Below are 57,671 nucleotides of genomic sequence, written 5' to 3' on the forward strand. Positions count from 1 at the left end.
GCCTGATGGGCCGCTTAAGACAGGATTGAGTGATGCTGACCGAAAGTCCGCTCACCGGACGCTAACGAGCAAACATCAGCAGAACTCAGGAGAGTTGCCCAATACGGTTTCGATTCGATCTCACGTTGGCTGACCGAACCGGGTTCCAGACATGGAACTACCTCGGCCACAGGCAAAGCAACAAAGACAAGCTGCCGCGCAAAAAGCCTTTTGAATAAAAGCACGCCTGACGCGGCCAAAGCCAGTTATCGATCAAAACCCGGTCCGAAGCCCAAGCCCATCGAAGAGTTCCCGGAGCCGCTCTTCGAGACTATGAGGAACCGATATCTTTTCAGGCTGCTCTCCAATTCCATATCGACCGCTTCGGCGAGAGTTATTACCATTTGCATCGCGCCATATTCCGGGATGGTCACACACTCGAAGCAACGACATTGCTGAGCTGGCTGAAGGGGACGAAAGTGCCACCCAGTGTGGCAAACCTGGAAATTCTCAATCGCATAGAGCGACGGTACCGACTGCCACTTGGTTATTTCAAGGAGAAGCTTCCTTACCAGTCTCGTGCCGGGATCGGATATGATATCGGTGACGATGTGTCGCCCGCAGAGCGCCGACGTCTGGCATGGCATCTGCCGGATGATTTCAACTTATTACCAGAGTAAAAGCGTGCCGAAATTCTTGAATGGGTAAGGCGCGTGATCTTAACGGGTGCGACGGAGTACCGTCGTTACCAGGCGCTGGCAACGAAGCAACGCTATGCGATCCGCTTCCCCGGCGTAACTTACGGCGGCTCTCATAGACCGATGACATCACCGCGTAATGTGGTCGATAAAAGTAACGACGAGCTGGAAGACTCCGATATGCTTTCAGGGGTAATTGACGCCCCTGCCCGCTTGGCGCTTGAAATGGCCAATCTGATGTCGTTCAAGAACGCGACCCTGACTGCAGTCGGCTTCAAACGAAATGGCGTATGGGGTGAAGAGACGGCATCTCAGAAGCTCGAGCATCTTGGGTTGATGTTTGGCGCTCTCGCTGCGGAGCGTGGGTGCCAATCAAAACCCCATTGCGCCAGCCCGAGCGCCTATGGCAAACCGCGAAAGAAGGACTAGCGCCAGTCCCCAATAGACAAACTTTCTCAGTTCCCAATCGCCGAAGATGACATATCGGGACTGAGGCCCACCATCATGCTTGTGGAGCTTGACATGACGTCTTGGACCTCTCTATGTTATCGATCACAAGCCTCACGTCTTTCGGAAAAGAATACACGCTTTGCGCCGTGTTCCATTATATTTCAAACCTGAGATAATGGACTTCGCCGCCGCCGGCACGGGTGTCTGCAAGGGCCTCACCCTCCGCAGCTACGTCATCAACTTCGCGCATTTCATTAGGGCGGCGCGGTTCAACGAGCCAGTCGTCAGCATGAACTGCCGTTATGTGTGGTACGTCGACCATCACGATCACTACCTCACGGTTCAGATAGCCGCCGATGCTGACCTTTCCAAGCTTTGAACTCGCTCTAGCGTTTTTGTAGTGAGCGCCTATCGCCCCATTCAACGGCGCCTTGGTCGGATCAGCTTGTCGTAGAGCTTCTGTCCAGTGGGTGACCGACAGCAGGAGATCGTCCTCATCGGCGCAGATCCCAGGAACCAGGCGGCTATTCGGGCAGAGCTGGATGCATGCCGGAGCTCTGGCAGGATAGGCCTGATCCGTTCCCAGCGTCGCAAAAGCTGGCGGTATGACGGCTGCAAATGCGGATCGGGCCAACCGCTAGTTTCTGGTGGCCTGCTTCTCACCATAGTCTTCGCGATCCCTGCGCATGCCCTGCCCATTGTGGAAGCAGCCCTCAATGCGCGGACTTACTCGGCAAGCGAACGCAGGGGGCTTCCCCCTATTTGGCGATAGTTCAGCACCGATACGACTCTCGCGAGACAGTCCCCTTGTACCGTCGTATTCGATCAGCCGGCGAACCCTTTTGCGGATCGCACCCCTAGCTTTAGTGCCAGCACTCAACAGCACGCTTAACGCTACGCCAACCATGTCAGCAATATGAGAGGCGACGTAAAGAATCTTATAAAGACCGCCCTGTAAGCTTTTACATAAGGCGGGCAGAGCAATGCAGATCGATTTACAAACCCTTTGGTACTTAACCGTTGGAACGCTCCTTGTGTCAGCGTCGCTTCTCCTTTGGGAGAGGCAGGCTCATCCAGGTCGCGCACGCGTGCTCGGTGTTCTGGCCGCGGCACTGTTCTCGTTCGTTCTCGGCTGCATGCTTGCAATGAACCGCAGCCACTTTCCGGCCACGCTCGGCATGGGGGCGATCAACATCCTGATGATGTTGGGCTACCTTCTGGTCCTTAACGCCATCGCCGGCCTCGACGGTCACCGGTATCTCTGGTCGTCCGTCGCAGCGCTAAGCTTCCTAGCCATCGCCTGGGCGATCGCCGGCACGCACTTCCCGGCCGCCTTCTGGAACCATGTCTCGTCTATCCCCATCGCGCTGGCCTGCGGCCTGACAGCATGGATACTTCTGCGCAGCCGCACAGTCCAGCGATTGCGCTCACGTCCGATCGCAGTATCGATCTCGGCCGTCCATGCCGTGTTCTATCTTGGCCGAGCGTTCATTGCTCCTGTTCTACTTCAACGGTACGGGCAAGATATTATCTCCATCATCGGGAAGGCGACGATGTACGAGGCCGTCTTGTATTCGGTAGCGATGCCGATGTCTTTTCTGATGATCATTCGAGAGGAGGAAAAGCTGCACCTGCTCCGCATGTCACAAACCGATCAGTTGACTGGGCTTGCAAATCGTCACGCCTTTTTTGAGCAGGCATCTCGGATCCTCCGGGAGCGGCATGGTGACCCCGTCTCACTGCTCGCCTTCGACCTCGACCACTTCAAGGCGATCAACGACCGTCATGGACATCCAACCGGAGATAGAGTTTTGCAGCTGTTCGCCGAAACCGCCCGCGAAGAAGCGGGGCCCGAAGCGCTTATTGTCCGGCTGGGCGGTGAGGAATTCGCTGCGCTTCTGCCAGGGTGCGACCATTTCCAAGCTCTCAGTCGCGGCTCGGCGATCGCAAGCCGGTTTGCCAAAGCAGCCGCTCGGGCAGAGGGCTTGAGAATCCAGGCCACCGTCAGTATCGGCCTTGCGGAACCAGACTGCCACGACCTCGCCGGGATGCTTGCAAGCGCCGATAGCGCGCTGTACCGCGCGAAAGCTCTTGGGCGGAATCGCGTTGAGACCGCACGGCCCAGCGACTTGGAGCAGACAGGGCGCTTTTTCAAGGAGCAAAATATTCCATTGGCGCAGACATCAAGGAATAGGCTGGTTATTGAGCCCATCATATGAGCGGGGTGATCCTCGAATTTAGATAAGGCATCGCCTGCAATGATTCGACCTCTGGACTTAACGTTTCCATGCAGGTGCAACTGTTGGGTTTGGCGGTCACCATCCAGACGATAATCGGCCTCACCTATCTTCCGATCAGGCACACCTCTTTTGTCGTTGGACAGATGGCAGACCGGACTGGCGTACCGAAATGTGGGAAAGTTGGCATATAACGGGCCGTCGAAGGGATCGATAAGTCACTCAAACATGCCTAGACAGGTATATTGGTGGACGCTGCCGTTGATATCTTCGGCATCTACGACTGAAGTGGCACTTCAAGGTATCCTCGAGCTCGGTTTGGGTTCTGATCAATTTTGCTAACCGGCGAAACACGCCCATTTCCAAATTCCTTAGAAAAGAATATGGAATCGAAATTATACATTAATTAGTAGACTACAGGCACCGCTTGCCAAGATGCGACGTTCAACGAGAAAAAAATTCGACCTTTTCTTGAGAGAAGCCGGACTTCGATATCATTTTTTTGAGAATTCGCTCGAATCGGAATACATTTCTGGGCTGTAAAGCTCCATGGAAATGCCACCATCAAGCAACGGGCCCGCGATCACCAGTTTCGATCCTTGCCATGAATGCGTCGTAGCGAGAAAGATCGGGCCCGTCCGGTTCGCTTGCGAAAATTTTGGCGGCAAGGCTGCGGATAGCCGGCTTGCTTGCGATGTTGAGGACTTTATGCAGCACGCTAATGCCAAGCTGGCTGTGGGGGTTCATCATACGAGGCGCAAGTTTCGGCACGCCCTGGCCTTTCTTGACCATTGGCCGCATTGCTTCCTCGTATGCAGAAAAGACTCGCCTAACATCGCCGCCACGCTGAAGTTCGCTGGCAAGTACGTAGCCGCCTGTGACGGCGAGTGTGGCTCCGATACCTGCGAGAGGCGTCACGCACCATGCAGCGTCGCCGGTGAGCACGACGCGCCCCTTCGACCACTGGCTCATCCGCACTTGGCGCAGCACGTCGAAATAGAAGTCATCTGTTTCCTCCATAGCGGAAAGCACTCGCTGAGCCTGCCAGCCCGCGTCGGCGAAGCGCTTGCGCAAATAGGCTTTCTGCTGCTCGTCACTCCATTCATGCTCGCCATTCGGTGGCTGGTGAAGCGATAGCATGGCCCGTGTGGTTCCATGCGTGTCAGGTCGCAGCGATATGCTCCTGCCTTGCGTCGCATTGTACCAGCGCCACATTTGGTCGTCGTCGGCCTGTCGAGATATGGTGAAATAGGCAATAGTGAGGTCCATCCATCGCGGGTCGTTCTGTTGAGGGAAAACGAGTTCGCGTGTCGATGAGCCTACCCCCTCCGCAATGATGACCGCATCATAATGTGCGGTCTGCCCGCTCGCGAAAGCGACCGAGACTTTTTCTGCGCCATCCTCTATCCGCTCGATGTGATCGCTAAAGCGAAAAGTCGCGCGCTCACGGGCAGGCTCATACAAGAGGCGGGCAAGATCTCCACGCAAGATTTCCATCTCTGCTGTCGGGCCATCGCTACCGAGTTCCTCTGTGACGAACCTGGCAACTACTGCGCCCTTATCGTCGATCCACACGGTCCCCTTTTCGCCTGTCCCGCGATCGAGCGCTTTCCGTTCCAGCCCCATCCGGCGCAGCACCTCACGACCAATACCTCGGATGTCGATATTCTGGCCACCGTCTCGAAACTGAGGGGTACGTTCGACAACTGTCACGTCGAAGCCGTAGCGACCCAGCCACCAGGCGGCCGTGTTACCTGCGACACTTGCGCCACTGATGAGGATATTGCGGGACATAAGATGTTCTCCTTTTCGCAAAGAACATCACTCATGATATGTTTGTTCCGCTGTCAGCGCTCGAAATTGTCGATCAGCCGCTGAAACAGGCGCACCATCGAGCTTGCCTCCGCGGATGAGAAGCCTTCCAGTCCTTTAGCATTTGCCGCCAATAGCGCCTCGCGCCCGCGCAAGGCTGCCTGTTGGCCCTGGCTCGTCAATTCCACCATTGCCGCTCTGCGATCGCTTGAAGAGGGTGACCGACGGATGAGCGCCATTGCTTCCAATTTGTCCAGGAGCGCTGCCATCGCTGGCTGCTTGACGGCTGAAGACCGCACAATGTCGCGCTGGAGCATTGGCCCCTTCCAGGACAGAAGCATGATCGGTCCAATGAGAGAAAGCGAAAGCCCGTACGGTCGAAGGGCCGTATCCACCAGTCGATTGAACACGCGGGCAGCGTGGTTGGCAAGATAGCCGGGGGCGACTGCCGCCTCCGGATGAATATGGTCGTCCTGTTCTGACATGGGTCTTTTCTAGGTCAAGACCGATCATGTTGCCAATAAAAGATTTCCGAGCCTGACGTTCAGTCACAAAACGACGCTTAAATCGCTGCGCGTGACGACAAAAATCTGTCTCTGTCTAGCTGCGATCACGTGCAGCCCAGTGGTACGAAATCCTCAAGGTGGTACCGTTATAGCTCTTGGATCTGAGCCCTCGGAACCGAGACCTATTTGCTGTAGCTCAAAGCACGGGCGCGGACAAATGAAGCTCAGGGATCGAAACCTCCATTTTTGACGCGGCCAAACAGAACTAAGGTCGTCTCGGACATTGTCCAAATGCCTGAGATTACAGAGACCTCACTGGGCTCAGTGCTCACTGTCAAGCGTCCAACTAGGACTGCAACTCGTCAGGGCTTCGACGCGACGTTCCTGAAAGAAAAAAGCCTGCCGCGGGAGGAAGTGCGGCAGGCTTTCCAAAAGAATCGAACAACGACTGGGGGGAGGTGCGTCGCTGTTCCAACAGACGTCTCTTTGGGAAGAGGAGTGGGCCGCCTGAATTCGAAGCTTTGCGGGAGGAGGCGCATCGCTTTGATGAGATCATCATATGCGTTCAACATGAAACAGACTTTGACGCAACACTGCCACGCAAACTGCGAATGGCCCAACTGTTCGCCAGGGATCTCCAGATCAGCGCTTCGGCGTAGGCTAAAGGAAGAGCCGCCCGCACCATCAGCGGGCGTACTATCTTTCAGGGTGGGCAAAAAACGTTGCCGAGCGCATTCTAAAAATGGCTAAGGCGAGCGTTCATGGGCGTCGCAAATCAGTAGCTAGGACGCCCGGAAGTTGACGAGATGAAAGGGTCAGGTGCGGCTGACTTGATCAGCTCTTGCTGTGTACCGAATCCGTGAAACCAGAAAGGTCGCGATTGAAGCGGGCGGCCTCTTCAAAAAACGGCGCGTGGCCCGAATCCGCATAAATGATGGTCTTTATGCCCGGATTCAGTTCTCGGGCGCGATCAATGCTCGGCTGGGTGTTAACAAGTTTGTCCTTCGCTCCGTAGAGCAACAGCATTGGAGCCTTCGCCTTTGGCAGTCCCTCTGCTACTGAAACCGTCATCGAGGGCGTTGATCGCGTCATGACCCACGATGCCATCGCTGCGTTCGACAGCAAGCGTTCGAATGTTGCAGCGTTAGGTTGCGTCTCGAAGCATAAGGCGAGGAACGTGCGGACTGTGTCGAGGTGTGTCCTTAGATCATCGGAAGCCAATCCCTCATAGACTTGCGGATGCGAAGTAATCAACGCGCCTGTCAACTCAATGACTCCATCGACATAAACAAACCCACCGATACTGGCGTCGCCATATGCTGCGAGATAGTTTGAAAGGACGACGCCTCCAAGTGACCATCCGACAAGAACCGGCTTTTGGGCCGAGGAAGCTTTCAGCACAGTTGCAAGGTCATCAGCCCAACGTCGGCCGTCCTTATAAGCTTTCGCATCGTCTGGCTTTCCGGAGAGGCCATGTCCTCGCATGTCATACGTGATCATCCGATATTTTTGCAGTTCTGGACTACCGGTCTGCTTGTCCCAATTAATATGGCTGCCTAGCAATCCATGGACGAACACGATCGGCTGCCCATCCGGGTTGCCTGTTTCCTGCACGGCGATGATAACGCCATCGGATGATTTTACTGTATATTTTTTTTCGGCAGCCGATGCGATCGAACTGAGTACGATCATCAAAAGGGACACCAATGTCCCGAGTGCTGCTCTTCGTGGTAGCTTGATAGTCATAGGGTTCCTAACATAAAACGCAGGCGTGATTGCCCGGGGGTTCGGTCTCGCTTTTCCAGATGCTCACAAAAGCTTTGCATGCGTGCTTGCGTATTATCTGTAGTGATCACTAAACGATACAGTCTTGACTTTCTATGTCAAGTCATCTTTAGTGATCGCTATGGATAAGGTCAGCAAGAAGCGGCGCGGAGGCCCAAGAACGTTCGACCGCGATCAGGCGGTGGATACCGCAATGCGGCTGTTTTGGCGGCATGGATACGAAGGTGTATCATTGAACGATCTCACGTCAGCGATCGGCATTGCGCCGCCAAGCATCTATGCGGCATTCGGTAGCAAAACTGGATTGTATAGGGAGGCGCTGGATCGCTATTTCGAGCCGCGTGGCGTACAGATCGGCTCACCTGCTTCCATGTCTCTTACGGAAGCTATTGATCGCATGCTGCGCAATGCCGTCGACGCCGTCACGGATCCTGCCGGAGAGCTCGGCTGCATGATTTCAAGTGGCATGATTCAATGCGCTCCCGATCACGCGGCGCTTGCTGCTGAGCTGAGCGAGCGGCGGCGCGAGATGCGCGATGCCATTTCAACAGGACTGCAGCGGTGGCTCGATCACGATCGCGCAGGGTCACTTGCTCGTTTCCTTGCCACCATCCTTCAAGGTCTTTCCGTTCAAGCTAGAGATGGAGCAACGCGCGAGCAGCTTTACCAAGTCGTGAGCGAGGCTGTCGCGGGGGTGCGGGCAACAATTGGTTCGCCAGGTATCGCAGAAAGCGACAATTAAACGGTATGCACTACGATCGATGGTGACCAATAATTCCTGTGCCGGGTTGTGTTACCGGGCCACGAGCAAGGCGTCGCAAGCGATCTTGAAATTATCACAGTTCTTGATTGACATGAACCGTCGGAACGTTCTCTCACCCTCCTCTGTTGTTACCAAAAGACATCTTTGATGCTCACGCTGGTCACGGACAACCTACAAAAAATCACCTGCCACAGGGTAAGGTGAGCTAGGGGTTAGTCTCGATCGTTGTTCGCTCCATCGTCATACCTGGTAAAGCATACTTGGGCCGCCCGACCGGGCGGGCTGGAACGCCTGCGCGGTTGGACACTGCCTGAATATCCAAAATTGCAGACTCGATGATCTCGGGGGGCTGCTTCAATTACCTCCAGATCAAGATCCGTTAGGACATTCTCACCGACATCATTGTTCACCAACGTCTGCGAAAAGCGATGGGCAGGCCCATGCGCAAAACCTGGGCGGCCAAGGATATTGAGCGCCATCGCTTGGGCAAGTCGTGGATCGTCTTGAGCCGCCACCTGCGCCCCCGCGCAAAGAGCCGCCTATATTTCCTCGTCGCGAACATCACCTTCTGGGCTGAAATACTCAGCTAAGGTCCCATAGGATGACCGTCTCGAATTTTTGAGAGCTGTCCTCTCGCATCTTCTCTCGTCTCGCTGAAAAAGTTTGAATCGGCTCGCGATCAACCTGCAGATGTGAAAAACTATGCGCTGGGAAATTGGATGGAAACGGATGCATTAATGGCGCATACTTCGTTTCAGGAATCGGATGGGAATGGATGATAAAATGGAATTTCTAACTAAGGCTACCGTTCGAATCACGCCCGAAATCCTGTCGCTGATCGCCGAAATCGACGAATTCAAAGGTGCCTGGCGTGCGATCGGCCGGATCGCGCCTGATCGATTATCCAGCCTCAGGCGTGTCGCCACGATCGAAAGTGTCGGTTCCTCTACACGTATCGAAGGGGCGCGCCTCACCGACCGCGACGTCGAAAAGCTGTTGGCAAACATTCGCATGGGGTCATTCACAACACGCGACGAGCAAGAGGTCGCCGGCTACGCGGAGGTTATGGAGACCATTTTCACTGCTTACGAAGCTATCTCGTTTACTGAAAATCATATCCGTCAGCTCCACCGCGACCTTCTTGCGCATTCGATAAAGGATGAGAGGCATCGCGGCGCCTACAAAACTCTCTCCAACAATGTGGAAGCGTTTAACGAACAGGGTGAGAGCCTCGGCATCGTTTTCGAAACGGCTTCGCCGTTCGATACGCCACGTCGTATGGAAGAACTGATCGCTTGGCTGGATGAGCAAGGGCGCGAAAAACGGCTCCATCCACTTTTGGTAGTCGCGATCTTCGTTGTGGTTTTCCTAGAAATCCATCCGTTCCAAGATGGCAATGGCCGCCTATCACGTGTCCTGACCACCTTGCTGCTCCTGCGGGCCGGTTACGCTTACGTCCCTTACAGCTCGCTCGAAAGTATCATCGAGCAAAGCAAGGAGAGCTATTACATCTCGCTTCGCCGCACGCAGGGAACGATCCGCAGCGCCGAGCCCGACTGGAACCCCTGGATCGAGTTCTTTTTGAGTGCCCTGCATCGGCAAAAGATCCGGCTTGAAAAAAAAATGGAGCGCGAGCGTATTATTCTCGCCGACATGCCGGAATTATCCGTCACCTTGCTCGAGTTAGCGCGCGAGCATGGGCGGATCACGGTTGCGGAGGCCGCACGTATCACCCATGCAAGCCGTCACACAATCAAGGATCATCTCAAGGCACTTGTGGATCAAGGGCACCTCGTCCTGCACGGTGCAGGCCGCGGTGCATGGTACGGTCTTTCATGATGAACCGGATGACACGACCATCTGAATAGGTTAGCTCTTGATGAGATTCGAACCGTTGAAGAGTAATTTTGGCAGAGTGAAATTTCGATAAAACAGTCATTTAGGTTAAATTGTCGATATTGTATGATTTTCTAGATTCGACATGTGGCGTCGTCATCCAACCTTTGTCCATGGGTAGCAATCACCCTAGCGAAGTCGATGAGTTGGTGTGTCACATCGAGCTTTTTGCCACAGACCATTAATTCTAGGCGCGGTGTCCACATATTGACAGGACGTACTGCTTCGGGCTAACTGTCCTCAGTCCTAGGACAGAGGACAGTGTTTATGAAGAGCCAAGATATAGTCGTCCTGCTAAAGCTGGTAAGCCTGCAAGACCAGGAACTCACCAAGGGCATTGATCAGTTGCGATCGGAATCCGTGGGGGGAGACCCTTATTCTGTTCGGAACCTAGAGGCGCTACTCGGGATCAGCAAGACCGAAATAGCGCAGTCGATCAAGCGCAGTGTCGCATCAGGTATCGCGCGAAAAGATAATAGCAAGAACGAGCCTAGGCCAAGCCGAAGGAACCTGTTCGGCTTCATTACCACCGGGCTAAAGTTCGTCTTCCCCGCCCAAGTTGGGCCGATGCAGCGCGGCGTACCGACCGCCTTCGCCGCACCTATGCTCACGGAACTCCTGATCAGCGGCGGGACGTACAACTACGTTTGGCCCTATGCCAACGGAAGGGAGATGGGGCAGGCGGTGGAGCCGCTCTTCAAGACCGTGCCGGACGCAGTACTGAAGGACGACGCACTCTACGAGTACCTTGCGCTGGTCGATGCGATCCGGCTGGGGAACCAGCGGGAAGTTGGTCTCGCGACCGACCGCCTTAAGTCAAGGATCATGAGCAAATGACAGCGATCCGCGCTCAACTGCTGGAAATGATGAGAGCCGTTGCCTCGGCCCTTGGCGAAGACCTCCGCTCGCGCCTAGTCTTCGTCGGCGGATGTACGACCGCGCTATTCATCACTGATCTGGTCACGCTCGAGGATGTGCGTGCCACAGACGACATCGACCTGATCGTTGACCTGGCGGGCCTTCCCGCCTGGGCACAGCTCCAGGAAGAACTTCGACAACGGGGCTTTATGGAGGCCGCCGACGAGGAGGTGATCTGCCGCATGCGTCTCGGCAAGCTCATGGTTGACTTCATGCCGGATGATTCGGCTATCCTCGGATTTGGAAATCGATGGTACGCGGGTGGAATCGAGACGGCACAGCACTACCAGCTCTCAGAAGACCTCGCGATTCGGATCCTGACGCCGCCAATGTTTCTTGCGACGAAGCTCGAGGCCTATGCCGGAAGGGGAAACGGCGACTTGATCATGAGCCGTGACGCTGAAGACATCCTCCTTATCGTCGACGGCAGGGAGGAACTCCTTGCGGAGGTCACGGCGGCCGGCAACGACGTTCGAAATTTCATTGCCGGACGATTTTGTGCGCTCCTCGAACAAGGTGACTTCGACGATTTCCTCGACGGCAATATCCGCGGGCCCATCGGTCGTGTAGAAATCGTCAAGGACAGGTTTGTCTCGATAAGCAATTGTGCGGATGGCACCGCACAATGAAAATCGAGGCCCGATGGTTGAGCCAAAAAGGAACGCGCACCGACGACAATCGCGACCATGCAGGGATCGCCGGGAGGCATGGCGAATTCCTCGCTATCGTGGCTGAGGTGCCACGAACGGCTCGAACAACGGAGGATATGCACGGGCAATCGTCGAAGCTGTCGTCGACTGGTTTGCCGGAACCGACGATGCGTGGGGCCACGAGCTCATGCAAGCCAAGCTTCGGGAGATTAATCACACCCTTCGAAACTCGTTTCCGAGGGGGTCCACCAGCATTATCCTCTTTCACCTAAGGGACACGGGCTCCTTTACGGTTCTTCACTCAGGAGATTGCCTTCTCGGCAAACACGACGGCTAGGTACACTGGCAAGTCACGCCACATACCCTTGCAAACGCCCTGGCGGACATACCTCTCGATGCGATCGCAAAATCCCCCACGAGGCACCTTCTCACCAAGAGTTTTCGTTCTAGGGAGTTCATGACCCTAGACGTCCTCGCAGAAAAGAAGGCCGGCGGCACGCTTCTTCTTGCCACCGATGGCTTCTGGGCGGAATTGCCGGAAAGCGAGCAGGAAGCATTCCTTGGTGGCGGCCAGTCAGTTGCTCCAGAAAGAGATGATCGCAGTGTGCTACGATTACAGCTTTCTGCAGAGGAGCCGACCGAAATCTTGCTGGACGATGGTGGATCGACCAATTTTTATGTGAGGACTTAGGCGCCCCAGAAGTAACCTAGGAGCAGTAAGTCATGGAAGAAGGGACATTTGTGTGCGACACGCTGCCGAATTTTTCAGAGCTCTTGATTGGCTACGACGCAGGGATCCAAGCGATCTTCGATAGAATTTTCGCAGCGCCGAGCATTAATCCTTTTCCCAAGCCGGAGTTCTGCGCTGAGCGTCGTCGAGTCGGGCCGGACAGAGAAACAAAAACTGGCGCATGTCGATGGCAATCCAAGAGATCGAATGCCTAAAACTCGAGCTATGGCATTGTTTATGCTTCGTTCGGGCTTAGCGTACGATTTTCGACTGCTCTTGTTCTGCCCCCCCTACGACGGCCCCGCCAAGGGCCGTGGGCAAGCACGTCGCATCAGCGACGTATAATTGCGCCCTTGGATCCGCTCCTTCGGAACGGCGGGATCATCCTCCAAAGTGTCGGCTTTGCCGACGTGCAGATCTGCACATTCCTTCGGACGTGCTTTTGAGGAAATCTTGCAGCGGAACAGACGCCGCAAGATTTCCAGGGAGATGCGACCGGAATGAAGAAGCCATCATCGAAGATCAGGGAAGAAATCGCCAGATTGCAGGATCAGCTGAGACAAGCAGAAACACGCGAAGCCGAGCGCATCGGCAGGATCGCGCTGAAGGCCGGTCTCGGTGAGATCAAAGTCTACGCAGCAGAGTTTCAGGCTGCCTCGAGGACTTAGTCAAATGGTTTCACGGAAGCGAAGGCTTGACCGGGATCAGCGAAACGGGCCGGAGGTTGGACGGATCGCGCCAACACTTGTGCGAATGATCCGTGCACGGACGGATCAATGTAATGAATCGACATTGGTGGTCCGATTCAAAACTCTCGTTGGTCAGCAGAATCCAGATGAGCGATTCTGCCGTCATGATCACGCAGCCCGATCACCTCTATGTCGAGCGTATTGCGCCGGAAAAGAACATGGCGCGGTTTATGCACTTACTGTTCAGCCGGCTTTGTTCGGCGCGCTATCTCTTGCGCGCTTGGGGCCGGATTGGCACGCGCGGACGGCAGATGTTGCATCTGTTCGACAACGAGAGCTGGGCTGTCCTTCTCTTCCTCGATGTCCTCCGCGAAAGCGCATGAGGGGTATCTCCCAAAACGAACTTTGGAAACTTCCAGCATTTGACAGGAGAACCAATGACAAGTCGTCATAAGCTGACACGCATTTTTCTTTTGTAAGAATATCCGAGGAATTTCCATGACCACAACAAATGAAATCGCCGAAAAGATTGCAGCGGACAACGGCCTGACCAAGGTCCAGGCCAAGGGTATCGTTGAAGCCGTGTTCCAGGCCATCGCAGATGCAGCAGGCTCCGACGCTGAAACGTCAATTCCAGGCTTCGGGAAATTCAAGGTGAAGGCATCACCTGCGCGCGAGGGCCGCAATCCCGCGACCGGGGAGAAGATGACGGTTGCCGCTTCAAAGAAGCTGACCTTTGCGCCTGCTAAGGCGCTCAAGGATGCACTGAACAAGTGATCTCTGGTAGAGAGCCCCGCCTTGGCAAGCGGGGCATCCAGTCTCAGTCCCGGTTCGACCAGGACCGGATGAGGGAGAGTCGCGTCACTCAGTGAAGGTGGACCCCACACTTATCGGCGTGCTTGCCGATTGGAGCTTGGGTCGCGCCGTGGCTAGACCAGCACGCTCGCCACAGTTGACGAACCTATCAAGGTCGGACCAGGATTTTGAGGAGTGACATGCGTCAAGTCGACAATGCCTCTACCCCTGTCCGATCATATGCGGGCTGAAGGGACGCCACCGTTGTCATTTCCGATCCGTCCTGTAAACCGGACGGTAACGATGTGGCGCTGATATGATCGGCGAAGATCATCGCCAAGCAAGCATCGCGGTCAACCGTTTCAAAAGGATCAGGAAACATCCATGAGAACCAGCCTGGATCATCTGCCTCCCGCAAAGCAGACAGAACTGAAACGGCTGGTCGACATCCTGCATGAAGAGTTCGACGACGCGCTCAAAGGTGCAACCGCCGACTTCAAGAAAAAAGGCCGCATTCTCAAAATCATCCTCTTCGGCTCCTACGCCCGTGGCACCTACGTCGATGAACCTCACACCAAAAAAGGCTACCGTTCCGATTACGACATTCTCGTCATCGTTAATAATCGCAAGCTGACCGATGTCACCGCCTACTGGAACAGGGCATTTGACCGGCTGGCGCGCACCGGTGAGATCAGTGCACCCGTCAGCGTCATCGTTCATTCCCTGCGTGAGGTGAACACGGAGCTGAAGAAGGGTCGGTACTTCTTCGTCGAAATCCGCCACGACGGCATTGCGCTTTATGATATCGATGGAGAGCCCTTGGCTGAACCGGAAGCGCTGCCACCGCATGAGGCGTGGCGCATCGCGTGTGAGTATTATTACAACAAATTACCTGGTATGAAATCGTTTCTCGATACAGCCCAATATCTGGTTCAGAAGGGTCAGTTCAAACACGCTAGTTTTGAGCTTCATCAAGCGGTGGAACAGGCCTACTCGACGCTGCTTTTGATCAAGACCAACTACAGCCCGCCATCCCACAACATCCGGTTTCTGCGCAGTTTGACCGAAGAGTTAGAGCCGGTCCTGATCGATGTCTGGCCGCGCAACAACCAGCGCTTTATGGCGTGGTTCAATATCCTCAATGAAGCCTATGTCAAAGCCCGCTATTCGGATCATTACGAGATTACGAAAGAAGCGCTGGAATGGCTGATCGAGCGCACCCAGGCCCTCGTTGAAGCCGTCGACACGGCAGCATTGCTGCACCTCGAAGCGGTCAAGCCAAAGCACGCGGACTCACGATAAACCAGCCGACCCTGCAAAACGTTCATTCGCCCTGCGCTTCGATCTGTTTGGTTATCAGGGGCACTTGAATGGACCCAGACCGACGACGAAGAGTACCGTTTCATCTCCTCTCATGTGCGCCGGCGAAATCCAAGACAATCGCTTTAGGACTAGCGACGTATTAAGGTGGCAGCAGCGTCGGCTTATTGTGTCGGGAATTCGGTTTCGAAAGGACCGAGCGCAGGGCAAGCTGCACGAAACGATGATTTTGTCTTTCATCGACGAGCGACGCGCTCAAGAACGACGCCGTCAGTGGCGGACGATCGCAGGCTCCTCAACCGAGCAGGGATGAGCGACCAGTGCTCATACCGGCAATGTTTCAAGGGAGATCGACTAGACCCACACGCAGGTGGTTTCCATGCGGAACTGAGGCGGTTGGGGATGCGGACGAAAACTTGGACCGCCAGGACGGGAAAGCGGGAATTCTCGGCGCGGTTGCGCCGGAAAGAGGCAGCCGCAGGAGCCTTAGCACAGCTCCGCGAAGCGGAAGGCGGAACCGACTGCCGCCCACGCAACCGTTCCGCACGGCAACTGCCATCGTTTCAGCGTGTTGCAGATTGCCTAGACCCCAAGCAAAAAATGCTTCGAGTATCCAGGTAGCGGAACCCGCTTGTTTAAGGCAAAAAGGGATGCTTGCAACAAAAGGCTCGACAGATGACCGGCACATCCGACACGTTGGCTCTCCTCATCGATGGCGACAATGCCTCCCCAAAAATCGTCAGTGGGCTCCTGGCCGAGATCGCCACCTATGGCACCGCCAGTGTCAAGCGCATCTATGGGGACTGGACCAAGCCCAACCTCAACGGCTGGAAAGAGTGCCTACTGGAGCATTCCATCCAACCGGTCCAGCAATTTGCCTACACGACGGGAAAGAATGCCACGGACGGCGCAATGATCATCGATGCGATGGACCTGCTCTATACCGGCCGCTTTTCTGCATTCTGCATCGTTTCCAGCGATAGCGATTTCGCCAGACTGGCCTCACGTATCCGCGAACAGGGCGTCACCGTCTACGGCTTCGGCGAACGCAAAACCCCGCGCCCCTTCATTACTGCTTGCGACAAGTTCGTCTATTTCGACGTGCTCAACGCCAACTCGGTCGAGCCGGAGGCGCCGCGCCACGATCCGCAACCGGCCGCTGTATCGAAAGCGAAGGAGGCCAAGGCATCCCCCGCCAAGGCGCCAGCAAAACCGAAGCTTGACGCTGCCGCATTGAAGATGCTCGAAAACGCTGTGACCGCGTCGGCCGATGAAGACGGTCGGGCCAACCTGGCACGTGTCGGCGCCCATTTGGCGAAACAATCGCCAGACTTCGATGCACGCAACTACGGCTTTGCCCGCCTCACCGACCTCGTCGAGGCTTCCGGCATCGTCGATGTGGAGAGAAGTGGCGACAGCCCGAAGATTGTCACGGTGCGCATGAAGGGGAAGGCAAGGCCGAAGCCCAACGGCTAGGCTCGACCGCCAATGGGATCGCGGCGGCCTATCCGAAATGTCCCGCTCCAAACCACAGGTGTCGCCTTGGTGAAGGCGCTCGCATGAAAAAGATGCATGAAGATGCCAAAACGGAAACTATCCAGGGAAGAACTCTTCGCCCTCGTATGGGAGAAACCGACCAGCGAGATCGCCAAGGAACTTGGCCTTTCGGACGTGGCGATCGGTAAACTCTGCACCAAGCTGCAGGTCCCAAAGCCGCCTCGCGGTTATTGGGCCCGCATGCAAGCCGGGCAGCGACCACGCCGACCGGCCCTGGTTGCTTTCCGCGAGGAACTCGACACCAAGCGACGCGACGAGTTGCGTGCGAAAACAGCAGAATCGCTTTCGAAACTGCAGCGCCAGTTCCTCGAAATGGCGTTGTCGGATATGAACAATCGGGGCGCCGGTATCGCTTCACCGCCAGGGGCCAAACCGCTCGCCAATCTCGATCGCGATGTGGCAGCACAGATCCTGCTGCTCATTCAAGGCCGGGCACAGGCCTGGGTCGAAGACGGTCGCATCGCCACGCGATGGGGACCGTCTGTTCGCAACAGCGTTGCCAAACTCGTTGAGCGCCTATTGCCAATGGCGCGGCAGCAACTCGTGGTATTCGAGACCGAGAGCAAACGAACATCGTTCATGGCGGACGGGCCGGTGATCTTTGTCCGTCTGACAGTGCCGTTGCAGGAGCGGATTGCCGCCCTTTCGGCGATGGTCAGGGATCAAGAACTCCAGCATGTGGTGATGCCGCTGACGGCGGCAGATCACGCTTGGTCGACGCACCACCTCTATTCCCCGGAATCGCACTTGTTCCTGGATAGTTGGCTTTGTGTCTCGGCTCGCGAGATCTGGGTGGAATGGAACCGCAAGTCCTGGCGCGAGGAAGAGCCGCCCGAGCGGCATGCGACCAACAGGATCGGCCTGCGGGAGGTGATGCCGGTCGACTTCTTGTCCACTTCCAACAAGGTGCTCTCGCCGGTCGTTTCGAGGGTGGCAATCACGCCCTATGCGGACCGGCTTCGCGCCCTGCAAGAGGCGGAACGGGTCCACGAGATGATGAGCACCGCCGCTTACGCAATGCAGAGGGAGGTCCCGGGAGAAATCCTTTCGGTCGTAGATCGCCTGTGGTTTGGGGAAGAACGTCCCTTTCAAGCCGCGCGCGACGCGTTCCGCCATGTCGAAACAGAACTGGAGCGATGGGATACCGAACTCGAAGCGGAACGATCAGCGCTTGCCCGGTCCATCCTTGGAATCGTGCCTGGAGACATCGTTACGTCCGAAAGCCGCGGGAAACTGTTGCGGCTGTCGGTTACGGGCGTAACGCTGTATTCCGGCGGCAGCAGCGTCAGCTTCATGGTGTCGGGAATTCGGTTTCGAAAGGACGGCACGCTGGGCAAGCTGCAGGAAACGCTGAATTTGTCGTTCACCGACGAGAAGCACGCTCGAAGATGATGCCGTCAATGCCGGACGAACGCAGGCTCCTCAACCGAACCGGCTTGAACGAGCAGCACTCAAACCGACAATGTTTCAAGGGAAATCAACGAGACTCACACGCAGGTCATTGATGACCGCGGCGAGCCCTGGTGCGCCGATCAGTGGCACAACCCGGGCCGGCGCCAGCTTGGGGACGGCACGCTCGAAGACAGCTATATTTGTGTGGCCGTTCAGGCGAGATGGATAGATGATGCCGTCGGGAAGCGCCCGGTGCTCGTGGAAAGCCAGCGCCCAGGAGCGCGCCAGGCTCTGACGCGAGGATTTCGCAACGTCCGTCGGAACTCCCATCCTGATGGCGTGATCGTCGCGCAGGTCAACAAGGCTGAGGTCTGAGATCGTCTCGACCTCAGCGTAGCACCGCGCATAGATCTCTTTTTCTTCAATCGGAAGATCGCCGACAAGACCGTCGCGGCGATCACGCAGGACCGCTTCGAGGAAGCAGACCTTGAGTGTTTCGCCCAGATAAAGAACGCCGAAGCGCTTCGTTGCATCACGTCGGCGCGGGTCGCTGAAACGGCTCGCCGTCTTTCCAAATCCCAGCGGGTCCGGAAAGGTGCTTGCGTAGATCCGGCCAAAGCGACGCCCTGACGGAATCTTTTCGATATCGAGCGGCTGACGCTCGAAACCGGCTGGCGGCTTGATACCAGCCATTTAGCGGAAGTCACCGCGGGTAATGCCCTCGGCTGCGGCGATCACGTCGCTATCCCGGCCCCGCTTCAGGCCGTCGAGCCCGGTGCGACCGTCAAGCGCACCGTGGGGCGAAACAAGAAAGCGGTAAACGGCCCAGGCACCCGCCAGGATCTCGTGCAATTTCGAAAGCGCCGCATAGGGCCGGCCGTCCTGATCAAGTTGCCAGGCTGGAAACCGGAACCCTCGCTTAGCGCCATCCAGGCCGAGCACCTGGCCGTTTTGACGCTTTGTATTGACCGTGACCCGCGAAACGCCAAGAAGGTCTGAAAAGGCGTCGGCGCTGAGCATATCGTCTTCGCTGAGTATCTCTGCAACACGGCGATGGCCGCGCTCTCGTGCGGAGGACAAGGCTGCCTTGAGTTCGTCGTCCGGTTCGCCAGCCTCTTCGACCGGATACGCACCGTCGCCAACCAGCGGGTCTTCCTCGACGATCGAAATTGTCTGCGCTCCGGCGCGCGGATCCACGACGACGCGGAAACTCACCTGATGGCCAGCCTTCTGGCTCAGTTGCACCGCCTTGGTATACTGGTTGAGCAACGCTTTTTCGAAATCGGCCTTGCGGGGCAGCTTCATCGATAGAGCGATATTGGGAGTTTCGCTTGCTGACGTTTTTGTGAGGGGCATAACAATCAACCTTTCGAAAATGAATTTAACCAGTTGCTATCATCTCGTCAAGTTCGTTAAGTTAGTAAAGGAAATTAGTTGTTCAACCTTGTGTGTTTCGCACAGAGCCTATCGCCTTGAACAGCCTCGGACAGGCGACCCTGCAATTAGAGGAGATCTATCGAGCTGAAATTCCTCACCAACGGACGTCGTTTGTCTCATCTGGCTGACAGGGCCGCAAGCGGTCCAGATGATGGTAGCAATGAGCGCAGATAGCCGCCAACAATAACGTAGCAACGATGCTACCAGGTACGCCTTAATCAGATGGCAGTCGTGGCGCTAACCTGTGTTCACCCTAAAGATTGAAGTACACGTGTATCCAGCGCTCAATGACTTGGGTAGAGAGGTTTGCCTCAACAGGGCCACTTTAGCTTGCTTAGAATTCAGCTATACCTTCTTCTCTTGACGAAAATCCTACGTTGGCCAACCGAAATGATCAAATAACTAAATTCTAGGCGCAAGCTTCCAGAAAACAATCTATGACTTGATTTTCTCTAGATAATCTTCAATATGCCATTTATAGATTGATAATTGGTGCCTTTTCGTGCCAAGCCAAGCTCTCATGGAGGTCTGATTAATGCCACTCCGCACTGCCGACATTTTATTTAAGGAAGAGGTGGCCGGCACCCTTACGGAGACCGCAGCAGGAGGGACACGCTTTTCTTACAATGCCGACTGGCAAAAGGGTGATATCGCCTGCAGTCTGCCCTCGACAAAGCGCGAACACGACTGGGCGGTGGGGCTGCATCCCTATTTCCAGCACCTTGGTCCTGAAGGCTGGTTGCGCGAAGAGCAAGCTCGCTCAGCGCACGTGGTCGAAGAAGACGATCTCGGACTGCTCCTCCGCTACGGCGCAGACTGCATCGGAGCCGTCGGCGTTAGCCCACCTGAAGGGTCCGCAGATCTTCCTGAGATAACGGAGGCGACGGCCAGTCCCGGTCGCACGGTATCCGGCGTGCAAAAGAAGCTGCTCGTCACTAAGGATGCCAAGGGTGAGTTTGTTCCGGCAAAGGCTACAGGCTCGGCTGAATATATCGCTAAGTTCAATTCCGAGAAGATCACCAGTCTTGTGCGCAATGAAGCGCTTAGCCTTCGATGGACGGCGGCCGTCCTCGGCCCAAGCGAAGTGACTGCATTTCAGATGTCCTATATAGCAGCTATCGATGAGACCGGGCTTATCGTTACGCGTTTCGATAGAACGGCAAAGGGCGAGAAGCTCCGACTTGAAGATTGCGCGCAGATTCTCGTCAAACCCAAGGGGCAGGACTATGGCGGCAAATATGACGCCGCTTACGAGGATGTGGCCGAAATCATTCGCCAGCACTCATCTCGCGCGCAGATCGATCTGTATCGATTTTTTAACCGTCTGGTCCTGTTCGCGCTCATCGGTAACTGCGACGGACATCTGAAGAATTTCTCGCTCCTGGAGACTGCGAGTGGCCTGCGTCTTTCCCCAGCCTATGACGTTGTGAATACCGCATTTTATGACGGATTCGACCAGACCTTGGCGCTATCGTTTGGCGGTGAGAGGGTTCAATTAGAAGATGCCGACCAGGGGCTTTTTCGTAACTTTGGCAAGGCGATCGGCTTACCTGAATCAGCCGTTAACCAGGCGTTCAAAAAGTTGAAGCGTCAGGTTGCGAAGGCCGCACCAATCATCCAGCCGCCCGATGCCGAGCCGCCGGATGGTTTCATGAACAGGTTCAAAGAGATTGTGGACAACGCATGTTTGAGAATACTGGAAGCATAGCGCCGCTCTCCTGGCAGCGCATCGTCGAGGAAGCTTTGCGTCGACGCAAGGCCGAGGGTCTCACCCAGAAGGACCACTTAGCGCTTGCGGGCGTAAGCTATCCGACGATGGCGGCCTTCGAACGTGGCGACACGACACTGACGCTGGCAAAAGCTCTCGACATCCTGCGGGTCATCGGTCTTGTCGACGAGCCTGCGGAGGGGGATGCTCAGTCGCGCTTTGTCCGTCAGGCGTCAGAGCGTTGGCGGCATCTGACCACACCCCTTCCAACGGACTCACCTGCACGGTTCCCGAATGGCTTTTATCGGATTGACTATTGGCTCGAAGGTGACCTGAAAATCCCCGATCTGGGTGCCTTCGAACGCATTCTTGAAAAGGCAGTGGTCCGAAAAACAGGATGGCCGCCATTCTTCCTGCCAACGCGCGAAGAGTTTGGAGCCCGTGAGATCGACGGGGTCATCGAGTGCTGGCTTGCGCCGCAAAGCAACGATTTTGAACGCGGCTTCAGCGATCCTGCCCATTGCGATTTTTGGCGAGCCGCCCCGGCCGGCAACATGTTTTTGATCCGGGGTTATCAGGAAGACAGTAACGAGACGTTTCCAGCCGGGAGCATCCTCGACACGACGCTTCCCCTATGGCGCATGGGCGAAGTTCTGTTGCACGCGGAACGACTGGCATCGTTGCTCAAACGGGAGCTAGACAGCGTCGTCACGATCCATTTTCGCGCGATGTACACAGGTCTAACCGGTCGGGTGCTTCGCTCATGGGCAAACCCCTTAAGTGAGATGCTCATTGAAGGCTACGCGGCACGAAGCGACGAGGCAGTACTGGAAACCTCTCTCTCGTCAGACGATGTCGAAGGCAGGTTAGCCGAAATTCTTCTGCCCTTGCTCGCGTCCCTCTTTGACAGGTTCGGCATAGCGGGGCTTTCACACGGCCGCGTTGATTCCGAGGTGCAGCGATTGCTCAACAGCCCTACCAGGTGGGAGCGGCGGCCCCCAGCATAATCGGCGAGACCGCGCATCATAGCCACTGAGCGACCTCTTTCTTCGACCAAAGCTGGTATGAAATCAGCCCCGCAGGACAATATAATAGGATTCCGCGGCCCAATCGAGCGTTCTTTGCAGACTCATCGGCTGTTTTGAGGTCGGGAAAAAAGCCGAGCCCTAAAAAGTGGCGGGACGGAATGTATGTTTCAGTGAAATTGTTTGATGTCGTCAACGAGTAGATGAAGAGACATTGCGGCCTGTCATTTTTGGCTCTGACGCCTTCCACGTTTGCACCTGGCAGCTGATATCATTTGCCTGAGCGCGACCTCCGGCTCCTGCTGCTCGGCGATCGTTGCCATCTCGCGTTCGGCGGCTGCAGCAAAGAGGGGGTAGAGGTTCATCAAGCAAGGCCTAATAACGCATAGCGTGTCACGGCGCTCAAGCCTTAGGCTTGGGGAATAGGCGTCGGCCTGGGCGATTTGGACGAGTACTTGCGTTGGCACACCGGAACGGCACCACATATGTCAACGGAGATGAAATTGCTGTTCATTCGTGCGGCCTAAGCGCAATCCCCTCGATCAGTTCCGGCAAGCGAGTTCAGTGCTCTGAACCCATGGCATTCAATAAACTACCTGTGATTGATTTAGTGTCTTGTATAATTCAGTTCCTTAAGCCATTAAATGCGGCCGTGGGGAAACATTCGGCACTTAGGCTCAAGTCTAGAAGTCGTTGGGGGTATATTGACTACACGATATCCGATCGTGTCCCGTGGCGTGGTGTAGCTCTCTGCCAGCCACGGCTTATTCCGGCTCGGCCGGAGAGAATATCAGCGGGCCACGGCAGGCAAGCTGATGAGGGGATCATCGCTTATTTGGACGATTGTTTCCAGCGTCATATAACGGGATCGCTGGACCGCCCATTCGTCATTCTGTTCGAGCAGCAGAGCGCCGACAAGACGGATGATGGCATCCTCGTTGGGAAAGATGCCGATGACCTCGGTGCGTCGTTTGATCTCGCCGTTCAAACGCTCAATGGGATTGGCCGAGTGGAGCTTGGCCCAATGCTGCTTGGGAAAAGTCATGTAGGCCAGCACATCGTTCTCGGCATTGTCCATCAGATGAGCGAGTTTGGGGACCTTGGGCCTGATCTGATCGGCGACGCTGCGCCACTGGGTGCTGGCCGCTTCCGGCGTTTCCTGTGCGAACGCCGTGGCAATGAAAGCGGAGAAGACGCGCCCCCCACTCTTTCCCGCATGCGCCAAGGCATTGCGCATGAAGTGAACCCTGCAACGCTGCCAGGTCGCATTCAGCACCTTGCTGACGGCCGTCTTGATGCTCTCGTGGGCATCCGAGACGACGAGCTTTACGCCTCTCAACCCTTGACGGGTCAGCTTGCGCAGGAATTCCGTCCAGATCGGCCCGGCCTCGGACGTGCCGATTTCCAGCCCCAGCACTTCCCGGCGTCCATCCGTTTTAGCACCGACGGCAATGATGGCCGCCACGGATACGATGCGGCCATCATTGCCTTACTTTGAGGTAGGTGGCATCGATCCAGATGTACGGCCATTCGCCCTCGATGGGGCGATCGAGGAAGGCTTTGACCTTGATGTCGATCTCCTCGCAAAGCCGCGACACCTGGCTCTTCGAGATGCCAGACATGCCCATGGCCTTGACCAGATCATCGACAGAACGTGTCGAGATGCCTTGGATGTAGGCTTCCTGGATGACGGCCGTCAGAGCTTTTTCGGCCATGCGACGCGGCTCAAGGAAGCTTGGGAAATAACTGCCGGTCCGTAGCTTTGGAATCCGCAGCTCCACGGTGCCTGCCCGCGTTTCCCAATCGCGGTCGCGATAGCCGTTGCGCTGGGCGAGACGAAGCGCAATCTTCTCGCCATAGCCCGCACCAGTCGTAGCGCCAACTTCCACGGCCATGAGCTTCTCGGCGGCAAAGCCGATCATCTCGCGCAGCAAATCGGCATCGGCGCTCTTCTCAACAAGCGAGCGCAGGTTCATCATATCGTTGGTCATCGGTGGTGTCCTTCAGGTTGGTCATAAGCAACCCGACCCTATCGGAAATCACCGATGGCTATGAAACCAAGCTACACCACGCGCTGGGACACGATCCGGATGAGAGAAACGGCGGGCGATCGAGCATGCTACTGCCCGATTTACCTATGAGTGGCGCAGCCGTCGGAAAAACACACGTTAAAAGATCGTAATGTGGCGGTCGAGAGCTCGGGGACTTGAGGTATTTTTCAGGCGGAAGAATACCGTGAGAACTTTTTCCTGCAGATGTATTTCAACGAACAAGTGCAGGACTGCGCGTGCTTTGATTTGCTACTTCATGCTCCGGCCGCCTAGCACAGCGAACGAAACCGTTCTCATTGAAAATTCCTATGGGTTTTGCCAAGCATTTCCGATTGGACAAGATTGGCGCGTCGTCCAAGATGGCGATGGAAAGAATGGAGGCTTTCCGTGCTCGGCTTGGGAGGGTCGCACATCATCTTTTTTAGATTGCTATTGAACAGCTGGTGGATCGTGGCCTGTCTGCATTGCGAGGCCGACATTCGTTCATTCGGCCCGCGATTGTATAGGAGCGCTGTTGTCGATGACACCTGCCCCTTGTCGGCCTGAATCCAGATAACTGCGAGACGGCACGAGTAAGCTGGTCGTTTCACCTCATCTTACACGTTCAGGACAGCAAATTTTCGGCGCCTGATGTTGACCAATAACTACTGATCACTGGAACGGGAGGATACTATGAGATCACTAAAAGACTACGCATCGACCCTGCTGCTTGGCATCGCTCTATCAGCGGGCTGCAGCGCCTTGGGTCATGCTTCCGATGATAGCTACGTCGCCACGGCCGGTGAAGCCGTCGTCAAGACGGCTCAGGGCGAGCTTCAGGGTTTTCGCGATCGCGGCGTCTATACCTTCCGCGGCGTTCCTTACGCCAAGGCGGCGCGTTTCATGGCTCCGACGGCGCCAGATGCATGGAGTGGGATCAGGCTCGCTACCAACTATGGTGCCGTCTGCCCGGTACCGGAGATGACAGCGGTCTCAACCGACGAGCAGTTCAATCCCCACCGGTATCTGCCGGCGAGCGAAAATTGCCAGTCGTTGAATATCTGGACACCGGAGGCAAGCGGCGAAAAGAAGCGTCCTGTGCTGGTCTTTCTGCATGGCGGCGGTTTTACCAACGGATCGTCGATCGAAGGCGAGGGTTATGATGGCCGGAATTTCGCCGATCTCGGTGATGCGGTCGTCGTGACGCTCAACCACCGTCTGAACGTTCTGGGTGCGCTCGATCTGAGCGCCTTTGGTGACCGTTACAAAGCATCCTCCAACCCAGGCATGCGCGACATTGTTGCCGCGCTGCAATGGGTACACCAGAACATCAACATGTTCGGGGGCGATCCGGCCAATGTCACGATCATGGGTCAGTCGGGCGGCGGCGGCAAAGTCCGCACGCTGATGGGGATTGCTGATGCCAAGGATCTGTTTGCCAAGGCGATCGTCATGAGCGGAACCGGATCGAGTGCAGCGAACCCGAAAGATGTTTCTACCGCCATCGCCAAGCACACGCTCGAAAATCTGGGACTGACGGCGGAAACCGTGGCGCAGATCGAAACCACACCCTATCCGGCGCTGCTTGCGGCCAGTATGAAAGCGCTGAAACAGACCGAGGCCGACGGGCTCGGCAAGGCCATCAGTTGGCGTCCGAGTGTCGACGGCTCCTTCATTCCGGCCGATCCCGTCACCGAGGGCTGGCAGAAATATTCCAGCGACAAACCCCTGATGATCGGCAACGTCATGGAGGAGACCACCACGGTCATCGGCAACAACAACTCCGCGCTCTATGCCGACAACTGGACCAAATGGAGCAAGGATCAGGTGCTGTCGAAGCTGACTGAGAAATTCGGAACCAAGGCGCAGGGCATTGCCGACGCCTGGCAGGCTGCCTATCCACGCGACCCGCTGTCGCGGGTCCTGGTCTTCGCCAATGCCACCCGAACCGGGGTTCTGGGCGCGGCAGACGTGAAGGTCAAATCGGGCGCTGCACCTGTCTTCGTCTATCTCTACAAATGGAACCCGCCAGTCCTCGATGGCATTGCCGGCGCGTGGCATGTCTCCGATGTTCCCATGGCCCTCTACAATGCCGATCGCACACCGCAGTCGTTTGGCGGCGGCGAGGCCGCACGGTCGATGTCGTTCGATATGGCCCGCTCCTGGATCAACTTCATGCGGACGTCGAACCCCTCGAATCCCGGGATTCCGGACTGGACATCCTATACGCCGGAAAACGGCGCAACGATGCTGTTCGACGACTACAGCATTCTCGGACGCCAGCACGACAAGGCCTTGCTCGAGCTGATGGGAAATCCGAACAAGTCGTGATCAGTAAAGGCTGGCGCCCCACAAGGCGCCAGCTTCACGCTCGGCCGGACGTCGAATTTCTCGTGACATAAGCGGCTCAAAACCGCGCAAGCGACGCTCACATGCCGAGGACCAGATAATCCATCCGCTCAAGGACTTTCGCGGTCACCGTTTCAAAGGCCGATATTTTCGGGTCGACCACGCCCCGGCGGGATGCCGTGAACAGCCGGCCGTTTTCAATCCGCGGGTTGGAGGCCAACAGCTGCATCGTTCCTTCACCGACGTGACGCGCCGCCATTCTGACCGGCAGGACCGCACAGCCCAGCCCTGAAGCCACCAGTTCGGCAATCACGGCAACACTGGTGCAACTGCTGACATTGGCGGGCTGCATCCCGGCATTGGCGAACCAGTAGGTCATCTGCCGGTACATCGCGGACGGCGATGGATTGCAGATGATCGCCCTGTCCCAAATGTCTTTTGGCGCGACGGCGCCGTCGATCTTCCAGATGGAAGGCGCGACCCAACTGGTCGGTTGTGACCCAAGCGGCTTGAGCGCCAGTCTTTCGTGCCCGATCGGACTGAGGAGAACGGCGACGTCGAGCCCATCGTCGACCAGGGCCGACTCCAGCGTCGTGCTGGTGGAGACGACCCATTCCGGCACCAGCGCCGGGTGGTCCTGCAGCAGGCCGGCAAGCAGTGGCGCCAGGCAGTTGACCGCAAATCCCTCCGCCAGACCGACCCGGATCGTCCCGGCAATCCCCTCGCCTGCCGCAGGCTCATGGATGGCCCTGATCTGCGCCATGATCGCGGTGGCACGCGGCAGAAAGGCCCGACCCTCTGCTGTCAGCACCATGCCCTTGCTCGACCTTTGCAGCAAGTCGCTGCCGACGGCGTCGCGCAAATCTTTCAATCGCAGCGAGATCGACGGCTGGGCCAGATGCAGATGATTAGCCGCCCGTTGCGCAGAGCCCAGCTCGACCGTCCAGAAGAATGCTTCGATCTGCGCTAGAGTTATCCGCGACATTGGAAATTCCTATATTATTCCGCTCAGAAAACTCATTTGGTTTGTCAAAGTCAATAACGCATAACGCTATGTGGAGCGTGACCGGTCGGGAGCCGGCGCATGGAGGAGAGCAAGATGGACGAGCGTAAAGACATTATCTCCAAGGCGGCGCGGCGCATCCTGCCGATCTTGATGCTGTGTTACTTCGCGGCCTTTCTCGATCGCGTCAATATCGGCTTTGCCGCACTGACGATGAACAAGGACCTCGGCTTTTCAGCTTCGGCCTTTGGTTTCGGGGCCGGTATTTTCTTTCTCGGTTACGTGCTCTGCGAACTGCCGAGTAACCTGATCCTGGCACGCGTCGGTGCGCGCCGTTGGATCGCGCGCATTCTGGTCAGCTGGGGCATCCTTTCGGCCGCCACGGCCTTCGTGTGGAGCCCGTCAAGCTTCTATATTGTTCGAATTCTGCTCGGCGCCGCGGAAGCCGGGTTCTTCCCCGGCATGATCTTCTATATGACGCTCTGGTTTCCCAAGGCCTATCGCGCCCAGATGTTTGCAACCTTCAACATTGCCGTTCCGCTTGCCTCGATGATCGGCGCCCCGGCATCCGGCCTGATCGTCGAGCACCTAAACGGCGTCGGCGGGCTTTTCGGCTGGCAGTGGATGTTTTTGATCGAAGCGCTTCCGGCTATCATCATGGGCCTGGTCGTGTTGTTCTGCTTGCCCGATTCACCAACGACCGCGACATTCCTGACCCCGAAAGAGCAAGATTGGCTGGTGTCGCGCCTTGATGGCGAGCGCCAGACGCAAGAAACGGTCGAGCACTTTTCGGTTCCCAAGGCGCTGTTCGATCCGCGCGTGCTGTTGATGTGCTTCATCGCCGTCGGACTGGTCATGGGTACCACGGGGATCGCTATCTGGATGCCGCAGTTCATCAAGCAGTTCGGCCTGAGCAATCTGCAAACCGGCTGCGTGACCGCCATTCCGGCGCTGTTCACCGTTTTGGCGATGATCCTGGTCGGTCGCCATGCCGACAAGACGGGCGAGCGGGTGTGGCACGCAGCCGGACCGTTCCTCGCCAGCGCTGTCGGCTTTGCGCTCGCAGCCTTTTCCAGCAATCCGATCTTCGGACTGATTGGCCTGACGATCGGTGCTGCGGGCATTGGCGGCGCATCTCCGAATATCTGGATCTTCCCATCGACGCTGCTCACCGGCACAGCCGCGGCAGCCGGCATCGCGCTGATCAATTCGGTCGGCAGCACAGGCGGGTTTTTCGGCCCGTCGGTCATCGGTTGGGTGCGCGATGCCACCGGCAGTTTTCAAGGGTCGCTGCTGTTTCTGTCGATTTCCATGGCGATCACCGCCGTCGCCATCCTGGTTCTCGGTCGCAGCATGAAAGAGCTGCTGCGGCCCAAACCCGAACTTGGCCAAACGCGAGCAGCTTCATGAATATCACGCATGTCAAACTTCACCTTCTCTCTGCCCCGCTTTCGGAACCGATCGGCAATGCCCTGATGTTCTTTGCCAGCCGCGACACGCTTCTGGTGGAGATCGTTGCAGAGAGCGTGTCTGGCTGGGGCGAGGCCTGGGTTTCGCCTGCAGCGGCAGCAAAGCTGATCGAGAGCAACCTCGCCGGCTGCGTTCTCGGCCAGAATCCATCGCATATCGGCCGTCTCTGGCAACAGATGCGCGAGGCCGCCGGCGGCGACGCCGGCATGGCGGCAGTGGCTGCCATGGATATGGCTCTGCACGATCTGATGGCACGCCTTTATGGCGTACCGCTGTCGACATTGCTGGGCGGCGCCCTGCGCGACACCGTCGCTGCCTATGCCAGCGGACCATTCTTCAAGCCGGAAGGCCACCCGTATCGCGACTTCAAGCGTGAGATTGACGGCTACGTCACCCAGGGATTTCAGGCGTTCAAACTGCGCAGCGGCTTCAATCCGGTCGATGATGCCGCCGCCGCCATCTCCGCGCGACAGCAGATCGGCAAGACCGCAGCGCTGATGATCGATTTCAACCAGTCCGTCACCCCGCGCAATGCGATTGCCACCGCAATCCGGATGGAGGAGGCAGACCTACTCTGGATCGAGGAGCCGGCAAGCCCGCAGGATCTGCACGGCTATGACCTTGTTGCCGGGCACATCAAGCCGGCGATTGCGGGCGGTGAGACTTTTCGCTCCGCCGCGGCATTCCTGCCGTTCCTGACGCGCGGGTCTCTCGATGTCCTGCAGCCCGACATTGCCATCTGCGGCGGCCTGACCGGCGTCGGCCGGGTGGCAGCGCTGGGCGAGCTCTTTGATCGTCCGGTGATCCCGCATGTCTGGGGCAGCACCATCAATTTCCACGCAGCGCTGCATCTGACGGCGACGCTTTCCCCGCACCGTGCCGGCCCGGCCCAGGCCTTTCCCTATCTCGAATATGACGTCGGACCCAACCCGCTGCTGGAGCTGGCCGGACGTCCAGCCTTGAACGGAGATGGAAGCGTCACCGTGCCGACTGGACCAGGCCTTGGTATTGTAATTGATCCCAAGCTGATCGCACGCATTACTGTTGCCAGGCAGGACCTGCACAAGTGATGCTGAATGCAGCTGTCCAGCATCAAATCTTTGAATTCCGGTCACGCCGGATGCGCCAGTGCGCATCGCCACCCTGCCCCTTGAGGAGATTAACCATGAACAACCTAAAAATCACTGCAGTCATCGCATTCGCGTCGATGGCGTTGATCGGCGGCCAGTCAGGCCGCGAACATGCACAAGCCCCGCCATGAGACCCATCAGCAGAAATGCGTCGTCAAGGCGGTCAAGCACATGGTGCACGGCCATGTCGTGATCAAGAAGGAACGCGTCTGCCGTTAAAGGCATTCTGATCGCAATAGCTTCGGGTGGCCGCAGGAAACTGCGGCCACTTTTCGTTGTCGGTTCCAAAAGCGCTTCATCCGCCGTGGAAGCAATACAGGCTTTGGTTCGCACTGGCATGGCGACGCACATTGGCCTTATCTGCAGACCGCGCAGGCTAACAGATGCTCAACCACCGATTTTGACAGTTTCTGTCAGTGCTTCAGGTAGTCCGTGACCAGCCCGGAAATGCCCCCGGCAATTCCGCTTTCGGCGCAACCCGGCTTCAGCCGCGAGCCCAACACCTGAAAGCTCTGGTGGCCAAAAGACTCGTCGTCGGGAATATATCCCGAAGCAGCTTTTCCGTTGGCCAGCGTGACGAACATCGTCTTGGTCAGCGGCGACTCCTGTTTTACGCGCAGGCCGATCCGGCTGTAGATCTCGGCATTGGCCGTCGTCAGCGCCGTGTCGCCGATGCCCAGAACGCCGAGCCGGATATCGACATTCGGGCCATCCTCATATTTGCCTTCGGTGCCTTCGCGAGCATTGTCCAGCCGTTTGCGGCCAGGGCAGGACAGGATGGTCTGCTTGCCCCAGATGTCGGCGTCCGCCAACCGTCCCTCGGTGTGGCTCATCACGCGAATGACCTCTTCGCCGAGGACTATACCCAGCGCCTGCATGTAGTCGGCCATGTCGTGGGCAACCTTCTGGTCCAGCTTTCCATAGGGAACCTTGTTGTCCCGGAGCGGTGCCTCGACCGCTTCGCGTGTCAGTTCATAGCCAGTGATCTTGACGCCGGTGACGGAAGCAAGCGCATTGGTACCGGCGCGCAGCCAGCGCGGGTTCTGGTCGCCGGAGGCGCCCTGGCTGAAGACGGTGACCATCTCGTCGCCGAATGCCTGTTCGACGTGACGGCTTGTCGCATCGGAAAAATCGCCGGTCACGACACCGCTGAGATAGCCGTTCACCGGATGCATGGCATAATTGACATAGGCCGCAATCGGCTGGCCGTCCGGCTTGACAAAGGACAACACACCGACCGTCTTGTCGGACGATGCCTTCAGGTTTGCCGCCTGCGTCCAGCGGCTGGTCTGCGGGTCGATGGCATCGCGATTGACATTGAGGTCGGCGGCTCCGGTCGCGTAGCCAACCAGCGCGGGTTGCAGGTTCAACAAAGCCGTCTTCACGGCATCGGCTATGACATTGGCTGCAAAATCGTTGGCGTAACGCGGCGTGGATCCTGTCGGCGGCGGGCCAGCAGGCCTGTCGCTGTGGATATGGGTGGGCGAAATGATGATGTTTTCAACCGGGGTGCCAAGCTCGGCCGCGACCCGCTTGCTGGCATCGGCCCAGACCGGCTCTTCGATGCCGCCGAGATCGGCACCGATCAGAGCGGCCCGGGTGGTTCCGTTGTCGATGACGATCGCACGAATATAAAGCTTTTCGTGCTCATACTCGTTCATCGGCGGGTAAGCCGGATTGACCGGCGGGGTGATATCGACGCGTGCCGTTCCGACCCGCAGTTTGCCGCTAGCCGTCTCGGCCAGGACCTCGCCGGACAAACCCGTGGTCGCGACTAGTGCCGCGATCAGCAATTTGGTTGTGTTCATGATTCAATCCTTCTGTTGACGATGCATTCAGACGAGCCAACGGCCAGATGACCCGTTCGTCGAAAGCTGTCGGATAACCGCAACACCGACCAAGCGCTGCGATCTGCCAAGACGAGATGTCGCGACTATTTTGAAAGGTCAGCCGGCTTCAGACCCTGCACCTTCATCACCGCCTCCCGATTGAAACGATCACGTTCCGGATAGGGTGTCCCCTTCACCGGATAGGCGTAGCCGTCGTGGAAGCGGATAAAACTGCCACCGTCCTTGACGGTGGTTTGCGGCCATTTAGGCAGGCTGGCGCCGTTCGGATCGCCGGATTTGACGAAGTTGGCGAGATAGGACGACATTATGTCGGCCATGCGGAAGTCGGCATCCGTCCAGCTGCGCTGCCCCGGCTGATTGCGCAGCGAATTAAAGAAATACCACAGATCCGACGAATGGAATGATCCATAGAACTCCGAATCCCGTCCCGGCGGTGCGTGGTTGAAGTAGAAGGTATAGACGTTCAGGTCTTTGTTGCGAGCCTTGGCGATCTCGGCCGAAAGAATGAACCCTTGCAGATTGAAGTCCGTCCGGGCGCGCAAGGATTTTCGATAGGCGTCGCGCGGATCGGATGGGCGGTAGATGTTTTTCCAGCCGTCGTCATAGCCGATCTTCCTCATCGCCTGGCCGAGTTCGGCCGCCGTCATCGTCCTGTCGGGGCCACCTTGAAGCGAAGTGTATTCGTCTGACGTGCCGCCCATCATGATGTCAAAGCCTTCGAGCGCTCCGGGCTTCAGCAGATCGACGGACGCATCGGTAAAGACATAGCCATCGATCGTATGCTGCGCGGTGCCGTTGGTTGCCTGATGCAGGGCTTCGTACAGCTGCGTCTTTCCGTCGGTCGCCTTCTTTGCAATGAAATCCTCCGTTGGAATGGCCCTGAGGTCGGCAAGGCTCATCGGCTTGCCGAACACCTCGGCTATCCCCTTGGCATTGGCGGTCTCGCGCTCGGGGAGTTTCGACATCGGCGATGGGAAGAATCCCGTCGACCCGCTTTCGATCACCGCGCGGTGAAAAAGCTTCTTGGCAAGTGGTGAACGCAGGAGCATCGTGGTGTTGCGGGCGCCGGCGGACTGACCACCGACCGTGACATTGCGCGGATCGCCGCCAAACCCGGCAATATTGTCGCGCACCCACTGCAAGGCCTTGATTTCGTCAAGCACCGCATAATTGCCCGAAACCTTGTTCGGGCTTTCGGCCGAAAGTTCCGGAAGCGAGAGATAGCCGAGCGCGCCGGTGCGGTATTGCAAGGAGACGACGATGATCCCCTTGGCCGCGAGCTTGGAGGCATAGAACTCAATCTCGGAGGCATAGCCGTGGTGATTGCCCCCGCCATGGATCCAGACATAGACCGGCAGTTTTTCACCGGTCGTCCTGGCCGGGGTCCAGACGTTGAGATTGAGCCCGTTTTCGCTGGCCTTCGGCATAAAGGCCGGGTCGTAATAGAATTCGTCGCCCCAGAAGGCGCCCGTCGGATTGCCGTTGACGTCCTGAAGCACCTGGTCGCCCCAGCTGTCGGCGGTGCGCACGCCGTCCCAGGGCGTAACCGGCTGCGGTGGGCGGAAGCGGTTCTCGCCGCCGGTCGGCCCGGCAAAGGGCAGGCCCTTAAACACCTGCACGCCGGGCACGTCGGTGCCAACACCGCGCACCGAGCCACCTTCGATCTTTACCGTCTCGACGGCGATAGCGGATTTGGCTTGCGCGCTCATTGCCGGGACCAAAAAGATCGGCAGCACGCCGAGTGCCAGAATCGCGGTGCCGGTGCGCAGTCTCTTTGCGAAAGCGGGTCGTGTTCTGCCGCGATCGCCGTCTCTTCTATCCTGTTGCATTTTATCTCCTCCCTGTTGAAAACCGTGCTCCGAAAACTCGAGGCACCTGCATGATCGGGCACCGCCCAATTCTCATTTCGATCCGTTACCGGATCCCGTGCGACCCCTGCCGCGCCCGTGCGAAACGTGATCCATGCCGGAACTCTGTCCCACCTGATCCTCCGATCGCTGCGGACGGGCGCGCAGGTTGCCGGAGAGCGCGCCAAGCGACTCCGGCGTGATCAGGCCCAGGGCCCCCGCGACATGCCACCAGCCGTGATCGGCCTGGCGAACAATGGTGCATTCCGCACTCACGCCCATGTGCAGCCCCTCAAGTGAATGGCCGACCGCGATATGCGCGACTTCTTCCGGAAGGCCGACCATCAGACAGACATGCATGCCGAACACCGAATGCCGGAATGTCGGCGCACCGGATTGCGCGGGACACTCCGCCCAGCGCTTTCGGTTGGCGGGATCGAATTCGTAGGGCTTGCCGACATCGTGACAGGCCGCCCCGGCCAGGAGAATGCTCCAGTCGATCTGCGTCTGCGGATAGGCCTGCTCGAATTCCAATGCGATAGCGCGGGTGTAGCGCATCACACCGCGGATATGATCGGCCTGCGTTCCCTGAACGAGCACAGGCGCGCCGGGATTGCCTTCTGGCGGGATCTCGGTGATGCGCGAAAAATCGGAACAGCAGAGCGCATAGCTCCAGGCCTCCACCACCTTGTCCTGCATGTCGATGTCCGGGATGAGCGCGATCTCCGGAAAATCACTGATCACCATTTTCCGTATCGCGTCGGTAATCGGTCGTCTTGGGGTGGCGTAGTGGTAGGTCATCTCGGTTCCAGTCGCTGTCAACGTCGCTTGGCACATCCCCCTCAGGATGCAGAGTTGCGGAATTCCGGTTCGATCGGCTTGCGGCTGAGGGACAAGGTTGCGATCGCGCCGCAGACCAGCAGCAATGCTGCAATCCGGAAGGCCCAGGTGTAGCCACCGGTCGCCGACACGACATAGCCGGTGATGATTGGCGCGATCAGGCCGAACAGGTTCCCACCCAGCGCGGTGATGGCGATCACGCGGGAAACGTCGCGCGGATTGCGCAGCAGATCGCTCGCCAGGGTGAAATTCAAACCGGCCCCTGTCGTCGATCCGGTCAGCACCAGGGTCAGCACGGCCAGCAGCTGCCAGAGGTTGTCGACCACGGGCGCAAGAAGGATCAGCAGCGACAACAGGGCCATGGCGGCCACGAAATAGCGCCGCTTGCCGGCCTGGATCGATGTCGAGGACAGGATCCTGTCACTGGACCAGGCAATTATTAGGCCAAATACCATCGTCAGCAGATAGGGCGCTGCCGTCAGGTAACCGGTGTTCATGGTCGAGAGTTCGCGCGTTGACTGCAAAAAAGTCGGTAGCCAGGTGAGGAACAGATAAGCCGTATAGACTAGGCAAGCCTGCGTGAGTACCAGGCCCCAGATGCTCGTCTGTGCCAGCAGATAGCGCAGCGAGGACGGCGCCGGATAATCCGCAGATGCCACGGCGCTGTCGCCATTGCGCTCAGCGGTTATCTTTTCGCGTTCCGCTGCAGACAGCCAGCGCACCGCCTCGGGCGCGCCATACCAGTAGATCCACGCGGCGAGCCAGATGAAACCGAGAATGCCGAGCAGGACAAAGGATGTGCGCCAGCCAACCGAGCTGACCAGGGCTGCGGTGACGATCGCGCCGATCGCAGGACCTGCCGAGGAGCCGCCATTGAACAGGGTGGTGACCAGACCGCGTTCCTTTTCCGGAAACCAGTCGCGGATGATGCGCCCGCAGGCCGGAAAGGTCGAAGCCTCGCTGGCGCCCATCACCAGACGGGCTGCCAAAATCGAGATGAACCCTGTTGTCATGGCCGTGACTGCGGTAGCGGCAGACCAGACGGCGATGCCGCCGCCCACCATGCGCTTGGCCCCGACCTTTTCCACCAGCAGCCCGATGGGAATCAGGCAGACGACATAGGTCCAGAGAAAGCCGGAAAACAGGTAACCCATCTGGATCGGTGAGAAGCCGAACTCGGCTGCTATCTCCTTGGAGGCAACCGACAGCGCAATCCGGTCCATGTAGTTGATGATGACTGCTGTAAAAATCAGCAGCGCGATCCAGTAGCGCCGGTTGTGCATGTACTCTCCCCCCTGAACTGCGGCGGAATCTCCCAATTCCGCACTTCGACACTGTTGTTTCAGTGGCGCAACTTGTCCAATGAGTTCTTTCGGCGATAACGAATAGGAAAATTCAATGAGTGGATGGCCAATGGCAGGCGGCCGTGGCACTTTGGGCATGCAAGCTGACGTGAGCCGATGACAGGGACACAGACATGAGCCGTTGGTCGATACCGGAACTCGAAGCGTTTTTCTGGACCGCCGAACTGGGCAGCGTGCAAAAGGCGGCCGACCGTCTGCATGTCACCCAGCCGACCTTGTCGCTGCGGTTAAAGCAACTTGAGACGAAACTGCCGTCGCCGCTATTTGTACGCCACGGCAGAGGACTGAAGCTGACGCGCGATGGCCACACCTTTCTCAGCCACGTGAAAATCGTGCTCGATGCCTGCGGCGAGCTGGAGAAATCATCCCAGGCAACCGATATTGCCGGCAGCCTTCGGATCGGCCTGGCCGAGGGCTTTGCCGTCGCCTGCATGGCCGGCGTGCTGTCGTCGCTGGAGTCCGACTTCCCTCTGCTGAGGCCGGAATGGACGGTGGCGACCAGTTCCGGACTGGAACAGGCGCTGGCCGACAGTGAACTCGACGTCGCCATCCTGGTGGACCCCATCGGTCTGCGCGATATCAGGCTGTCGGCCCTGGGGGTCCAGAAAAACAGTTGGGCTGCCGCCGCAAAATTCCGCGGAAAGATCAAGGGCACGCCGGCGGAACTGGCACAGCAGACGATCATCACCACCCCACCACCGACGGCAATGTACCGCGCGACGATCGGCTGGTTTGCCGAAGCAAAGGTCACGCCGGACCGGATCTGCCTCTGCTCCAGTCTGAACGCCGCCATGCAACTCGTGGCATCCGGCTTGGGCTTTGGGGTGTTTCCGACCAAGATGATCCAAGCCTATCCGGCGGCCGGCGCTATTTCCATGCTTTCATCGATCCCGCAACTGGTCGATGGCCGCGTATTCGTGGCCGATCGCGCCACCGCAGACCAGTCGCGAACCTACGCGCTTCTCAAAAGCATCGAGAACGCCACCGACAAGATCGGTTACTTCCGGTCTCAGGAGCGAGGTTCGATATAACGAGTTTATTTATCATGGAGCCGATTTTCCGTGAACCTAAAGCAGGCCACCTCACATCGTGACATGGTCTGCTTCATTGTTGCACGACTCCAGCCAATCGTCTTTACACGAGATAGCGCTTGAACCAGGCGATCGTGCGATCCCAGGCGAGATTGGCTGCCGCCTCGTCGTAACGCGGCGTTGAATCGTTGTGGAATCCATGATTGACGCCGGGGTAGACGTGGGCCTCGTAGGTCTTTCCTGCCGCCTTCAGCGCCGTTTCATAGGCAGGCCAGCCATCGGTGATTCCCTTGTCCAGTTCGGCATAATGCAGAGCACTGGCGCCTTGATGCGCTCGACGTCTTCCGCCCGAGGCTGACGTCCGTAAAAGGGAACGGCTGCGCCTAGCTCTGGAAAGGCCACGGCCGCGGCATTGGCGACGCCGCCGCCATAGCAAAATCCGGTGATCCCGACCTTGCCCGTGGTCAGGTCATGGTGCATCAGAAATTTGATCGCTGCGAAAAAGTCGTTCATCAGCTTTTCGGGGTCAACTTTCTGCTGCAGTTCGCGGCCTTTCTCATCATTTCCGGGGTAACCGCCGACCGAACTCAGGCCATCCGGCGCCAAGGCGATGAATCCGGCTTTGGCGACGCGGCGCGCCACGTCTTCGACATAGGGGTTCAAGCCTCTGTTTTCGTGCGCTACCACCACGGCTGGCACCTTGCCGATGGTTTTTGCCGGGCGCACCAGATAGCCGCGGACATTGCCGTTCCCCTGAGGAGACGGATAGGTAATGTATTCGGCGTTGATATCCGGATCGGTGAACTCCACCTGCTGCGCCAGCGCATAATCGGGGCTCATGGACGCCAGGATCGCCGCGGCGGTCAGGCCACCAATCGCGAATTTGGCCGCGCGGTCCAGAAACTCACGCTTTGTAATCTTACCATGCGCCTAATAATCGTAAAGTTCGAGAATTTCGGGATGAAAATCCTTGGCGGTGAGACGGGTCATATAAAATGCTCCTTTGGCACCGGCCGTTCGGCCCAAATTCAGTCATCCAAGGCAAACATCGGTTAGGTTGTTATCCGCCAATGCTGCGCACTGGTGCAAGCAGATCTATCTGCTACACGCTGCTACAAGTTCGCCGTGTAAGTTGTTTGCGTCCAATAAATTATACTTGAAGATGCAGGCTGGCGCTTTGCATCGCAATTCGGCGCGTCCACCGCGTGCTGCTGCCTGCCCGGATTTCCCGGCGAATACGCCCCCTATGACCGTCGATATGATCGTGGATCGGCGATATCGCCAGCTAATCATTGATAAAACCTATGTCAAAACTGTCAAAATCCTGATTAGACAGGCTGCTCCTAATCGACACAAATAGGCGTTTGGGAGGAGTTGAGTGGATGTGAGGGGGTTCCGTCGGAGGCAAGAGATTTGCCAAGTCTTTGCGCGATGAGGGTCGATGTATCCATGGATGCAGCATCGGCGGCCGATGGAACAACGGGTGCGACGATACACGCGCCGCGGTCTCGCATTTGAATATCAACGTAATTCCTTGACCGGCTCAAGGTGCCTTTCTTTGGAAACGCGCCACAGCAACGCCATACAAAGGGAGAAACCACATGAAAGCTGCGAGCCTTGCCATCATACTCGGCCTGGTGCCGCTACCCGCCCTGGCGCAGGCAACCACTGCACCTGCAGCGGTTCCGGCAGATCCGGCGGCAAAATCGGAAAAATTCCGTTCCCAATATATCCGCCTGAGCGACGACACCGAAGGCTTGCTGTTGGAGCCGTTGATTCCCGCCCCGGATGCGCGCATCGCCTTCGTCTTCTCCCATCCCAATCGCGACAATGCCGATGCGCCGCCGGAGGATTTCCTGCCGAGCATTTCGCGGGGCATCGCCTATCTGCGCAAACTTCCCGGCATTGAAAAGGTCGTCCTGCTGGCCCATAGCGGCGGCACCCATATGGGCACGCTCTATGAAAACGTCGCCGAACATGGCCCGGCCGCCTGCCAAGGCCCTGAGAAGATCGTTCCCTGCAACGGTAAGCACATCTCCGGTCTGGAAAAACCGGATGGCTTCATCCTGCTCGATCCGACACTGGGCGCCGCTCATCAGATGAGTGCGGTCGATCCGGCGGCGGGCGAAAAGGGCCGCGACGCAGCGCTCGACATGTTTGCCAGGGAAAACGGTTATGACATCGACGGCAAAAAAGCGACCTATACGCCGGACTTTGCCAAGCGTTTCTATGCCGCGCAGGCAGCCCGCAACAACCAGATCGTCGATCAGGCGGTCGAACGTCTTAAGTTGATAACGGTGGGCAAGGGCGAATTTTCCAATGACGAGCCCTTTCTGGTCAAGGGTGTTGGCATCCGCGCGCTTGGCGCGCGGCTCTACCAGCCCGATCTCAGCTTTGCCGCCCATACCAGGCAGCCCCATACTTTGATCCATGCCGATGGAAGCCGGACGCAGGAGATCGTCAAATCGGTCCGTCCATCGGCCGGCGGCAAGCAGGTGCTCGGCATGTTGAACGAACTCGGAGCCATGAACTACTCGACAACGGTTCGCAGCTTCCTGGCCAACTCTGCAATACGGGTAAAACCGGATTTCGCGTTTACTACCGACGACATCGAGGGGATCGACTGGGCCTCCTCCTACACCTCGACGCCATCCAATGCCGAGGGCGTGACGGTCCCGTCGCTGGTTCTGACCATGAGTTGCCACTATCTCGTTGTTCCCGGCGAGGTAATCTATGATCATCTCGGCGCAAAAGACAAAACCTATGCCTCCGTCGAAGGCGCCACCCATCTCTTCCAGCCCTGCAAGCCGGAATATGGTGACACGAAAAAACAGGTGTTCGACTTTGTCAGCGAATGGGTGTCAAAGCCTGGGCGGCTGTGACTGGGTGAACCCCTGACGGCGGCGCAGTCGCGTAAGCGGGATAATTACGCGACTGCGCCGCTCCAGATCGGACGGAACGTTGTGTAAAACTTCTGGACGGGCGGCGAACGAGTGCCGCCAGCCCGTGTCAGGATGCCAAGCCGACGGCAGAGCATCGGGCTGACGATCGGCCGAAACACTATGTTGGTGTGGAATTGGTGCACGGATCAAATTTCAACATTTTTCATCTATGCGGCAGGGATCGAAACTCGTTTGATTGGTCCAGCATGCCGCACAAACATAAACGCCACTCGCCGCCATCACATCGGTAAAATGAAGTTCAAGGTGACAAACTGGGTGGAGTATGAGGCAGGCCTTCGTCGTTGTGGCAGCATGACCCTTTGGATATCTTTGATAACCTGTTCGGCGGGAGAATTCGGCGGCTCAAATTTTGTCTCATCCTCGCTTCCTTTGATGTGAGCTACGATGAGGCGAAAGCCCTCTCTTCTCAAATGAATAAATTTTGTATCAGGGGCGTTGATGTCGAACACGCGCGACCATGATGTTGATGCCCTCCGCCCAATCTTGTAGAGAAGATTGGGCGGAAGCTGCTTCAACAAGGCCTGTAGACAGGTTTCAGATCAGACTTTTTAGAACTCTTCCCAGCTATCGGCCCTTGCGGCGGTATTGCCACGCACGGCGTTAGAAACGCGTGCGATCAGACGTCTTGCCGGAGACGCCACAGGTAGTGTTACCATTTCTCTGCGAGGACCGGTGGCTGCATGTGTTGAACCAATCTCGAATCTGGCGATCAGCTGGAATAGTGCCTCCGCTTCCCTGGCGAGAGAATGGCTTGCCGCCGTCGATTCCTCGACCATCGCGGCATTCTGCTGAGTGCCCTGGTCCATGGTGTTGACGGCAGTGTTAATTTCCCGCAAGCCGGTCGCCTGTTCCTTCGCGCCTTCGACGATCGCCGTAACGTTGGTGCTGACACCCTGCACCTGCGCGACGATCTGTTGCAGAGCTTTGCCCGTTTCCGTCACCAGTTCGACGCCGTTTTTGACCTGTGTACCCGATTTGCCGATCAGAGCCTTGATCTCTTTCGCAGCCTTCGCGGAGCGCTGTGCAAGTTCGCGAACTTCCTGTGCGACGACGGCAAAGCCTTTGCCCGCCTCGCCCGCTCTGGCGGCTTCTACGCCGGCATTCAGAGCAAGCAGATTGGTCTGGAAGGCGATCTCATCGATGACACCGATGATGTTGGAAATCTCATTCGACGACGTCTCGATCTCGTGCATGGCGGTGACAGCTCTGCTAACCACCTCACCTGAGTGCTCCGCCGAATGACGCGTCTGCTGGACCATTTTGCCGGCCTCTTCGGCGCGCCTGCTTGAGTCGGTGACCGTCGTCGTTATCTGCTCTAGTGCCGCTGCTGTTTGCTCGACCGATGCTGCCTGCTGTTCCGTCCGTTTCGAAAGATCGTCGGCCGCCGCGCGGATCTGGTTAGAGCCGGCTGCAATTGCCTGCGCATTCTGGCCAACGCGCCGCATGGCGTCTTCTAGCTTTGCGACGGCGTCATTGAAGTCGAGGCGGACTTGATCAAGCCGGTCTGCAAAGGTTTCGGTAATCCTGTAGTTCAACTTGCCATCAGAGAGACGGCCAAGCGCACTGCCGATGCTATCGACTGCAAACCGAACTTCCGACGCTTCCTGTGCCTGCAACCGTTCGTGGTCAATACGCTCCTGCTCGGAAAGCGAACGGTTTGCTGCCGCTTCCTGTTCAAGGCGAACCCGATCGCGTGCATTATCTCGGAAAACAGCGACCGTGGACGCCATGGTGCCGATTTCGTCAGAACGTCCTTCGCCATAAATGTTGACGTCGAGATTACCCTTGGCAAGGGCATCCATTGCGCCAGTAATTGCGTTGACCGGACGGATGACACCGGCAATGACTGTCCAGATCGAAAAAGCGGAAACGGCGGCTGCCATTACTGTTAGCGCTACCATCAATGTTGTGAGCGTGGTCCTCAGGGAAATGCCCTCAGCCAGATTTTCTTTGGCGACGCGGATTTGCAGATCGACGAGCTTGGCGATATCTCCACCTAGAGGATCGATTGCCGGATAGAGTTCTTTGTCTGCGAAGCTGGCGAGCGCAGAAGCATCTTTCGACGTAAGGATACCGAGAAGTTTCTGGACGTGTATGTCGGCCTTCCGGCGCGCTTCGTCGAAGTGATCAGCAATCTGCTTTTCCTCACTCGTCAGAGCGGTGGCTGTGTAAGCCTTCCAATGATCGTTCACATCAGCCAGTGCAGACTGAACATTTGCGGTCCCCTCAATCGGGGACAATGCACTGGAGCGAACCTTGTGTACGGTATCGACAATGTTGACCGCATAGCGATCAGCAATAATTTTCAAATGCTCCATCGGTTCGACGCGATCAACCACGATGGAATCAGCAATTTTCGCTTCCCTTTCCATTGCGTAAAAGGAAAAAGCAGCAATCATCACAATTGTAGCGGTGAGCACCGAGATGCAGGCAAGTAGTTTCACACGGATAGTCATTACATCCTCAACCAGGCAATAGAGACGCACGTCTCTCGATAATTCGGCAACTGTTCGGGGCTGTCTGGCAGGATGATGCTTCGCTGAGGATCCCCATCCTCAACTCGCCGCGGATTGGACAATCATGGGCGCACCCGTTAAATCTAGGGGCAATCTGTTTATGAATTATAAACAACTGGATAGAATTGCCTAAAAATTAGCCCTCGCGAGTAAAAAGTCACCATTCAAGTTCAAGTTGAACCGAAAGATAAGCTATGCGCAGATATGCCGGACTAGCATTATTGGGTTTTAGCATAGCCACGGCGGCCATAGCGGCGGACGGATCAAAAACACCAGAGGTGTCGGTCAATCCCAACGAGCCGGCTTGCCTGAAGGTGCCTGCGGCCGATATGGAGCAATTCGTTGGTGCTCCTGCACGTATACGGGAGACCAACAACGGCTTTTGTTCTTGGAAAGGCAGCATATCAGGTGCCTATGTAAAGGTCATGTATTTCAAGGGCGAAAGCCTTGGTATCCCCGCTGGAGCGGAACGGGCTTATTTCGATCAGGGTATCGAAGTCATAAAGGCCGAGAACAAGCCCGGGGAGCTCGTGGAAATCCCTGCGTTAGGCGAAAGTGCCTGGGGCTTGAAAATCGCCGAAAATCCTACGAATTTCTACTCGGTGTACATGTTCAAGAACAAAGACAGCATCACCATTATGTCCAACGGCGTCGGATACGATGCGACCGTCAAGATTGCGCAGCTTGCGGCGCATATGTGATCTCTACCGCGCTGTCGTTCTGCATTTAATCGTAAGATCCCAGTCCCAACACTTTCAACAAGATAGCCCTGCATTAATTTGAGATTATGGCTTCGCTTTTTTTCACTTGATGTGAGCTTCCCACCGGGGGAAAGATGGCTGCCTACGGCCAAGCTTCATCAGAAATTCCCTATATAGTTATTGCCGAACCGGAAGGCGTCTCGCGCGGAAACCCTTGGCTTTGATCGCCACATTGCGATTGCAAGGAATAGGTAACAGGTCACCTCCATTCCTCGAAGGGAGGTGACCTGATCGAAGTCCGTCAAAGCCGGTTTTTCTTAGAACTCTTCCCAGCTTTTGGTTTTAAGAGCTGCATTGCCGGAAAATGACGAGCTCACCCGGTTCAGTAATTGCCGGGCAGGCGACCGTTTTTGATCCGGCTGCCGACCTGATGTGGACGAGAATGCAGACTTTGCTCTGGCATCCGTCTCGAATTTTCCGACCAGAACAAACAAGGCATCGGCTTCTCGTGCGAGTGCATGGCTCGCGGCCGTAGATTCCTCCACCATCGCCGCATTTTGCTGGGTGCCCTGGTCCATCTGTGACACAGCCCGATTGATCTCCTTGATGCCGGTCGTCTGTTCGCGGGATGCTTCAACAATAGACAATACGTTAACGCTGATTTCTTTCACCTGCTCGACAATCTTGCCGAGCGATTCCCCCGTTTGTGCGACAAGACCAACGCCGCTTTTGACGTGATCTCCTGATTTCGCAATCAGTGCCTTGATGTCTTTTGCCGCACTGGCCGAACGTTGTGCGAGTTCACGAACTTCCTGGGCAACCACGGCAAAGCCCTTGCCTGCCTCGCCCGCTCTGGCCGCCTCCACGCCCGCATTCAGGGCAAGCAGGTTTGTTTGGAATGCAATCTCATCGATAACGCCGATGATGTTGGAGATTTCGTTGGACGACGTCTCAATCGCATTCATCGCATTGATGGCTTTCGTCACTACCGTGCCGGAATGTTCTGCATTTTCGCGCGTTTTGGTTACGAGACGACCGGCCTCTTCAGCACGGCGGCTGGTATCGGCAACGGTTGTTGTAATCTGTTCCAGCGCAGCGGCCGTCTCTTCGACAGATGCTGCCTGTTGTTCTGTGCGCTTGGCAAGATCGTCAGCCGAGGCGCGGATTTGGTTGGATCCAGCGGAAATGGCCTGCGCATTGCCGCTCACATTGACGATGGCATCCTCAAGACGCTCGATTGCACCGTTGAAATCCACCCGGATTTTATCGAGACGGGTCGCAAAGGACTGGTTGATGCGGTAGTTCAACGTGCCGTTGGCCATCGCGCCGAGGCCTGCAGCGAGTGTATCGACCGCGAATTGAACTTCTGCACTTTCGGCTGCTTCTCTTTCTTGCTGCTCCAGCCGTTCTCGTTCAGACAGCGTGCGGTTGGCCTGCGCCTCGGCTTCCAATTTCGACCGTTCCTGCGCATTGGTTTTGAACACGGCCACGGATTTCACCATGTCGCCAATTTCACTGCGGTCGGCAACGACGCTCAATTCGGCTTCCGCATGGCCATCCGCCAGTTCGCGCATCGTTTTCACAATGCGGGTCACCGGGTTCGTAATGGAACGTGTCACGATTGTTGCAAGCACCGCGACGAGTGCAAGAACGCCTGCGGATATTGCCAAGGAGATGAGAAGGCTGTTGTGCTGTTGCGCAGCAGACGCTGCGGCGTAATCGCGCAAGTCGAGGCCTGTTTTGTCTTCGACAGTTTTCAGTGCATTGATACGATTGGTCGAAGCTTTGTACCATTCTTCTCCGCTTACGCTGTTCAGTTGTCCTCCGAACGGACTAGCCATCGCAATCTTGCGTTGGCTTTCGACGAGTTTGCCTGCATCACTGCTCAATGCATCTTGCAAAGCTGCGCGCTGGTCTGCGCCCGCATAGCTGTTGAAATCAGAGAAATAGACATTTTGCATTGCACCGAATCTTACGAAAAGCTGATAGCTTTCTGGGTTGAAGCTGCCGGATGTAAAAGCCGCAGTTCCAATCGTACGCTCTTGGCCTGCCCTTTCCTTCCCTTGCAGAAGGGCCGAGTAAGCGACAATTCTGTTGGATATAGTGCTGTCTGTCGTCAGGGAACTCATCGATTCAATGATCTTGATGAGGCTACCGATAGTATCGGCAAAATATGCAGCGAGATCGGGCACACCAGCCTTGAGAGACGTTACATCCTGCCGCATTGCTTTAAGCTTATCGAGTTTGGCCTGAGCGGTGGCAGCAAGTTCTTTCAAAGCAGGTGCCATATCGTTATCTTCGTCTGTTAGACCAAGCGCGATGAAACGCTGGATTGCCGCGTCTGCAGCACCCCTTTGCTTTTCAAGAAGCGGGCCGAACTCGCCTTGTCCACGAGCACCTACAAAACCGGCGGAAGCTCCACGTTCCTTTTGAACCTCATGGATTGTGGCACCCAAGACAGGGGCCATCGAAGCAATTTCTGCCACCGACCGTGCCTCAGATGCAGTTTGCAATCGCTTGACATTGTCTTGCAAGGCTGCGCCAACCAAGGCGATCGTGGGGATGGCGGCAACGATAATGATGCGCGTCCTGATTTTTAGATTGCCGAATATGCTCACTTTTGGCCTCTGATGATGAAAGCGTGTCTGCTGGGAACTGCTTCAGTCATATAAAAATAAACCATTGAAATTTGGTTATTTTTGCACACGAAAAACTCAATGTGCCCAATCACTAGGCAGAGTTGCAACTATTGCGATTTGGAATTTCGGACTGACGTCAGGTCAACTAGGATTTATCTGAGGCATACAAGTGAGGATATCTCGCGTGACATAAGTTTTAGGCAACAATCAGCATCTCGAAAAATCAGCGCACCCGTCGAAGACGTCCGCCTCGGTCCCAAACACCCCTGACAAACGTGTCGCGCGGCTGGACCACGGCTTCTGCGCTGGCGGGAAACAGGTCCACCACTGCCATGGACAAATTCATCCCTCTTGCAAAATCGGCAACGGAACTGCCTCATAGTGATCAGCCAACCTCAACAGGTCCTCGGTTTCGTGCCATTGCGAATGCCAACGAGCACTGGCCTGTAAACTCGCTTAGAAAATCTCGGAAAATCATTTTCCGGTGTGCTGTAGGAAGGAAAAGCGGGTGACTCACCCGTGTCTGTGAGCAGAGCCCGCATAATCACCTCACGGCTTTAAGCGCGGCTTTCAGCTCTTCCATCCCATGCGGTTTCCCAAGGAGCGCGCTTTTGGAGCTATCTTAAGTCGGTTGCCGGACGGATATTGATATGATCCAGTCCATAGAGTCGCGAAAACTCCGGGGTTGCCACAACAAGATCGTTTGCAATGTCTATGGCAAAACTGCCAATGCCGCCCGCCGCCTGCGCGGCACTTAGTCGATCAACAATTTGGCGGTGTATTTCATCCGATGTCGTCACGGCTCTTTTCTCAATGGCATCAGGGCTTAGAACAATTACCTAAAATAGGCCTGTTACATAAGCAAGCTCGAATGTTTGAGATATTGGCTGTTGCCAGACGCCTGCAAGGAGCCGTGAATTTCCGATTTGAGACCGCCTGTTTTGTTCAATATACCCTCGGTATCGATAAATGTTTCCTCTAACTGGGTTGCACTCCCGGACATCATTGACCATATGAGGCCATAGCTGAGGCACAGGGTTCTCCCAGGACTGTCTTCAGCTGTTCCCCTCTGGAGGTTTATACCTTCACACCTTAAGGGCCGCGGTTTCCGCTGGCCCTTTTTTTCCAATACAGTGTCGATTCCAGAGAGACCAAAAGACATGGCGCGGGACACGCCGTTGTCTGGTGGCAAGTTCCACATGGATTTGACAGCACGCCGAACAGAATTCAGAGCATCTTTTGATTAATTGCGTCTGTACAGAATTTTGCCCGATCCGCGCTTCTTGGCCACTCTAGACTGTATTACAAGAAACATTGGAAGCGTTTACTTGCCGAAATCTACCGACATAGATTTATGGCTTATCAGGCATCATTGATGCGGCAGTCGGATAGTGTAGACCTTTGGCGTAGAGTCGACTGCTCCCGTAACAAGGGTTTCGTCAGGTTCATGGAATGCGGGGGGTGAAAAGGCCGAGCTGCCGCTCGACCTTTATCTCATTGCTAGCAAATATCAGATAGACTGAAGGTTGGTCGCTGAGTTTTTGCCGGACTTTTTGTCACGCTCCAGTTCGTAGCTGAGTTTTTGTCCCTCGACAATTTCGCGCATACCGGCGCGCTCAACAGCAGAAATATGGACGAACGCATCTTCTCCGCCACTATCTGGCTGGATGAAACCAAAACCCTTAGTGGCATTGAACCATTTTACTGTTCCTGTGGCCATGATGAACTCTTTCGAGATTTTCAGACGCCCCAACGTGGGGATCTTACGGTCTCGGTAACGAGAACCACGCCAAGAAGTTCATCACGACTGGTTAAGATCTCTCAAAGATCTACACGAGGGCGGCACATACAGACCCGAGAAAGCGGCGACGGGGGTGGCACATTAAAACTGCCCGCACGCCTCAGGGGGCGAGAACGAGGCCTGTCTCAAAAACATTCCCGATAATCTCAGGCGGCTGCAGAAAGGCTCGACAGCCTACCTCCTACTCTCCGAAGGTCTTGAACAGCATTGGACTTGCGGCGCATGGATTTGCTATGCGGCACGCCGGATCAAAGCCTTCACTTATTGTCGCGAGATATCATGCTCGAACAGATATCCGTAAACCACACCGATCAATCCACCACCGGCAATATTGCCAAGTGTTGCAGCTGAGATATTGCTGACGATCGACGATACGGTGAGCGGGAACACCCCAACTTGGCTTTCGTCGATCATATATGCGTAGGGCAGCAAGTACATGTTGGCCACTGAGTGCTCGAACCCCGCCGCGACGAAGACTGTGACGGGAAGAAGGATCCCCATCAGTTTTTCAGTGACACTCTTGCCCGCCAATGCGAACCACACGCCAAGACAAACAAGAATATTGGCAATGACGCCGCTCGCAAAAACGTTGACAAAGCTCTTTGTGGCTTTTGTGGTTGCAAGCTCGATGGCGGCAGCGCCAACTGAACCATCCCCTGCTTCGTGAAATCGCGCGGCAAGCACGACCACAGCAAGCAAAATCGAGCCGATGAGGTTCGCGACATAGGCCACCAGGAGCGCGCGGGCTGCGACCTTCGCAGAAACTCTACCGAACAGAACGGGACCGGCAAACAGCGTGTTGCCGGTAAACAGTTCGGCACCCGCGATTACCACCGCCGCTAGGCCGAGAGAGAAAACCAGCCCCGCAAGGATTTGGGCTGCCCCGAACGGCATGGCGTCAGCGCCTGCCAGCGCTACGGTAGCAGCGACACCACCCAGGCCAATGTACACTCCGGCCAACACGCCCAGGATTGCGATCGTTTTGATCGGCTGCCCCGCCTTGAGGGCCAACGCTTCGAATATGGTTTTGGTCAATTCTGCAGGCTTGGGAAACTCGCTCATGCCGGAGCAACTCGTACGGGAATGGACTTAGCCGCAGGTGTCTTGCTCTCCTCATCGTGCTGCCAAAGTGGAATGAGCGAGTTGCATTCGGGGAAATATCCAGCGCAGCTACCGGGCGGCAGATCGTAGTCGATGAGTTGCATGCCATTCAGCACGCGGACGATCCCGTCGTCCACCGCTGTGGTGATGCTGGCCAATCCATCCTTCGCAATCCCCAATCGGACACGATCATCTGCATTGATCATCAGGATCATGCGGGATTTGTGGATACCGCGCAGTCGGTCGTCATAGCCATAAACGGTGGTGTTGAACTGATCGTTGGAGCGCAAGGTGATGAGGCTCAGTACGTTTCGATCTTCTCCCGTCGAGAAGCCGGAACAGAGGGCTTTGGGCAGCTTGAAATTTGCCTTGCCCGTGTCCGTCTCCCATAGACGTTTTCTGGCCGCGACGGGACGCGGGAAGCCGCCAGGAATATCAAGGCGCTTGTTGAAGTCCTTGAATGGTTCAGGGAACGTCGCCTCTATGGCATCTCGGACCAGGCTATAATCATCAACCCATTCATCCCAGGGAGCCTTGGGATTGGGCGCCAGCGCGTGCTTTGCAATCTCCGCCACGATCTTGGGTTCTGACAGCAGGCTTTCAGCAGCGGGCTTGTATTTGCCACGGGAGGCATGAATGCAGGTCGTTGAATCCTCGATAGTGACGATCTGCGGGCCGGTCGCCTGCTCATCGATTTCGGTTCTGACCAGCGTGGGCAAAAGATACGTCGTTGCACCAGTAATGAGATGGCTCCTGTTAAGCTTCGTTGCGATCTGCACGGAAAGATCAAGCCCACGCCATTTCTCTTCCATCAACGTCCGCTCTGGAATGGCGCGCACGAAATTGCCACCCAGGCCAATGAAGGCTTTTATGCTGCCATTGATAATGCCTTCACAGGCCTCCACCGTGTTGACTCCATCCTTGCGCGGTGGCTCGAAGCCATATTGCTCGCCCAACAGCTCCAACGGAACCAGCTCGGTCTTTTCAGATATACCGACCGTTCTTTGACCCTGCACATTGGAGTGACCGCGCACGGGACAGATTCCAGCGCCAGGTCTGCCAATATTACCGCGCATGAGCAGGAGATTGATCAGCATCTGTACGTTGCTGATGCCGTACCTGTGTTGCGTAAGACCCATGCCATAGATCGCAATAACGTTGCGAGCTTTTGAATAAGTCCGCGCCGCAGCCTCGATGGAGGAATGGCTAAGGCCGGATGTGGCAAGAATATCGGACCACGGCATGGCCCGAACATAGTTTTCAAACTCGGCCATACCGTGTGTATGTTCCTCGATAAACGCGACATCCAGCACACGCGGCCGACCATTGGCAACGGCCTCATCATCCCAGTCGAACAGACATTTGGCCATGCCGACCATGGCGGCAATATCGCCGCCTGCGCTGACCTGATAATATTGTGTGGCGATATCCGTCGGCTTGTTGGTCAGCATCTGACCCGGACGCTGTGGATTGACGAATTCCCTCCAGCCGCGCTCTTTGAGGGGGTTGAACACGATTACCGGCGCGCCGCGTTCCCGCACTTCCTGCAAGCTATGGAGAAGCCGCGGCGCATTGGTACCAACATTCTGCCCGAACGACAGAATGCAGTCCGTATGCTCGTAATCCTCCAGCAGAACAGTGCCAACGGGCGTTCCGATGCTCTGAGGCAGTGCGACGGACGTCGTTTCATGGCACATGTTGGAACTGTCGGGGAGATTGTTGTTTCCGTAAAGGCGCGCCAGCAACTGGTACATATAGGACGTTTCCAAAGAGGCGCGGCCTGATGCGTAAAAGACGACGGATTCCGGATCGTAGCCTTTCAGTTTAGCGCCTATATCCGCAAATGCCTCGGACCATGTTACTTCCTGATATTTGTCGGTTTCCACATCATAGCGCATGGGATGCGTCAGACGGCCTTCGTTTTCCAGATCGTAATCGGCCCACTCAAGCAATTCAGTGACGGTGTGTTTGGAGAAAAACTCGGGCGCGGTACGCTTGGCCGTCAGGTCCCAGAACGTCGCCTTGGCACCGTTTTCGCAAAATTCTGCCAGATGCGGCTTGCTCGGCTTTGCCCAGGCGCAGCTGGTACACGCGTAACCACCCTTTTTGTTGTGATCGGTCATCAGGCCGGGGGCCGTTCTTACGGCCTTCTGTGTGACCGCATTCTTGACCACGGATTTGATCGATCCCCAACCGCCTGTTGGCATTTTGTATGGCGCATAATGGACTTTTTTCACTGATCATCTCTCTTCTTTGGAACGCAGGCAAACGAAGTCGGCTACCTGCCCGTTCTCTGGCTGATCTCCATTGCTTTTTGCGAACTTTTGAAAGCTTTCTGAAACCTGATGAAAACACTCATCGGGCACAGATACTCGAACAACAGTCGCTCCGTTCAGAAGCTCCCGATTGATCTCTTCAGGTTCTGTAAAGCCACTAGACAAAAGAGTACCAAGTAGGCCGCCGGCAGCACCACCAGTAGCACCGCCAGCTGCCGCGCCAGTGATCGCCGTGACCAACCAGCCTGACGCTACGAGGGGGCCTGCCCCGGGGATAGCGACCAAGCCTAACCCAGCCAACGCACCACCTACGCCCCCGAAAATGCTGCCTGCTCCCGCTCCCGCTACCGCACTTGTCTCTGCGCTTGGATGCGGCGAAGGCATCGATGCGGGATCGTAAGCAAAAATCGCGATATCTCGACTATCAATCCCAAGGCGTTTCACACAGCGAACCGCCTGCTCAGCGCCGTAGCGATATTGGAAAAGCCCTGTCACACGCGGCATCATCCGCTCCCTTGATTGCAATCAAAGGTTATTAAATCACTCAAATTGCTGATCGTTCCGAAATAATTCTATCGATAGCTGTAACTAAAGCGTGAAATTAAGAGATAGGAACCGTTCGCGCCGACGTACGTTGCTTCCTTCAAAGCAGCAACTCGCACCGTTTAACGAACAGGAAACAAATTATTGCCGAGTACGCTCGACCCCTATTGCGGCGCGGCTCCCACGCTCCAAAATGCACTATCCTCGTGGAATCTCGATCCCGTTCTCATTGCTTGTCTGGCGTGTTCTGCAGGCGCGTTTCACTATGTCACGCCACGCCCAAAGGCTTGGAAGACGGGCATAGTTCTGATGCTGCTGATTGTCGCATTCGTCTCACCATTCTGCGCTATCACCAGCGCCCTATTCTCGGTAAGACTAGCCCATCACGTTCTTCTCGGTTCCGTCGTTGCACCTTTTGTAGTGATGGTTAGCCCTGCGACCAAACGATGGCTGACGAAGCTTCCTCTCGAAGCCGTCTTTGTTGCGCACACTGCAATCTACTGGGTCTGGCATCTACCGTTTGGTTATGCCTTCGCTCTGTCTGGCACCTGGCAATATTGGCTGATGCAGATCGCGCTCATCTTTGCCTCTGTCCTGCTGTGGCAGGCTTTGCTGTCGCGCAACACGTCAGTGGTGGCCACCACCAGCCTTGCACTCGGCACCATGGTGCAAATGGGCTTTCTCGGTGCCATCCTCACATTCGCACCGAGCCCGCTTTTCGAAGCACACTTCGCAACGACGCAGACCTTTGGCCTGACACCGCTCGAGGACCAGCAACTGGCGGGTGTGCTGATGTGGACGCTGGGCTTTGTGCCCTACGTCACCGTGGTGCTTTGGTGCATGCGCACCCGGCTGCTCTTTCCTCGCCCAGTAGAACAGTGAACGCGATGGTCTTCGTAAAATTCCTGCACATCATGGCCATTTCGGTCTGGGCAGCCGGGCTTGTCAGCTTGCCGGGCCTCTATGTACAGCGCGCTCATATTGTGAAGGACAATGATCTCTACCGGCTTCAGAAGATCGTCCGGTTCTCTTACGTACGCGTTCTTTCGCCCGCAGCCTTCGTCGCAATTGCGACGGGCACTGGTCTCATTTTTCTGCAAAACCCGTTCAGTGCGTGGTTCTCCATGAAGCTTGCACTTGTCGGCATCATGGTCGTTATTCACGTCATGACTGGGCTCGTCATCATCCGGCTTTTCAAGGACGGCGAAGTTTATCCGGTTTGGCGGTTTGTCTCTGTCACCATAGCGAGCGGTGTGGTGGTGGGGGGTATCTTCTTTCTGGTTCTGGCGCGCCCAGAAGCACCCTTCGCTCTGCCATCGGGATGGGTAGAGCCAGGCGCGCTTAAGCTGATCGTCTCACAGGTCAGTCCTTGGGAGATACCATGAGGCCGATGCCATGATCGAAGATCAATTTGCCACCATGCCATCCTGCCAGTCCGGTCAGAACGGATGCCAGAAGCGAGAGACCCAGCCCGTGCGGAAGAACCGCGATGCTTTCGGTGACGCGTCCGCCCCAATTGGTGCCAGCAACGGCTATCAGCGACATCGCAGCGATTCCGTGCGCCCAGCTGGCCACGCGTGCGCGAATACCCGAAACCAGCAGGAGTTCTGCAGTGCCGATCAGTCCGGCCCCGATGCCGCTGAAGAAAGCACCACCCGATGCCCAAAGTGCCGCCCTCGTCCAGAAACTGTCGCCGCTCCACCAGAACATGACATCCGCGGCCAAAGTGGCGATCACCAGTGCGATGGGAAAGTGCACCGTCATGGCGTGAAGGGGATGACCGGCCACCGCAACCGCAGAGTTGGTGGTCTTCTCTTCTACCTTCGAAATCACCGGGTTCGGCCTATCAGTGTCTGGCATCCATCTTCTCCTGTTTGGCTATCAACACCGCGATTTGCTGTCCGGTTCCGGTTGTTCATCCCGTTGGGGGTCGCAAGCGCTATGCTCTGCGGCTGTCAAGGGGAGTTGTCGACGCTGGATCCCGCCGGACCATCGACGGCAGCTTTTGCAAAACTCTGGTGGGCGATGCTGGCAGGTTCGGCCATCATCTTCGCACTCGTCATGGTCCTGCTCGTCACCGTCCTGATAGCGCGGGGGCGTTTGAAATTCATCGATCCGAAGCGCTGGATCGTGCTGGGCGGCGTCCTCATGCCCATCCCTATCCTCATCGCTTTGTTGGGCTATGTCTTCTATCAGGGCGAGAGAATGTTTGGTGCAAACACACCGTATCCGGCGGTCACGATTTCGGCAACGGCCAGAATGTGGAGCTGGGAGTTCGCCTATGAGATTGACGGCAGGCGGGTAGTCTCCCGCGACCTTCTGCACGTTCCAGTCGGTCTGCCAGTGAAAATCGATACGACCAGCGTCGATGTCATCCACAGTTTCTGGGTGCCACGGCTTGGCGGCAAGATCGATTCCATTCCCGGTCAAGTCAACACGATCACCCTGCTCGCGGATATCGAAGGCACATTCGGCGGAGTCTGTTCGGAATATTGCGGAGAAGGCCACGCGGGCATGAACTTCCGTGTCCAGGCCCACAACGAAACCGACTTTGAAAACGCATTGAGGAATTTAGCCCCGTGATGGACCAATCCATACCCACGCAGAAGCTGTCTCCAATCGCCTTGCACAGGCAGCTTGATGCGATCTGGAATGCCGGTTCGGGCATCAAGCGATTTGCCGCGGTCAATCACAATGTCATCGGCAAACGTTTCATGGTGACGGCGCTGGTTTTTTTCGCGATTGGCGGATTTTTGGGCATGCTAATCCGCACGCAGCTGGCCACGGCCTCAAACGGGTTCATGGACGCCGCGCAATATGCGCAGGTCTTTACCATGCACGGGACAATCATGATGTTCCTGTTTGCCATCCCGTTTTTCGAAGGTCTGTCCATGTATCTTCTGCCGAAGATGCTGGGCGCGCGGGATCTGGCCTTTCCCAGATTATCCGCCTACGGTTATTGGTGTTATCTCTTCGGCGGCTCGATGCTGATTTTCGCCCTCGTCACGGGCATTGCCCCGGATGGCGGCTGGTTCATGTACACGCCGCTCTCCTCATCTAAATACAGCCCCGGTATCAATGCCGACATCTGGTTGCTGGGCATCACTTTCGTGGAGATTTCCGCGATCAGCGCCGCCATCGAAATCGTGGTCACGATCATCCGCATGCGTGCACCCGGAATGTCACTGGTGCGAATGCCGATCTTTGCGTGGTACATGCTCGTGGTCGGCGGCATGATGCTCGTGGGGTTTCCGCCCCTCATCCTCGGTTCGATCCTTTTGGAAGCGGAACGGGCCTTCGACCTGCCGTTCTTCGATCCCGACCGCGGCGGCGATCCGCTTTTGTGGCAGCATCTATTCTGGCTGTTCGGACACCCGGAGGTCTACATCATCTTTCTGCCGGCCGCAGGCGCGCTGTCCACCATCATCCCGGTGCTGGCGAGAACGACGCTGACCGGCTACGAAATCATCATTGCGGCTTTGGTGGCCATGGCCTTTCTTTCTTTCGGCCTGTGGGTGCACCACATGTATACGGTGGGCATTCCCCATGTCGCCCTGTCGTTTTTCTCAGCGGCAAGCGCGCTTGTCGCCATACCAACGGCGATTCAGATTTTCGCCTGGCTTGCGACGATGGCGCAGGGAAGGCCGCAGATCAGCATTCCCATGCTGCACATCATCGGATTTTTCTTTGTTTTCGTCATGGGTGGATTGACCGGGGTGATGCTGGCCATGGTTCCGTTCGACCAGCAGGCACATGATACCCACTTCGTCGTCGCGCATCTGCATTACGTTCTTGTGGGCGGCTTCCTGTTTCCGATGCTTGCGGGTCTTTATTACTGGGTGCCGCACATCAGCGGACGCCAGCCCGTGCAACATCTGTCGCATGCAGCGTTCTGGATGATCTTCGTCGGCTTCAACCTGACCTTTTTCATGATGCACTTGACCGGCCTGCTGGGAATGCCGCGCAGGATATATGCCTATCCCGAGGGCTCGCCGTGGGAATGGCTAAACCTGCTTTCGTCTTTCGGCAGCTTCATCATGGCAATGGGCTTCATGCTCGTCGCGCTCGATATGGTGTTGATCTACATCTTCGGAAAACCCTTCCGGCGCAATCCCTGGAAAGCGGGAACGCTTGAATGGGCCATGCCCACACCTCCACCATCCTACGGCTTCGCGTCGATCCCCCGCATTTCTGAACGGGCCGACAATCTGCCGATCGACAAGCTTGGGGCAGAACTGGCCGCAGGCAAGGGTTATCTGGGCTTTTCACGCAATGGCTGGATGGAAACACTTGGGGTCGATGCCATTTCGGGCGAACCCAATCACATCATCCTTCTGCCGAGACCGACCTACCTGCCCCTGTTCACGGCAATCACAACTGGCGGGGTCTTCGTATCGCTATTGCTGAAGCTCTATCCGGTCGCGGTGATTTTCGGAATGGCAACGCTTGGCCTGTTCCTGCTCTGGACCCGCAACCCGGATGCCAAGACGGATCGTGGCCTCCTCGACGCTTCCAGCGACTGCCGCATTCCTTTGCATTTCGAAAGTCGTGAGGCGCCGACCATTCTGGCGATGCGTCTGGTGCTCGTTGCCAATGCTACGCTGTTTGCATCGCTGTTGTTCGGCGGCCTTTTCGTGTGGGTTTCCAACCTTGGTCCAAGACCAATCACCGACGTTGTAACCACCGCAGGTGCGGCTTGGATCATACCCCTCGCCATTTTTGCAGCATGTGCAGGCGCGGCATCGGGCGTGAAAAAGGGGCTGTATCGTCCCATGTTTCTCGCATCGCTCATCGCCTATGGTCTGGCAGCGACGCTGTTGCTGGTGGAATTGCACAGACGTTTTACCATCGCCACGTCTACGGCCCTCAACGCCGTCGAATTTGCGGTCTCCTGCTACCTGCTTCTTCACCTTGGCCTTGGACTGGTTTTTGCCGGTTTTGGCCTGTGGCGCACGGGGGAATATGTTTCTGACGCACGGCAGAACGATCTGCGAATTGGTTCTCTCTGGCACCGGTACTTTCTTGGCGTCGTCCTGATCACGTGGCTGTATCCACTTCTCCTCACAACGCTGACGCCAGGAAGATAAGCCATGCGATATCGCCTGCTCATCCTCATTCTCGGACCATACATATTGTGGAGCGTCTATTTCGTCACGCTCTACGGGGTCCAGGCCATCGGATGCAGGGCGAACTGGGACACGGCTTTTCTGCCCGGCTTTTCTGTGCTGAGAGTGGTACTTGTGGCTATCCTGGCGGCATCGACCATTCTGTCGGTGGCAATGTATATTCTGGCCGGGCGATTAGAAATGAACCAGTTGGTGATCAAAAGGATCGGGCGCTACTGCGCAGCCGCAGGAATATTATCGTCCATGATCACCTTTCCGGGCGTTTTGTGGTTGGAATTGTGTTGAACGCCGCACTGAACCTTCACGCAATCAAGTTGCCTCTATCTCGAGGCAGCCGGCAACCTAATCTCACGTTAGCCCTGGGGCTGAATAACCACTTTGACGCAAACGTCTGTCTTGCCGCGGAACGTCTTGCAGGCATCTAGTCCTTCTTCAAGCACGATACGGTAAGTGATCGGGAACGAAGGATCGATTTTGCCATCGACGATCAATTGTATTTTCGTCTGAAGCGTTTCCATTGCTTGGTTCAGGTCTCACCCACCCGAAATTTAGGGAAAAGGTTCTTGTTCCACCGTCCAACATGGCTTGAGATGGCTGGTTTACTTCGAAACAAAAAATCATTTCGTCAGCTATGTGAGCCGGAACTAAACAAGGGGTTCGACGTTTGTGGCGCACTTTATTCAGGAGTTGCAAATATGTCCGGACCAAGTGCTCGTTGGAGCGCCCCTGTCGAGTTTAATTTCC

The 57,671-nt window shown here is 56.5% G+C and carries 49 protein-coding genes and 6 pseudogenes (1 of these 55 running past the window's edge); 33 read left to right on the forward strand and 22 right to left on the reverse strand.

Going from position 1 to position 57,671, the window contains the following annotated elements:
- The first annotated feature begins 458 nt into the window (after window positions 1-458).
- The 5 genes and pseudogenes from CPJ18_RS26895 (at window position 459) to CPJ18_RS22745 (ending at window position 3,346) form a co-directional block, all read left to right on the forward strand.
- Window positions 459-659: a hypothetical protein gene (locus tag CPJ18_RS26895; RefSeq protein ID WP_167397965.1), complete on the forward strand. Its 201-nt coding sequence runs from the start codon at window positions 459-461 to the stop codon at window positions 657-659.
- 33 nt (window positions 660-692) lie between these two features.
- On the forward strand, window positions 693-1,106 hold the full coding sequence (locus CPJ18_RS26900; RefSeq protein WP_167397966.1) for a hypothetical protein: 414 nt from the start codon (window positions 693-695) through the stop codon (window positions 1,104-1,106).
- Window positions 1,107-1,302: 196 nt separating this feature from the next.
- Window positions 1,303-1,506 (forward strand): hypothetical protein, encoded by a 204-nt coding sequence (locus tag CPJ18_RS27645; RefSeq protein WP_103660101.1) that lies wholly within the window; start codon window positions 1,303-1,305, stop codon window positions 1,504-1,506.
- 90 nt (window positions 1,507-1,596) lie between these two features.
- Window positions 1,597-1,736 (forward strand): annotated as a pseudogene (locus CPJ18_RS27650) (GTP-binding protein); the annotation flags it as partial.
- Between the two features lie 374 nt (window positions 1,737-2,110).
- On the forward strand, window positions 2,111-3,346 hold the full coding sequence (locus tag CPJ18_RS22745) for a GGDEF domain-containing protein (protein ID WP_245445465.1): 1,236 nt from the start codon (window positions 2,111-2,113) through the stop codon (window positions 3,344-3,346).
- Between the two features lie 582 nt (window positions 3,347-3,928).
- Here CPJ18_RS22745 and CPJ18_RS22750 read toward each other — a convergent pair.
- From CPJ18_RS22750 to CPJ18_RS22765, 3 genes are all read right to left on the reverse strand, one after another.
- The gene (locus CPJ18_RS22750; protein WP_103660102.1) at window positions 3,929-5,158 is read right to left on the reverse strand and encodes an FAD-dependent monooxygenase; all 1,230 of its coding nucleotides are present in this window, start codon (window positions 5,156-5,158) and stop codon (window positions 3,929-3,931) included.
- Window positions 5,159-5,211: 53 nt separating this feature from the next.
- Window positions 5,212-5,661 carry a MarR family winged helix-turn-helix transcriptional regulator gene (locus tag CPJ18_RS22755; protein WP_103587907.1) on the reverse strand — a complete coding sequence of 150 codons (450 nt, stop codon included), beginning with the start codon at window positions 5,659-5,661 and terminating at the stop codon, window positions 5,212-5,214.
- An 855-nt stretch (window positions 5,662-6,516) separates the two neighbouring features.
- Window positions 6,517-7,374, reverse strand: a complete 858-nt coding sequence (locus CPJ18_RS22765) for an alpha/beta fold hydrolase (RefSeq protein WP_245445466.1) — start codon at window positions 7,372-7,374, stop codon at window positions 6,517-6,519.
- Between the two features lie 214 nt (window positions 7,375-7,588).
- Between CPJ18_RS22765 and CPJ18_RS22770 the strand changes: the two genes are divergently transcribed.
- The 13 genes and pseudogenes from CPJ18_RS22770 to CPJ18_RS22825 all read left to right on the forward strand — a co-directional run bounded on the left by CPJ18_RS22770 (window position 7,589) and on the right by CPJ18_RS22825 (window position 18,177).
- The gene (locus tag CPJ18_RS22770; RefSeq protein WP_077122444.1) at window positions 7,589-8,209 is read left to right on the forward strand and encodes a TetR/AcrR family transcriptional regulator; all 621 of its coding nucleotides are present in this window, start codon (window positions 7,589-7,591) and stop codon (window positions 8,207-8,209) included.
- A 461-nt stretch (window positions 8,210-8,670) separates the two neighbouring features.
- Window positions 8,671-8,820: a hypothetical protein gene (locus tag CPJ18_RS26905; RefSeq protein WP_153367018.1), complete on the forward strand. Its 150-nt coding sequence runs from the start codon at window positions 8,671-8,673 to the stop codon at window positions 8,818-8,820.
- A 181-nt stretch (window positions 8,821-9,001) separates the two neighbouring features.
- Entirely contained in the window at window positions 9,002-10,069 is a 1,068-nt protein-coding gene (locus tag CPJ18_RS22775) for a Fic family protein (protein WP_244910381.1), read from the forward strand.
- A 324-nt stretch (window positions 10,070-10,393) separates the two neighbouring features.
- The gene (locus tag CPJ18_RS22780) at window positions 10,394-10,963 is read left to right on the forward strand and encodes a hypothetical protein (RefSeq protein WP_077122446.1); all 570 of its coding nucleotides are present in this window, start codon (window positions 10,394-10,396) and stop codon (window positions 10,961-10,963) included.
- The gene (locus CPJ18_RS22785; RefSeq protein ID WP_103660104.1) at window positions 10,960-11,673 is read left to right on the forward strand and encodes a hypothetical protein; all 714 of its coding nucleotides are present in this window, start codon (window positions 10,960-10,962) and stop codon (window positions 11,671-11,673) included. Before CPJ18_RS22780 ends, CPJ18_RS22785 begins: the two co-directional genes overlap by 4 nt.
- Before the next feature lie 478 nt (window positions 11,674-12,151).
- Window positions 12,152-12,385 carry a hypothetical protein gene (locus tag CPJ18_RS27265; RefSeq protein ID WP_245445467.1) on the forward strand — a complete coding sequence of 78 codons (234 nt, stop codon included), beginning with the start codon at window positions 12,152-12,154 and terminating at the stop codon, window positions 12,383-12,385.
- Window positions 12,386-12,417: 32 nt separating this feature from the next.
- Window positions 12,418-12,639 carry a hypothetical protein gene (locus tag CPJ18_RS26650; RefSeq protein ID WP_143239488.1) on the forward strand — a complete coding sequence of 74 codons (222 nt, stop codon included), beginning with the start codon at window positions 12,418-12,420 and terminating at the stop codon, window positions 12,637-12,639.
- 285 nt (window positions 12,640-12,924) lie between these two features.
- Window positions 12,925-13,181 (forward strand): annotated as a pseudogene (locus tag CPJ18_RS27655) (TraC family protein).
- 78 nt (window positions 13,182-13,259) lie between these two features.
- Complete coding sequence (locus CPJ18_RS22800) at window positions 13,260-13,496, forward strand: WGR domain-containing protein (protein WP_245445468.1); 237 nt, start codon at window positions 13,260-13,262, stop codon at window positions 13,494-13,496.
- Window positions 13,497-13,611: 115 nt separating this feature from the next.
- Window positions 13,612-13,890 carry an HU family DNA-binding protein gene (locus CPJ18_RS22805; protein ID WP_103660106.1) on the forward strand — a complete coding sequence of 93 codons (279 nt, stop codon included), beginning with the start codon at window positions 13,612-13,614 and terminating at the stop codon, window positions 13,888-13,890.
- Between the two features lie 402 nt (window positions 13,891-14,292).
- Window positions 14,293-15,210, forward strand: coding sequence for a nucleotidyltransferase and HEPN domain-containing protein (locus CPJ18_RS22810; RefSeq protein WP_103660107.1), 918 nt, complete (start codon window positions 14,293-14,295; stop codon window positions 15,208-15,210).
- A 693-nt stretch (window positions 15,211-15,903) separates the two neighbouring features.
- Window positions 15,904-16,704: an NYN domain-containing protein gene (locus CPJ18_RS22820; protein ID WP_103660109.1), complete on the forward strand. Its 801-nt coding sequence runs from the start codon at window positions 15,904-15,906 to the stop codon at window positions 16,702-16,704.
- Between the two features lie 96 nt (window positions 16,705-16,800).
- Window positions 16,801-18,177, forward strand: a complete 1,377-nt coding sequence (locus CPJ18_RS22825; RefSeq protein WP_245445469.1) for a hypothetical protein — start codon at window positions 16,801-16,803, stop codon at window positions 18,175-18,177.
- A 75-nt stretch (window positions 18,178-18,252) separates the two neighbouring features.
- Here CPJ18_RS22825 and CPJ18_RS22830 read toward each other — a convergent pair whose 3' ends face one another.
- On the reverse strand, window positions 18,253-18,870 hold the full coding sequence (locus CPJ18_RS22830; RefSeq protein WP_103660110.1) for an RES family NAD+ phosphorylase: 618 nt from the start codon (window positions 18,868-18,870) through the stop codon (window positions 18,253-18,255).
- Entirely contained in the window at window positions 18,871-19,533 is a 663-nt protein-coding gene (locus CPJ18_RS22835) for an XRE family transcriptional regulator (RefSeq protein WP_103660111.1), read from the reverse strand.
- Between the two features lie 616 nt (window positions 19,534-20,149).
- Between CPJ18_RS22835 and CPJ18_RS22840 the strand changes: the two genes are divergently transcribed.
- Window positions 20,150-21,322 (forward strand): type II toxin-antitoxin system HipA family toxin, encoded by a 1,173-nt coding sequence (locus CPJ18_RS22840; protein ID WP_103660112.1) that lies wholly within the window; start codon window positions 20,150-20,152, stop codon window positions 21,320-21,322.
- Complete coding sequence (locus CPJ18_RS22845) at window positions 21,298-22,329, forward strand: helix-turn-helix domain-containing protein (protein WP_103660113.1); 1,032 nt, start codon at window positions 21,298-21,300, stop codon at window positions 22,327-22,329. The genes CPJ18_RS22840 and CPJ18_RS22845 overlap by 25 nt, the downstream gene beginning before the upstream one ends.
- 290 nt (window positions 22,330-22,619) lie before the next feature.
- Here CPJ18_RS22845 and CPJ18_RS27660 read toward each other — a convergent pair.
- Window positions 22,620-22,870 (reverse strand): annotated as a pseudogene (locus CPJ18_RS27660) (hypothetical protein); the annotation flags it as partial.
- 267 nt (window positions 22,871-23,137) lie between these two features.
- A pseudogene (locus CPJ18_RS22855) lies at window positions 23,138-24,338 on the reverse strand (IS256 family transposase).
- 732 nt (window positions 24,339-25,070) lie between these two features.
- Here CPJ18_RS22855 and CPJ18_RS22865 point away from each other — a divergent pair.
- Complete coding sequence (locus CPJ18_RS22865) at window positions 25,071-26,708, forward strand: carboxylesterase/lipase family protein (protein WP_103660115.1); 1,638 nt, start codon at window positions 25,071-25,073, stop codon at window positions 26,706-26,708.
- Window positions 26,709-26,805: 97 nt separating this feature from the next.
- Here CPJ18_RS22865 and CPJ18_RS22870 read toward each other — a convergent pair whose 3' ends face one another.
- Window positions 26,806-27,711 carry a LysR family transcriptional regulator gene (locus tag CPJ18_RS22870; RefSeq protein ID WP_103660116.1) on the reverse strand — a complete coding sequence of 302 codons (906 nt, stop codon included), beginning with the start codon at window positions 27,709-27,711 and terminating at the stop codon, window positions 26,806-26,808.
- Window positions 27,712-27,825: 114 nt separating this feature from the next.
- On the opposite strand from CPJ18_RS22870, the gene CPJ18_RS22875 reads away from it, so the two are divergent.
- Window positions 27,826-29,139 (forward strand): MFS transporter, encoded by a 1,314-nt coding sequence (locus CPJ18_RS22875; protein ID WP_197710914.1) that lies wholly within the window; start codon window positions 27,826-27,828, stop codon window positions 29,137-29,139.
- Complete coding sequence (locus CPJ18_RS22880) at window positions 29,136-30,269, forward strand: mandelate racemase/muconate lactonizing enzyme family protein (protein WP_103660118.1); 1,134 nt, start codon at window positions 29,136-29,138, stop codon at window positions 30,267-30,269. Before CPJ18_RS22875 ends, CPJ18_RS22880 begins: the two co-directional genes overlap by 4 nt.
- Before the next feature lie 473 nt (window positions 30,270-30,742).
- On the opposite strand, the gene CPJ18_RS22890 is transcribed toward CPJ18_RS22880, so the two are convergent.
- From CPJ18_RS22890 to CPJ18_RS22905, 4 genes are all read right to left on the reverse strand, one after another.
- Window positions 30,743-32,137, reverse strand: coding sequence for a neutral/alkaline non-lysosomal ceramidase N-terminal domain-containing protein (locus CPJ18_RS22890; protein WP_103660119.1), 1,395 nt, complete (start codon window positions 32,135-32,137; stop codon window positions 30,743-30,745).
- A 125-nt stretch (window positions 32,138-32,262) separates the two neighbouring features.
- The gene (locus tag CPJ18_RS22895) at window positions 32,263-34,008 is read right to left on the reverse strand and encodes a carboxylesterase/lipase family protein (protein ID WP_103660120.1); all 1,746 of its coding nucleotides are present in this window, start codon (window positions 34,006-34,008) and stop codon (window positions 32,263-32,265) included.
- 72 nt (window positions 34,009-34,080) lie between these two features.
- Window positions 34,081-34,827: an HD domain-containing protein gene (locus tag CPJ18_RS22900; RefSeq protein ID WP_153367015.1), complete on the reverse strand. Its 747-nt coding sequence runs from the start codon at window positions 34,825-34,827 to the stop codon at window positions 34,081-34,083.
- A gap of 41 nt (window positions 34,828-34,868) precedes the next feature.
- Entirely contained in the window at window positions 34,869-36,149 is a 1,281-nt protein-coding gene (locus CPJ18_RS22905; RefSeq protein WP_167397967.1) for an MFS transporter, read from the reverse strand.
- A gap of 194 nt (window positions 36,150-36,343) precedes the next feature.
- On the opposite strand from CPJ18_RS22905, the gene CPJ18_RS22910 reads away from it, so the two are divergent.
- Window positions 36,344-37,261, forward strand: a complete 918-nt coding sequence (locus CPJ18_RS22910) for a LysR family transcriptional regulator (RefSeq protein ID WP_103660122.1) — start codon at window positions 36,344-36,346, stop codon at window positions 37,259-37,261.
- 103 nt (window positions 37,262-37,364) lie between these two features.
- Here the strand turns inward: CPJ18_RS22910 and yghX are convergent.
- Window positions 37,365-38,251, reverse strand: a pseudogene (yghX, locus tag CPJ18_RS22915) (YghX family hydrolase).
- Window positions 38,252-38,862: 611 nt separating this feature from the next.
- On the opposite strand from yghX, the gene CPJ18_RS22925 reads away from it, so the two are divergent.
- Together CPJ18_RS22925 and CPJ18_RS27270 are read left to right on the forward strand one after the other, a co-directional pair.
- Entirely contained in the window at window positions 38,863-40,143 is a 1,281-nt protein-coding gene (locus CPJ18_RS22925) for a hypothetical protein (protein ID WP_103660124.1), read from the forward strand.
- 266 nt (window positions 40,144-40,409) lie between these two features.
- Window positions 40,410-40,533, forward strand: a pseudogene (locus CPJ18_RS27270) (IS5/IS1182 family transposase); the annotation flags it as partial.
- A gap of 239 nt (window positions 40,534-40,772) precedes the next feature.
- On the opposite strand, the gene CPJ18_RS22935 reads toward CPJ18_RS27270, so the two are convergent.
- Window positions 40,773-42,680 (reverse strand): HAMP domain-containing methyl-accepting chemotaxis protein, encoded by a 1,908-nt coding sequence (locus CPJ18_RS22935; RefSeq protein ID WP_103660126.1) that lies wholly within the window; start codon window positions 42,678-42,680, stop codon window positions 40,773-40,775.
- A gap of 254 nt (window positions 42,681-42,934) precedes the next feature.
- Between CPJ18_RS22935 and CPJ18_RS22940 the strand changes: the two genes are divergently transcribed.
- Entirely contained in the window at window positions 42,935-43,441 is a 507-nt protein-coding gene (locus tag CPJ18_RS22940; protein ID WP_103660127.1) for a hypothetical protein, read from the forward strand.
- A gap of 317 nt (window positions 43,442-43,758) precedes the next feature.
- Here the strand turns inward: CPJ18_RS22940 and CPJ18_RS27485 are convergent, their stop codons facing one another.
- From CPJ18_RS27485 to CPJ18_RS22970, 6 genes are all read right to left on the reverse strand, one after another.
- Window positions 43,759-46,059, reverse strand: a complete 2,301-nt coding sequence (locus CPJ18_RS27485; protein ID WP_077122474.1) for a methyl-accepting chemotaxis protein — start codon at window positions 46,057-46,059, stop codon at window positions 43,759-43,761.
- Between the two features lie 638 nt (window positions 46,060-46,697).
- A complete protein-coding gene (locus CPJ18_RS26655) occupies window positions 46,698-46,880 on the reverse strand; it encodes a hypothetical protein (protein ID WP_146258712.1) in 183 nt (60 codons plus the stop codon).
- Window positions 46,881-47,590: 710 nt separating this feature from the next.
- The gene (locus CPJ18_RS22955) at window positions 47,591-47,800 is read right to left on the reverse strand and encodes a cold-shock protein (protein ID WP_103588125.1); all 210 of its coding nucleotides are present in this window, start codon (window positions 47,798-47,800) and stop codon (window positions 47,591-47,593) included.
- 342 nt (window positions 47,801-48,142) lie between these two features.
- Window positions 48,143-48,943 (reverse strand): formate/nitrite transporter family protein, encoded by an 801-nt coding sequence (locus CPJ18_RS22960; RefSeq protein ID WP_103660129.1) that lies wholly within the window; start codon window positions 48,941-48,943, stop codon window positions 48,143-48,145.
- On the reverse strand, window positions 48,940-51,189 hold the full coding sequence (locus CPJ18_RS22965) for an FdhF/YdeP family oxidoreductase (protein ID WP_103660130.1): 2,250 nt from the start codon (window positions 51,187-51,189) through the stop codon (window positions 48,940-48,942). The genes CPJ18_RS22960 and CPJ18_RS22965 overlap by 4 nt, the downstream gene beginning before the upstream one ends.
- Before the next feature lie 33 nt (window positions 51,190-51,222).
- The gene (locus tag CPJ18_RS22970; RefSeq protein ID WP_146258713.1) at window positions 51,223-51,762 is read right to left on the reverse strand and encodes a hypothetical protein; all 540 of its coding nucleotides are present in this window, start codon (window positions 51,760-51,762) and stop codon (window positions 51,223-51,225) included.
- Between the two features lie 183 nt (window positions 51,763-51,945).
- Here CPJ18_RS22970 and CPJ18_RS22975 point away from each other — a divergent pair, with 183 nt between their 5' ends.
- Window positions 51,946-52,683: a cytochrome c oxidase assembly protein gene (locus CPJ18_RS22975; protein WP_146258714.1), complete on the forward strand. Its 738-nt coding sequence runs from the start codon at window positions 51,946-51,948 to the stop codon at window positions 52,681-52,683.
- 5 nt (window positions 52,684-52,688) lie between these two features.
- The gene (locus CPJ18_RS22980; protein ID WP_103660133.1) at window positions 52,689-53,186 is read left to right on the forward strand and encodes a CopD family protein; all 498 of its coding nucleotides are present in this window, start codon (window positions 52,689-52,691) and stop codon (window positions 53,184-53,186) included.
- On the opposite strand, the gene CPJ18_RS22985 is transcribed toward CPJ18_RS22980, so the two are convergent.
- Window positions 53,164-53,661, reverse strand: a complete 498-nt coding sequence (locus CPJ18_RS22985; RefSeq protein ID WP_103660134.1) for a DUF2231 domain-containing protein — start codon at window positions 53,659-53,661, stop codon at window positions 53,164-53,166. The genes CPJ18_RS22980 and CPJ18_RS22985 overlap by 23 nt on opposite strands.
- 105 nt (window positions 53,662-53,766) lie before the next feature.
- On the opposite strand from CPJ18_RS22985, the gene coxB reads away from it, so the two are divergent.
- The 3 genes from coxB to CPJ18_RS23000 are packed head-to-tail and all read left to right on the forward strand — an operon-like array spanning window position 53,767 to window position 57,212.
- Window positions 53,767-54,384 carry a cytochrome c oxidase subunit II gene (gene coxB / locus CPJ18_RS22990; protein WP_167397968.1) on the forward strand — a complete coding sequence of 206 codons (618 nt, stop codon included), beginning with the start codon at window positions 53,767-53,769 and terminating at the stop codon, window positions 54,382-54,384.
- Window positions 54,384-56,888, forward strand: a complete 2,505-nt coding sequence (gene ctaD / locus CPJ18_RS22995) for a cytochrome c oxidase subunit I (RefSeq protein WP_103660136.1) — start codon at window positions 54,384-54,386, stop codon at window positions 56,886-56,888. Before coxB ends, ctaD begins: the two co-directional genes overlap by 1 nt.
- Before the next feature lie 3 nt (window positions 56,889-56,891).
- Window positions 56,892-57,212 (forward strand): hypothetical protein, encoded by a 321-nt coding sequence (locus tag CPJ18_RS23000; protein WP_103660137.1) that lies wholly within the window; start codon window positions 56,892-56,894, stop codon window positions 57,210-57,212.
- Window positions 57,213-57,280: 68 nt separating this feature from the next.
- Here CPJ18_RS23000 and CPJ18_RS26910 read toward each other — a convergent pair whose 3' ends face one another.
- A complete protein-coding gene (locus CPJ18_RS26910; protein WP_153367013.1) occupies window positions 57,281-57,445 on the reverse strand; it encodes a hypothetical protein in 165 nt (54 codons plus the stop codon).
- 177 nt (window positions 57,446-57,622) lie between these two features.
- On the opposite strand from CPJ18_RS26910, the gene CPJ18_RS23005 reads away from it, so the two are divergent.
- Window positions 57,623-57,671, forward strand: the 5' end (the start) of a protein-coding gene (locus CPJ18_RS23005) for a DUF982 domain-containing protein (protein ID WP_077122487.1). It continues 197 nt past the right edge of the window; 49 of the gene's 246 nt are visible here — the first part of the coding sequence; the start codon lies at window positions 57,623-57,625; its stop codon lies beyond the right edge, outside the window.

It is taken from the genome of Agrobacterium rosae, from assembly GCF_002915175.1.
GTDB classification, from domain to species: domain Bacteria; phylum Pseudomonadota; class Alphaproteobacteria; order Rhizobiales; family Rhizobiaceae; genus Agrobacterium; species Agrobacterium rosae.

Excerpts from the sequence above, each read along its gene's own strand:
- CPJ18_RS22935 (WP_103660126.1), bottom strand. The coding sequence starts at position 42,680 with ATGACTATCCGTGTGAAACTACTTGCCTGCATCTCGGTGCTCACCGCT.
- CPJ18_RS22890 (WP_103660119.1), bottom strand. The coding sequence starts at position 32,137 with ATGAACACAACCAAATTGCTGATCGCGGCACTAGTCGCGACCACGGGT.
- CPJ18_RS22830 (WP_103660110.1), bottom strand. The coding sequence starts at position 18,870 with ATGGCTGGTATCAAGCCGCCAGCCGGTTTCGAGCGTCAGCCGCTCGAT.
- CPJ18_RS22840 (WP_103660112.1), top strand. The coding sequence starts at position 20,150 with ATGCCACTCCGCACTGCCGACATTTTATTTAAGGAAGAGGTGGCCGGC.
- CPJ18_RS22910 (WP_103660122.1), top strand. The coding sequence starts at position 36,344 with ATGAGCCGTTGGTCGATACCGGAACTCGAAGCGTTTTTCTGGACCGCC.
- CPJ18_RS22765 (WP_245445466.1), bottom strand. The coding sequence starts at position 7,374 with ATGATCGTACTCAGTTCGATCGCATCGGCTGCCGAAAAAAAATATACA.
- CPJ18_RS22755 (WP_103587907.1), bottom strand. The coding sequence starts at position 5,661 with ATGTCAGAACAGGACGACCATATTCATCCGGAGGCGGCAGTCGCCCCC.
- CPJ18_RS22750 (WP_103660102.1), bottom strand. The coding sequence starts at position 5,158 with ATGTCCCGCAATATCCTCATCAGTGGCGCAAGTGTCGCAGGTAACACG.
- CPJ18_RS22825 (WP_245445469.1), top strand. The coding sequence starts at position 16,801 with ATGAAGATGCCAAAACGGAAACTATCCAGGGAAGAACTCTTCGCCCTC.
- CPJ18_RS26905 (WP_153367018.1), top strand. The coding sequence starts at position 8,671 with ATGCGCAAAACCTGGGCGGCCAAGGATATTGAGCGCCATCGCTTGGGC.
- CPJ18_RS22880 (WP_103660118.1), top strand. The coding sequence starts at position 29,136 with ATGAATATCACGCATGTCAAACTTCACCTTCTCTCTGCCCCGCTTTCG.
- CPJ18_RS22895 (WP_103660120.1), bottom strand. The coding sequence starts at position 34,008 with ATGCAACAGGATAGAAGAGACGGCGATCGCGGCAGAACACGACCCGCT.
- CPJ18_RS22965 (WP_103660130.1), bottom strand. The coding sequence starts at position 51,189 with ATGCCAACAGGCGGTTGGGGATCGATCAAATCCGTGGTCAAGAATGCG.
- CPJ18_RS27645 (WP_103660101.1), top strand. The coding sequence starts at position 1,303 with ATGGACTTCGCCGCCGCCGGCACGGGTGTCTGCAAGGGCCTCACCCTC.
- CPJ18_RS22980 (WP_103660133.1), top strand. The coding sequence starts at position 52,689 with ATGGTCTTCGTAAAATTCCTGCACATCATGGCCATTTCGGTCTGGGCA.
- CPJ18_RS22775 (WP_244910381.1), top strand. The coding sequence starts at position 9,002 with ATGGATGATAAAATGGAATTTCTAACTAAGGCTACCGTTCGAATCACG.
- CPJ18_RS22940 (WP_103660127.1), top strand. The coding sequence starts at position 42,935 with ATGCGCAGATATGCCGGACTAGCATTATTGGGTTTTAGCATAGCCACG.
- CPJ18_RS22955 (WP_103588125.1), bottom strand. The coding sequence starts at position 47,800 with ATGGCCACAGGAACAGTAAAATGGTTCAATGCCACTAAGGGTTTTGGT.
- CPJ18_RS22985 (WP_103660134.1), bottom strand. The coding sequence starts at position 53,661 with ATGCCAGACACTGATAGGCCGAACCCGGTGATTTCGAAGGTAGAAGAG.
- ctaD (WP_103660136.1), top strand. The coding sequence starts at position 54,384 with ATGGACCAATCCATACCCACGCAGAAGCTGTCTCCAATCGCCTTGCAC.
- CPJ18_RS22900 (WP_153367015.1), bottom strand. The coding sequence starts at position 34,827 with ATGACCTACCACTACGCCACCCCAAGACGACCGATTACCGACGCGATA.
- CPJ18_RS22870 (WP_103660116.1), bottom strand. The coding sequence starts at position 27,711 with ATGTCGCGGATAACTCTAGCGCAGATCGAAGCATTCTTCTGGACGGTC.
- CPJ18_RS23000 (WP_103660137.1), top strand. The coding sequence starts at position 56,892 with ATGCGATATCGCCTGCTCATCCTCATTCTCGGACCATACATATTGTGG.
- CPJ18_RS22785 (WP_103660104.1), top strand. The coding sequence starts at position 10,960 with ATGACAGCGATCCGCGCTCAACTGCTGGAAATGATGAGAGCCGTTGCC.
- CPJ18_RS26910 (WP_153367013.1), bottom strand. The coding sequence starts at position 57,445 with ATGGAAACGCTTCAGACGAAAATACAATTGATCGTCGATGGCAAAATC.
- CPJ18_RS22805 (WP_103660106.1), top strand. The coding sequence starts at position 13,612 with ATGACCACAACAAATGAAATCGCCGAAAAGATTGCAGCGGACAACGGC.
- CPJ18_RS27265 (WP_245445467.1), top strand. The coding sequence starts at position 12,152 with ATGACCCTAGACGTCCTCGCAGAAAAGAAGGCCGGCGGCACGCTTCTT.
- CPJ18_RS22745 (WP_245445465.1), top strand. The coding sequence starts at position 2,111 with ATGCAGATCGATTTACAAACCCTTTGGTACTTAACCGTTGGAACGCTC.
- CPJ18_RS22845 (WP_103660113.1), top strand. The coding sequence starts at position 21,298 with ATGTTTGAGAATACTGGAAGCATAGCGCCGCTCTCCTGGCAGCGCATC.
- CPJ18_RS22970 (WP_146258713.1), bottom strand. The coding sequence starts at position 51,762 with ATGCCGCGTGTGACAGGGCTTTTCCAATATCGCTACGGCGCTGAGCAG.
- CPJ18_RS22875 (WP_197710914.1), top strand. The coding sequence starts at position 27,826 with ATGGACGAGCGTAAAGACATTATCTCCAAGGCGGCGCGGCGCATCCTG.
- CPJ18_RS22780 (WP_077122446.1), top strand. The coding sequence starts at position 10,394 with ATGAAGAGCCAAGATATAGTCGTCCTGCTAAAGCTGGTAAGCCTGCAA.
- CPJ18_RS22820 (WP_103660109.1), top strand. The coding sequence starts at position 15,904 with ATGACCGGCACATCCGACACGTTGGCTCTCCTCATCGATGGCGACAAT.
- CPJ18_RS22865 (WP_103660115.1), top strand. The coding sequence starts at position 25,071 with ATGAGATCACTAAAAGACTACGCATCGACCCTGCTGCTTGGCATCGCT.
- CPJ18_RS22905 (WP_167397967.1), bottom strand. The coding sequence starts at position 36,149 with ATGCACAACCGGCGCTACTGGATCGCGCTGCTGATTTTTACAGCAGTC.
- CPJ18_RS22960 (WP_103660129.1), bottom strand. The coding sequence starts at position 48,943 with ATGAGCGAGTTTCCCAAGCCTGCAGAATTGACCAAAACCATATTCGAA.
- CPJ18_RS22800 (WP_245445468.1), top strand. The coding sequence starts at position 13,260 with ATGAGCGATTCTGCCGTCATGATCACGCAGCCCGATCACCTCTATGTC.
- CPJ18_RS22770 (WP_077122444.1), top strand. The coding sequence starts at position 7,589 with ATGGATAAGGTCAGCAAGAAGCGGCGCGGAGGCCCAAGAACGTTCGAC.
- CPJ18_RS22925 (WP_103660124.1), top strand. The coding sequence starts at position 38,863 with ATGAAAGCTGCGAGCCTTGCCATCATACTCGGCCTGGTGCCGCTACCC.
- CPJ18_RS22810 (WP_103660107.1), top strand. The coding sequence starts at position 14,293 with ATGAGAACCAGCCTGGATCATCTGCCTCCCGCAAAGCAGACAGAACTG.
- CPJ18_RS22835 (WP_103660111.1), bottom strand. The coding sequence starts at position 19,533 with ATGCCCCTCACAAAAACGTCAGCAAGCGAAACTCCCAATATCGCTCTA.
- CPJ18_RS26650 (WP_143239488.1), top strand. The coding sequence starts at position 12,418 with ATGGAAGAAGGGACATTTGTGTGCGACACGCTGCCGAATTTTTCAGAG.